We start from the raw sequence: 57362 nt of genomic DNA on the forward strand, positions 1-57362 counted from the left end.
AAGACCCGCATGAAGGTCACCTACTACACCTTCGAGGGGCCTTTCGCGACCCTGCGGCCCGTCGACGAGTTCGTCCTGGAACGCAGCCGCAGGGACGGTTCTGCAGACAACGGTCACGCCGGGTCGTCCGTCGGTAGCGCAAGATTCGGGTCCTGACCTCTGGTCGCGGCACACGGCGCGCACGGAGAGCGGTGCTCGTCGGAGCAGTGAACTGGGGTAAGCGTAGATACCCCAGTTCACTGGCTCGGCCCCTTCAGTTCGTCGTGACCACAAGTCCTGTGCGCGGGGGTCATCGGGCACCTCGGCGCGACGACGGCCGGTTCGGCAGTGACCGTCGCGAATCGGTCGAGTCGCACGCCCGGAACGTATCGAGCGACACCCGTGCGGTGAGCCGAACGCGGGGATACGGTGAGATACGAGTCCCTGCGCGAAGGAGTCCCCATGACCCGTCCCGTGCGTATCGGTGTGCAGCTGCAGCCCCAACACGCTCCCGACTACGGCATGATCCGCGACGCCGTGATGCGCGCCGAGGACGCCGGCGCCGACGCCGTCTTCGCGTGGGATCACTTCTTCCCGCTATACGGCGATCAGGAGGGCGCGCACTTCGAGTGCTGGACGATGCTGGGCGCGTGGGCCGAGCAGACCGAGCGAGTGGAGATCGGCGCGCTGGTGAGCTCCGCCGGCTACCGCAACCCGGACCTGCTCGCCGACATGGCCCGCACCGTCGACCACATCAGCGGCGGTCGCCTGATCCTCGGTATCGGCGCCGGTTGGTTCGAGAAGGACTACGACGCCTACGGCTACGAGTTCGGTACCCCCGGTTCCCGGATCAGGCTGCTGGGGGAGTCCCTGCCACGCATCATCTCCCGGCTCGGCAAGCTCAATCCCGCTCCGACGCGCGACATCCCGATCATGATCGGCGGCAGCGGCGAGAAGAAGACGCTGCGCCTGGTCGCCGAGTACGCCGACATCTGGCACGGCTTCGGCGAGCGTGACGAGTTCGTCCGCAAGTCCGCGATCCTCGGTGAGCACTGCGGTGACGTACAGCGCGATCCGCACGAGATCGAGCGCTCGACGTGGTGGCCGGGGGCGGACCTCGCACCGGCGTACGTCGACGCCGGCGTCACCCTGTTCACCGCGAACTCCAGCGGACCCGACTACGACCTCACCACGCTCCGCGAGGCGATCGCGTGGCGCGACGAGCACACGCCACCGCAACTGTCCGGGCTCGCGTAAACGGAGCTACCCGATGACCGCCGCCGCTTCCCGATCCCGAGCGGCGGCGGTGCTGCTCGTGCTGCTCCTTCCGGTACTGATACTGGTGGGGTGCTCGTCGAGCCGGAACGCGTCGGGGCCCACCGACCTGTGCGCCCCACCCGGCGTCGACAGTGCCTCCGCGCTGCCCGCCAACCTCGACACCGCGGCCGCGACCGCCGCCGAGGACAAGTACACGACACCGAACACGTTGCCGCCCAGCGCCATCGACACCTCCAAGCTGAGACTCGTGAAACCGGGCACGCTCACCGTGGGAACCCTGTCGGACGCGCCGCCCAGCGTCTGCGTCAACTCGCAGAACGTGTTCACCGGCTTCGACAACGAACTGCTGCGGGCCGTCGCCGCGAAACTCGGCCTGCAGGTGGAGTTCGTCGGCACCGAGTTCGCGGGACTGCTCGCGCAGGTGGCGGGCCATCGGTTCGACGTCGGGTCGTCCTCGATCACCACCACCGACGCCCGCCGCGAGCTGGTCGGGTTCACCAACGGCTACGACTTCGGCTACTTCGCCCTCGTGGTCCCGAACGGCAGCGCGATCAGGGGCTTCTCGGATCTGAACCCGTCCGTGCGCATCGGCGTCGTGCAGGGCACCGTGCAGGACGACTACGTGGTCAACACCCTCGGTCTCGACCCGGTGAAGTTCCCGGACTTCAACACCGCGTACGCGAACCTGAAGACCGGACAGATCGACGCGTGGGTGGCGCCCTCACAGCAGGCGCAGGGCGCGATCGCACCCGGTGATCCCGCGTCGATCGTGCAGAACACGTTCAGCCTCAACAACTTCGTCGGGTGGGCGGCCGCGAAGGACAATCTGCCGCTGATCGACGCGCTCAACTCGGGACTCGACGCCGTCATCGCCGACGGCACCTGGGCGCGGCTGTACTCGGAGTGGGTCCCGCGCGAACTGCCCGCGGGCTGGAAGCCGGGCAGCAAGGCCGCCCCCGCGCCGCTGCTGCCGGACTTCGCGGCCATCGCCGCGGCGCAGCAGCCGTCGGAACCGTCCGGCGCCGGGCCGAAATCCACGCTGCAGCAGCTCCGCGAGACGTTCTTCGACTGGGAGTTGTACCAGCGCGCCTTCCCGGAACTGCTGCGCACCGGCCTGCCGAACACGTTGATCCTGGCGCTGTCGTCGGGCATCGCGGGCACCGTCCTCGGGATGCTGCTCGCGGTCGCCGGGATCTCCCGCACCCGCTGGCTGCGCTGGCCGGCCCGGGTCTACACCGACATCTTCCGCGGCCTGCCCGCCGTGGTGATCATCCTGCTGGTCGGGTTGGGTGTCGGCCCGGTCGTCAGGGGGCTCACCGGCAACAACCCCTACTGGCTGGGCGCGGCCGCACTGTCGCTGCTGGCGGCCGCCTACATCGGCGAGATCTTCCGGTCGGGCATCCAGAGCGTCGAGTCCGGACAGATGGAAGCCGCCCGCGCCCTGGGCTTCTCGTATCGACGGTCGATGTCGCTCGTGGTCATCCCGCAGGGCGTGCGCCGGGTGCTGCCGGCCCTGATGAACCAGTTCATCTCGCTCATCAAGGACTCGTCGCTGATCTACTTCCTGGGCCTGCTCGTCACGCAGCGGGAACTGTTCGCCGTCGGCCGCGACCTCAACGCGCAGACCGGCAACCTGTCGCCACTCGTCGCCGCCGGCCTGTTCTACCTGGCCCTGACCATCCCGCTGACCCACCTGGTGAACTACATCGACCGGCGCCTGCGGACCGGGCGGGCCGACACGTCCGGCACGCTCGACGACCTCGAGCAGGCGATCGTCGTGGAGAGGGGCTGACGCATGCCCGATTCCGTCTCCCTCACCGGCACCGGACTGCACCTCGCGTTCGGCACCAACCGGGTGCTGCGCGGGGTGGACCTGCACGTCGACGCCGGCAAGACCGTCACCGTGATCGGGCCGTCGGGCTCCGGGAAGTCGACCCTGCTGCGGGTGCTCAACCGGCTCCACGAACCCGACGCCGGCGACGTCCTCCTCGACGGCCGCTCGGTGCTCCGCGACAACCCGGACCACCTACGCCAGCGGATCGGGATGGTGTTCCAGCACTTCAACCTGTTCCCGCACCGCACGGTCGCCGACAACATCGCCCTCGGGCCGCGCAAACTGAAGAAGCTGTCGAAGGACGCCGCACGACAACTCGCGCTCGACCAACTCGAACTGGTGGGCCTGACACACAAGGCCGACGCGCGGCCGGGAAACCTGTCGGGCGGGCAGCAGCAGCGGGTCGCGATCGCCCGGGCCTTGGCGATGCAGCCGCAGGTGATGTTCTTCGACGAGGCGACGTCGGCGCTCGACCCCGAACTGGTGAAGGGTGTGCTGGCGCTGATGACCGACCTCGCGAAGGGCGGCATGACGATGGTGGTGGTGACCCACGAGATGGGATTCGCCCGCTCGGTCTCGGACACGGTCGTGTTCATGGACCGCGGCGTCGTCGTCGAGGCCGGTGTTCCCGAGCAGGTGTTCGACAGCCCGGAAACGCCGCGGCTGCAGGGCTTTCTGTCCGACGTTCTCTAGCACCATGGCTCGCACCGCTTTGCGCACTTATCGGTACCGGTGCGGCCCGGACAACACCGATAAGTGCGCAAGACGCGGTTGGGTCGGTGGGGCACTGCACCCGCGGACGGACACGAAACGTCCCACGGGCGTTGCCCTGCCGTTCACCCGGTCGTCGCCGGTCACTCGTTCCCGATCTCTACGGTGCGTGCGTCAGTCCGCATTCGTCCGTCGCCGACCTCGGGAGTCCCACGGTGAGCCTCAAACCCCTCGCACTGTTCGTCAAGCACGACGGCATGTCGTCGCGTGCCTCGATCACCTGCCAGTACAAGTGCGGCAACGCCTGCTCCCACGACGTACCCAACGATTCGAACGGCGAGTACTTCGGCGACATCGTGCGCGCCGCGGTCTCCCGCCGTGGGGTCCTGCGGGGCGGGGCGGCCGCGGTCCTCGCTGTCGGCGCCGGCACGGCTCTCGCCGGTAACGCCGCGGCCGCCCCCGGATCCGTCGATTTCGGTTCGCTCGGAAGCGGTTCCGCGTCGGGTTCGGCGTCCGGCTCGGCGATTCCCGGCACCAGCTTCGCCCCGGTGGCCCCCAACAAGCTGGACGCCGTCGTGACGCCCGCCGACTATGAGCAGGCCGTCGTGATCCGGTGGGGCGATCCGCTGTTCGCCGACGCTCCGGCCTTCGACTTCGACAACCAGACCGCCGCCGCGGCCGAGAAGCAGTTCGGTTTCAACAACGACTTCGCGGGCCTGCTGCCGATCCCCGGCCGCCCGAACGGCTACCTGCTGGTGGTCAACCACGAGTACACCACGGAGCCGTCGATGTTCCGTGGTTACGACGCCGCCAACCCCACCGAGGAGCAGGTGCGCATCGGCTGGGCGAACCACGGCCTGTCCGTCGTCCAGGTGCAGGGCGAGCCCCGCTCGGGCAAGCTCACCCCGCAGTTCGGCCCGTTCAACCGCCGCATCACCGCGCTCACCGAGTTCGCGGTCACCGGTCCGGCCGCGGGCAGCGCGCTGCTGAAGACGTCGGCCGATCCCACCGGCACCCGCGTCAAGGGCACGCTCAACAACTGCTCCGGAGGCCTGACTCCCTGGGGCACAGTGCTTTCCGGCGAGGAGAACTTCAACCAGTACTTCGCCAACGCCGGGCAGGTCACCGACTCGACCGCCGCGGCCCGCCTCGCGCGGTACGGCATCGGCGGCAACGCGTCCGAGCGCAAGTGGGAGCGCGTCGACTCCCGCTTCGACGTCGTCGCCGAGCCCAATGAGGTCCACCGCTTCGGCTGGGTCGTCGAGGTGGACCCGTGGGACGCGTCCTCCACCCCGGTCAAGCACACCGCCCTGGGCCGCTTCAAGCACGAGGCCGCGACCATCCACGTCACCAAGGACGGAACCGTCGTCGCCTACAGCGGCGACGACGAGCGCTTCGACTACATGTACAAGTTCGTCTCGTCCCGCAAGATGCAGCGCGGCAACAGCCGAACCGCGATGCGCCACAACATGACCCTGCTCGACGCCGGCACCCTGTACGTCGCGAAGCTCACCGGCAACGAGCCCGACGCGATCGACGGCTCGGGCAAGCTGCCCCCGTCGGGCGTGTTCGCCGGCACCGGCCAGTGGATTCCGTTGCTGCGCACCGGCGAGGACGGTCGTGGCGAGTCCTTCGTCGACGGCATGAGCGCCGAAGAGGTGGCCGTGTTCACCCGCATCGCCGGCGACAAGGTGGGCGCCACCAAGATGGACCGCCCGGAGGACTTCGAGCCCAACCCGCGGACCGGCAAGGTGTACGTGGCGCTCACCAACAACACCAAGCGCGGCACGTCGGGCGCGGCTCCGGCCGACTCCGCGAACCCGCGCAACAACAACAAGAACGGCCAGGTCCTCGAGATCGACGACAACCACGCGGGCACCACCTTCACGTGGAACCTGCTGCTGGTGTGCGGCGATCCCGCGACCGCCGACACCTACTTCGGCGGCTTCGACAAGTCCCAGGTCAGCCCCATCTCGTGCCCGGACAACCTGGCGTTCGATCCGTACGGCAACCTGTGGATCTCCACCGACGGCAACGCGCTGAAGTCCAACGACGGCCTGTTCTCGGTCGTGCTCGAGGGGGAGCGGCGCGGTGAGACGAAGCAGTTCCTGACGGTGCCGGTCGGCGCCGAGACGTGCGGCCCGATCGTCGACGAGCACCGCGTCGTGGTGTGCGTCCAGCATCCCGGCGAGACCGACGGCGCGAGCATCGAGGCACCGTCGTCGCACTGGCCCGACGGCGGCAGCGCGCAGCCGCGGCCGTCCGTGGTGGCGGTGTGGAAGTCCGGCGGCGGCCGGATCGGCATCTGACGATCCGCGCCGTCCGGCGGTGAACGCCCGCCGCCGACGATCCGTATTCCCTCGTGCCGGCCGCCCCTCTCGGGCGGCCGGCACGACTCGCATCACGGCGGAATACGAACGGAGATCGATGATGATGGCGAAGAGGGCGATTCTCGCGACGCTCGGTATGGGCGCGGCGATGGTGGTGACGGGGTGCAGCTCGTCCGCTGAACCGGCGGCGCCCGCGGCGGAAACGTCGGCCTCGGCACCGCAGTCCACCGCGACCCGGACCGCCGACGCCACCACGCCCGCACCGGCGGCGGGGCCGGCACTCGCGACCCGGGACACCACGCTGGGCACGGTGCTGACCGACGGTGACGGCTACACCCTCTACACCTTCGACGAGGACACGGCCGCCGAGATCACGTGCGTCGGCCAGTGCGCCGAGATCTGGCCGCCTTCGCTCGGGGCGCCGCAGGCCGCCGCCCCGCTGCCCGGCAACCTGGGCACCATGGCCCGGCCGGACGGCACCCCGCAGGCCACCTACGACGGCCGGCCGCTGTACCGGTTCGCGAAGGACACCGCACCCGGTCAGACCAGCGGCGACGGCGTCAAGGGCACGTGGCACGTCGTGGTGGTCGATTCGGCCGCCGGGTGACGACGCAGGCAGACTGAACGCCGGACTGAACACCACGGCCGCCGGGCCCGTACATCCCAGGGGACGTCGGGCGGACCGGCGGCCGATGGTGCAGGAGGTGAGGGCGTGCGGCTACGAATGTCGCGCACACGCGCGGGGCGGCCGGTCGACAGCTTGGACGACGACTCGGTCCTGCGGGCCGCCTACGACGACCACGGCCGCGAACTGTTCGCCCTCGCCTACCGGTCCCTGGGGGACAGGGGCCGCGCGGAGGAGGCGGTGCAGGAGACATTCCTGCGGGCCTGGCGCAGCGCCGATCGATACGATCCGCAACGGTCCACCCTGCGTACGTGGCTGTACGCGATCTGCCGCAACGTGGTGATCGACGCGAGCCGGGCCCGGGCCGCCCGGCCCCGGCTCGCGGACTCCGAGCCGCCGGACGTCCCCGTCGAGGAGCGCCCCCTCGAGCAGCTGCTGGTGGGGTTGCAGGTCGAGGAGGCGCTCCGTCGGCTGTCCGAACAGCACCGCGTCGTGCTCGTCGAGGTGCACCTGCGCGACAGGCCCGCCACCGAAGTGGCTGCGCAACTCGGTATCCCGGTGGGGACGGTCCGCAGTCGCGTGTACTACGGGCTCAAGGCGCTCAGGCTCGTACTGGAGGAGATGGGGTGGCACGGTGACCAGTGATCGCTGCCGGCAGATGCACACCTGGCTGGGGATGTACGCGCTCGGGCGCCTGGACGAACCGGAGGCCGTCGCGCTGCAGGCCCACCTGGACGGCTGCCCGGACTGCAGGGACGAGCTGAACGAGTTGACACCGGTGGCGTCGCTCCTGTCGCAGGCGGACCCGGACCGGCTCGTCGCGCCGGCGCCCGCACCGTCGTCGACGCTGCCGGTGGCGATACTCGCGACCGTCGGACGCGAACGCGGTCGACGCCGTGCGCGGCGACTGGGTGTGGTCGCCGCAGCCGCCGCGGCCGCCGTCGTGCTGGTGGCGGGAGGGTTCTTCCTCCGCGACGCCGTCCCCGATGTAGCCCCGGCCCCTGTAGGACAGGCGGTGGCGTTCAGCGTCGTGTCCACCGGGGTGGAGGCGTCGGCACGGGTGCAGAACCGCGCCTGGGGAACCGGCATCAGCCTTGACGTCGCCGGACTTCCCCCGGACCGGACCTACAACGTCTGGCTGGCACGTGCCGACGGAAGCCGCATGAACGCGGGCAGTTTCATCGCCAAGGACAACCGGACGGTGTCGATGGAACTCGCGGTGGGTCTGCCGATGTCCGACGCGGCGACGCTCGGCGTCAGCGCCCTCGGCGACGACCGCGCCCTACTGCAGGCACCGCTCGGCTACTAGCTGCAGCTACGCCAAGGGTGCCGTCGAATTCGTTGCGCCCCTCGGCACTGCGCCGTTCGGTCCTTCGGGGAGCGAACTATCGGGTAGCGTGCCCGGCGGGGAGAACGCAGGGGGGGATATGCGTGGTATGTCGTACGACTCCGGCCGCGAGAGCTGCCGCTGGAGCCGACACCAGCGGCTGCGGAAGCTGAAGGCGCCGCTGCTGTTCATGGTGCTGTCGGTGGTTCCGGGGCTGATCTCGTTCCGTGTGTACCAATCGCTTCCGGAGGCGGTCATGGTCACGGTCCTGACCGCGGCGAGTGTCGGTGCGGCCGCGGTCGTCTTCCGTCCGCGGTGACGTCGGCGGCGGGTTGCTCAGCTGCCGAAGAAGTTCCGCGCGTACATGTTGATGTCGCCCATCGATCCGCTGTAGACGTTGAGGTCCACGTTGCCGTTGACACCCGGGATCCGGCCGCTGTCGGTGTACTGCCAGAACGCCCAGTTCTGCCAGCCGCCCGGCAGCGGACCGGGCTCGTTCCTGCCGTTGTAGTCGGCGATCCACAGCGGGTAGCGAGTGAACTGGTTGGTGTTGGCCATCGCCGTGCGCCAGAAGTTGGGATAGGTGTAGATGATCGGCGTGCGACCGGTGAGCGCCTGCACCGTGTCGAGGTAGCGGTGCGTCCAGTCGATCAACTGCGGCGCCGCCAGTCCACCGGTGCTCTCCAGGTCGAGCACCGGTGGCAGTCCGCCGAACTGGTTGACCGCGAGCGCGGTCGCCGCGAAGAACGCCGCCTGCGCCTCGGGAGAGGCCGACGGGTCGGCATAGTGGTAGGCGCCGCGCGCCACGCCCGCGAGCCGCATCGACAGGGAGTCCTGCGCGAAGTACGGGTTGGTGTAGAACAGGCCCTCCGTCGCCTTGACCATCGCGAAATCGTGTCCGGCCGAACGCACCTGGAACCAGTTGATCGGGGATCCGGCGGAATGCTGCCACGACGACACGTCCGGGCCCTGCGGGTTGGCCGCGGCCACCGCCGGGCCCGCCACGCTCACCGCCCCCGCCAGGAGCACTGCTGCGACACGGACGAGGGATCGGCGCGAGTTACTCGGCATCGCCCGAGACTAAACGACTTCCTCACCGCGCAGGTCGATTTCGCACCAAAGTTCATCTCCCAGGCACTTTCCGGTAAGGCTGTCAGCCCAGCCAGTCGAGCACCGCGGCCGCCGTCCACGACTGCTGCATGCTGCCGAGCGGCCGACCGGTGAACGGCTCGTAGTACTCGGCGAAGCTGCCGTCGGCGGCCTGTCGCAGCCCCTCCGCGCGCAGCATCGACGACCGTTCCGCCCATCCACGTCGCGCGAACGCCCACGAGAACAACCACGTCATCACCGGCCACACCGGTCCCCGCCAGTACTCGCGAGGACGAAAGTCGCGGGAGACCGGCGACGTGGACGGCGGCACCGCGTACCGCAGATCGGGGTGGGAGCAGAACCGCGGGCCCTCGAAGGTGTGCATCAGGTGCCGTTCGACGTGCCGGTCCAGCCCGCCGCACAGCAGCGGAGCGAACATGGCGATCGTGTCGGTGCCGATCCACCGGCCGCTGCGAACGTCGAAATCGCGTGCGGCCCCGCTACGCTCGTCCGTCGTAGCGACGACACCCCGACGGAAGTGGTTGGCCCAGTAATGCAGTTCCCGAACGTCGGCATTGGGGCGCGAGTGCTCCTCCCCGATCACGGCGAGCACGTCGCACGCGAGCGCGAAGATCGCGCTGACGAACACGTCCTCGACCGCGAAGCTCATCTTGTCGGTCAGGGCGTCGTCGTCGTAGCGGACGCTCTTCATCTCCTCGAGCAGCCACAGGTAGCGGTCGTACTCGCCGTTGGTGGGGCGCTGCGAGATGTCGGTGACCACCGTGACGTCCTCGCGGCGATACGGCGGCACGGGACCGGGAATCATGTTGGCGTACGCGATATCCCATCGGGGCGAATTGTCCATTCCGGACTCCCACCCGTGGTACAGCGTGATGCGACCGTTCCCGTCACGATCCCGGGCCTGGGCGAGCCACCGGTGCCACCGCATCAGGTCCGTCCACCGACGGTCCAGGAACTCCTCCGCGACCGCCCGCGTGCTGCGACCGTGCCGCCGGGCATGGTCGAGGATCCGCTGCACCGCGATCGCGTGCACCGGCGGCTGCGTGATACCCGACGTGTCGACGCCGACCGGCGCGTAACCGGCCAGCTCCCGGCACTGCCAGCGGGCCGGTCCGGGGAAGTACCCGTCGACACCGTTCGCGAACACGATGTGGGGGATCATCCCGTTGCTCCACTGCGCCGACAGCAGCGTGTCCAGTTCGGTCACCGCCCGCTCGACGCTCAGCGGCGCCAGCCCGACAGCCACGAACGCCGCGTCCCAGCTCCACATGTGCGGGTACAGGCGCGGCGCGGCGGTGGTCATGGTCCCGAGGTCGTTGCCGCGCAACAGGTAGGCGGCGCGCGCCGCGAGCTGGGTCGGCGTGAATCCGGGGTCGATCATCGTCCCATTCTGCGACTCACCCGTCGAACGCGCGCGTCCAGGCGAGCAGATCGTCGACGGGCCACGTGTTCACGACCCGCTCGGCCGGGACGCCGCACCGGATCGCGCGTTCGCAGCCGAGGCCCTGCCACGCCAGCTGTCCGGGTGCGTGGGAGTCGGTGTCGATCGCGAACAGACAGCCGATGTCGACGGCGAGGTCGATCAGCCGGCTGGGCGGGTCGCGGCGCTCGGGCCGGCTGTTGATCTCGATCGCGACGTCGTGGTCGCGGCACGCCCCGAACACCTTCTCGGCGTCGAACTTCGACTCGGGGCGGTTGCCGCGGCGGCCACCCTCGACGAGCCGGCCCGTGCAGTGCCCGAGCACGTTCACCCGCGGATTCCGGACCGCCCCGAGCATCCGCCGGGTCATCTCGCCGCGGTCCGCGCGCAGATGCGAGTGCACACTGGCCACCACGATGTCCAATTCGTCGAGAAGGTCCGAATCCTGGTCCAACCCACCGTCGTCCAGGATGTCGACCTCGATGCCGGTGAGGATCCGGAACGGCGCCATCTCCCGGTTCAGGTCGTGCACCACCGCCAGCTGTTCGCACAGCCGCTCGGCCGACAGCCCGTTCGCGACGGTCAACCGCGGCGAGTGGTCGGTGAGCGCGCAGTACTCGTGCCCGAGCGCGGCGGCGGTGCGCATCATCTCGTCGATCGGGCTCCCGCCGTCGGACCAGTCCGAGTGCACGTGCAGGTCGCCGCGCAGCGCCGGTTGCAGGTCGCCGCCATACCCGATCGGCCGCGCGGCATCGCGGAGTTCCCGCAGGTACTCGGGCACGTTCCCGGCCACGGCCTGCTCGACGATCGCCGCGGTTTTCGCGCCCAGACCGGGCAGTTCGGTCCAGCCGCCGCTGCGCCGACGCGCCTCGCGCTGCCCCTCGGTGAGACCGGCGATCACGTCCGCGGCCCTCCGGTACGCCTTCACCCGGTACGTGTCGGCGCGCCCACGCTCGAGCCAGAACGCGACCTCCCGCAGCGCCTCGACCGGATCCATACGTTCATCGTGCACCCGCGCGCGAGAAGTGGATGCCTATCGCAGAGACCAGTGCCATGCTGGATACGAGAGCTGACAATTCCGGCTCGAAAGGCACGACGATGAGCCAACACAAGCACAGCCAACACAGTCGGATGCTCGTAGCGGCCGCAGCGGTGGGGGCGGGGCTGCTCGGCGGTGCGATCACCGGATGCGACGACAACATCGAGTCGGGTCCCGCGACGCTCACCACCGAGGAAGAGGGCACTGACACCCCCGAGGATCCGAGCGGCCTGGAACAGACCAATTCGTTCGGCTACATCCCGCAACACGAGACCACCCTCGAGACGGATCCGATCGAGCCCGAGGGCGGCGGCATCGAGGACGACCCGTTCGAACTCGGCGGGGGCACGCTGCTCCCGGACGACGATGTGGGACCGCCCGCCGAGGCCACCCTCACCACACCTACCGGTTGACCAGGGGTGATGTCATGGTTCAGCAGAACAATCGATCTTTGCTCCAGCGAATCGCGATCCTCCTCGTTGCAGCGGCCACGGTCCTGACACTCGTCATCGCCGCCGCCGGTTGGCAGCGATCGTCCGACGTCAGCACGAATCATGGCTACCCCCAGACGCAACTGACGTCGACAACCGATGAAACCGGTCTGCAACAGACGAATTCGTTCGGCTACATCCCCCAGCACGAGACGACACTGCCGACCAACGGGAACGGTCCGGGCGCACCGGGGCCGTTCGGCGACAATCCGTTCGACAACCCGGGCCCGCCGCTGCCCGGCGGTCCGCAACTGCCCGCGGCGGCGACGCTCACAACGCCCGCCGGATGATCTTGCGTCTACCCTCGAGGGCATGGCTCCCCAGCACCCCACCGCCCTGATCACCGGCGGAAGCCGCGGCCTCGGTGCGGCGATCGCCCGCGAGCTCGCCCCGACACACCAGCTGATCCTCGGCGGGCGCAGCGCCGAGTCGCTCGAGCCCATCGCGGGGGAGCTGGCGGCCGCGCCCTGGCCGGTCGACCTGACCGACTACGCGGCCGTCGCCGCGGCCGTCGCCGACATCGACCGGCTCGACGTGCTGGTGCACAACGCGGGCGTCGCCGAGCTGGGGACCGTCGAGGAGAGCTCCGTCGACATGTGGCACCGCATACTCGAGGCCAACGTCGTCGCGGTCGCCGAGCTGACGCGCCTGTTGCTGCCCGCGCTGCGGGCCGCTCGCGGCCACGTCGTGTTGATCAATTCCGGCTCAGGACTGCGCGCCAACGCCGGGTGGGCCGCCTACGCTGCGAGCAAGTTCGCGCTGCGCGCATTCGCGGACGCCCTGCGGCTCGAGGAGCCGGCGCTGCGCGTCACGTCCATCCACCCGGGGCGCATCGACACCGACATGCAGCGCGAGATCGTCCGGACCGAGGGCGGCGAGTACGACGCCGACCAGTTCCTCACCCCGGAGACCGTGGCGCGTGCGGTCCGCAACGCCGTCACGACGCCCCGCGACGCACATCCCACCGAGATCGTGCTGCGGCCGGTACCGCGGTAACCGTTGTCCGCGTCGGCCTCGTGTCGGTCAGGGGTGCCGGAGCGTCGTGATGGTGAGCACCGCGCAGGGATCGGTCATCTCGAACGCGTCGACGCAACCGGGCGGGAGCAGCACCGCATCCTCCGTGACCGGATCGACGAGGACGATCAGCGCAGCGGGGTCGGCGGCCGCGGGCGGTTCACCGATCCGCACCGTCGCCGTCGCCCGGCCGCGCCGCACCATCACGTTCAGCGCCCGGGTGGGCGTGTCCACACGGCACTGCGGCGCCCACTCGCCCGGGAACGCGATCGTCTGCAGCGGGTCCACGACGTAGCGCACCACGCTGGGCGCGGCGTCGTCGGTCGCGTCCGACCCGAACGGTGTCCCACTCAACTCGATCGGTACCGCACCGATCGGTGTGAACCATCGGTCGTATCCGTCGATCACCGAGAAGGTCGACGACGTCGGCTCGTCGGCGATGCTCACCCGCCACAGGTCGGTCTCGGCAACCACCTGAGTGGTGCCCTGACCGTTGCGCCAGCGCACCGACTCCCGGTCGTCGCGGGTGGTCCGGTGCGCCTTCGACCCGGGCGAGTAGGGCTGGTCGTTCACAGTGCCTCCGTTGCGATCGGTGTATGCGGTCATCGTGGGCGCCGCGGAGTCGACGTCGGAACCCGACAGCTTGTCCAGACTTGTATATACAGCTGGCTCCGGTCAACCGGCTGTCCGGGACCCAGCGGTTCGAGCCTGCACCGAAACAGGTACCCGAACAGGTAATTGTCACGTGGTCCCCGCCGCATCCCGCGGTTCAGGCTGAACGGGTCCCAGTCGTCACGGCCCGGACAACGGGTCGCTCGGCTCCGACGCGACCAGACAGGAGCGTGGACCATGATGGGCTTCGGCATCCGCCTCGTCAGCGACGCACCACCGCTCGTCCAGTCGGTCGCCGGTCGGGCAATCGAAGGGTCGGTCGTCGCCCTCCGCCCCGTGCTGCGCGGCCTGCGGACCTGGGAGCTGGATCCACGACGGATGGCGATCATCGCGCTCGACAGCGGCAAGTGGTGCTTCGCCTGGATCGCCGGTGAACAGGGCTCGTGTGGGGCCCGCGTCCGATTTCTCGCGCGGGCGGCCGGAGAGAAATACCCGACCTTCACGCTCGTCCACGCCGCCGTGCAGCAACTCTCCGCAGCTGCGCCGGCGACCGAGGAACGACCGGGAGCCCCGGACCCGGCGTGATGCTGCGATCACGGCGCCGAATCACACGGAAAACTGTTCGCGCAGAGTGGTTTTCTTGAACTTTCCGGTGGCCGTCCTCGGCAGCGTGGAGACGAACTCGAACCGCTCGGGCAGCTGCCACCGCGCGAACTCGCCCGACAGGTGCTCGCGCAACTGCTCCGGATCCGCGGTCATGCCGTCGCGGAGTGCGAGCACCGCCAGCGGGCGCTCACCCCACCGCGCGTCGGGGACGGCGATCACCGCCGCCTCCGCCACCGCCGGGTGCGCCATGAGGTGGTTTTCGAGATCGACGGAGGAGATCCACTCGCCACCGGACTTGACCAGATCCTTGGAGCGGTCACAGATCCGGATGCTGCCGCGGTGATCGATGCGGACGATGTCCCCGGTGCGGAACCAGCCATCCGCAGTGAAGCTGTCCGAGCCCTTGCCGTTGTGGTACGCAGCGGCCACCCACGGTCCCCGCACCTCCAGCTCACCCATGGCCAGGTCGTCCCACTCGATGAATCCGTCGTCCTCGTCGCGGGCGCGGATCTCGACGAACGGCATGGCCACGCCCTGCCTGGCCCGGAACGCGTACCGGTCGTCGGCCGCGCTCTCCCGAAGATCCGACGCCAGCCGACTGACGGTGCCCAGTGGCGCCGTCTCCGTCATTCCCCACGCCTGGACGACCGTCAGACCGTGGCGGTCGTACCCCTCGAGCAGGCTGCGCGGCACGGCCGCTCCGCCGACGATCAGACGGTCGAGGTGGCTCAGGTCCCAGCGGTGCGGTTCGGTGTCGAGGGCGTCGAGCATCGCCATCCAGACCGTCGGCACGCCCGCGGTCATGGTGACCTTCTCGGTGGAGATCAGGTCCAGCACGCTGACCGGGTCCAGCTTCGGTCCGGGCAGGACGAGCCGGGCACCGAGGAGCGCGGCGGCATACGGCAGACCCCACGCGTTGGCGTGGAACATCGGCACGACCGGCATCAGGGTGTCCTGCGTCGAGACCCCCAGCGCGTCGGGCAGCGCCGCGGTCAGCGAGTGGAGCACCAACGCGCGGTGCGAGTACACCACCCCCTTCGGTCGACCGGTGGTGCCGGACGTGTAACACATTGCGCCGGCACGTCGTTCGTCGAGCACGGGCCACGCCATCGGCTCGGATTCATCGATCAGGGTCTCGTAGTCGAGCATTCCGGACGGTGCCGGATGGTCGTGGGCGACGACGATGACGTGTTCGAACGAGTGCGTGTGGCGAAAGCTGTCGAACACCTCGAGCAGCGACTCGTCGACCACGATCACCCGGTCCTGCGCGTCCCCCACGATGAATGCGAGTTCGTCGGCGTGCAGGCGCGGGTTGAGCGTGTGGACGACCGCACCCATCGCCGGGACCGCGAAGTACAGCTCGAGGTGTTCGACCTGGTTCCACAACAGCGTCGCCACCCGGTCGCCGTCCCCGATCCCGAGCCCGGCCAGCGCGCTCGCCACCCGACGCGCGCGCCCGCCGCACGCGCCGAGGGTGGTCCGGGCGATGCTGCCGTCGGGGCGGCGCGTGACGACGTCCTTGCCGGCGTGGAACCGCTCGGCGCGCTCGACGACCGCAGTCAGCGACAGCGGGTAGTCATCCATGGTCAAGCCGTTGATCACGTGAACACTCCTGGATCGGGGATGGGCAGAACTGGGGTCGAAAATGACCGGATTGGCTACGCGTGCTGGGTGAAGCCGACCTGGCCGGGGCGACGGTTCGGGGCGAAGCCGAGCTTGGCGAGGGTCTCGTCGGCGCCGGAGTAGGTCGTGCCGATCTTGTAGATGTCGCGCGCCTCCTTGCCGGTGGCGACCTCGCGGCCGAGCTCGTTCGAGATGCGGACCAGCTGCTTGATCTGCTCGACCGAGGTCATCTTCTGACCCTTGCGACCCCACAGAGTGTCCTCGTTGCCGCAGCGGGTGTGCAGGCCCATCGCGATCGCCATCGCGTTGACGGGCAACACGCTGCGCATCAACGACTCGAGGGTCAGGCACGCCCCGTCCGGGACCCGCTGGACGAAGTTCATGATGTTGTACGGGTTGGGGCCGTCGAAGCCGCCGCCGATGCCGGTCCACGTCACGTTCAGCGGGCCGGTGTAGACCCCGCGGCGGATGAGCCGCTCGACGGTCTCGAGCCCCGGGATGCCGGTCAGGGCGAAGTACGGCTGGATTCCGGCGGCCTGCAGGCGACGCAGGTGCTCCTCGACCCATCCCGGACCGGCGGGAATCGTCATCTCCCGGTACGTCGCCTGCATTTCCGGGCGCGCCAGGGACGTGCCCGCGATGTCGTCCGCGGTCAACAGCTCCGCGATGTTCATCTGGGTGGTGTTGATCGCAATCGTCACCTGGTCCGGCTTCGGATCGAGCTCTGCGAGCATGTGCCGGGTGTCATCGGAGAGCCACTTCGCCTCGGCGCCTTCACCTTCAGGCGCGAACGAGATGGAGCCACCGACCTGCAGGACCATGTCCGGCACGGCCTCGCGGAGTCCGGCGAGCAGTTCGTTGAACTTCGAGAGCCGCTTGGAGCCCTTGCCGTCGAGCTCACGGACGTGGATGTGCAGCACCGACGCGCCCGCCTCGTAGCAGTCCACGGCCTGCTGGACGTGCTCTTCCATCGTCACCGGAAGATCCTCGGGGAAGTCACCCGGCTCCCATTCCGGACCATACGGCGCAGCCGTGATGACCAGCTTCTCCTGGTTCTCCGGGAAGAGGGCATCGTCGTGGAAGTGCATGGGGTCGCTCCTTGTCGGGAAGGTTGGAATGTCTTGTCGGAAGTGATGTTCGGCGGAACCGCGGACCGGCGGTGGTCAGATGACGGCGCCACCGTTGGGGCTGATGATCTGGCCGACGAGGTAGTGGTTGTCGCCGGCGAGGTAGACGGCGAGGGAGGCGTATTCCTCGGGCATACCCAGACGGCCGACGGGAATGATCTGGTAGAGGTTGCGCTTCTCGTCCTCGGTGGCCTTGTCGAGGTAGGCCTGGAAGGGCGGGGTGAGAACGCCGCCGCAGGCGATGGCGTTGACGTAGATCCCGGCACCGGCGACGTCGAGGGCGACGGTCTTCGTCAGGCTCGCGACGGCGGCCTTGGCGGCCGAGTAGCCGGGGCTGTGCGCGCTCGCGGTGGAGATGCCGGCGACCGACGCAATGTTGATGATCCGGCCGTAGCCCTGCGGCTCCATGAACTTCAATGCCTCACGGGTGCAGTAGAACACGCCGTGGACGTTGACGTCCCACCACTTGAGCCAGTCCTCGTCGGTCAGGCTGCTGGTGATGCCCATGGACTGACGCTCCATCGGGGTGGTGATGTAGGCGTAATGCCGGCTGCGGCGGACTTCGTCCTCGGGAGCGTTCGGCACCCGGGCGGCGTTGTTGACCAGGATGTGGACGGTGCCGAACTGCTCGGCGGCGCGGGCGAACATGTCGACGACCTGGTCCTTGGACGAGACGTCGCAGCGCACGGCCAGGCACTTGCGTCCCAGCGCCTCGATCTCGGCGGAAACCTCCGCGAGCTTGTCCTCCTGCAGGTCGCAGAGGACGACGTCCGCGCCTTCCTGTGCCATCGCGAGGGCGATCGACCTGCCCAGGCCCTGTGCTGCGCCGGTGACGACAGCAACCTTGTCGAGTAGCTGCATTGCTCTTGTCTCCTCTTGGGGGGATCGGTGAAAGCCGGATCCGCACAGTCGATATCGAGATGGTTCGAAACGTCGGAGCGGGATCTATGCCGAAGCACTGGGGGCGAGCTCGCCCGCCGGTGCTCCGGGCGCCGCATGCGAGTTCTGCAGCCGCACCGATGCGAGCTTGCGGAGACCCGCCGGGTACAGCCTCATACCGACTACGAGCACGACGATCGACACGACGTACGCCAGCGGTACCCACTGCAGTGCGCCGAGCAGTCCGAGCCGGTCGGAGAGCAAGCCGACGACGAGCGGCCCCAAAGCCAGACCGAAGACATTGTTCGCGAGGGTACCCACACCGAAGGCCGACGCATGGATCGACGGATGTGAGAGGCTTGCGACGACTGCCGTTGTGGCACCGGAGAATCCGGAGCAGAAGAACGCGCCGATGCCCAGGAGGATCAACTGGGTGGGACCGTTGTCCAGCTGGAAGCCGATCATGAGGCACGCCATCGCGACGACGGCATACGCGATCGCGGCGCTCCATCGGCGCTCGGGCCGCCGACGCCCGAACCGATCGGCGGCGATGCCACAGAGCACCGTTCCGGCGCCGATCAGCAGGACGAACACCGAGGCCGCGAGACCGGCGCTGGACGCATCCATGCCGTGGTAGCGGTTGAAGTAGCTGGGAAGCCAGGCCAGCAGAACACCCGAAACGAAGAACTGGAGTCCGGCACCGACGTACGCACACACGAGTGAGGCATTGGTGAACAAGCTCGAGACGGGGGCACGTCCGCTCTCGGCGGCTCGTGCGCCGTGGGTCGACTGATCGGCACTGTGGCGGGCCAGTCGGTTTTCGCTGACGACGATTCGGAAGAGGATGACGAGGGTCATTCCGAACGCGGCCATGATCAGGAACGCCGCACGCCAACCGAGTCGGTCGGCGAGTACGCCGCCGAGCGCGACACCGATGACCGAACCGAAGAAGGCCGCACCGAGGAACGCCCCGCTGAGAGAGGCATGAAGCCGTGGAGCGAAGACACCGAGCATGACGGCCAGGCCCACGCTCGCGTAGGCGGCTTCACCGAACCCGATCAGAAACCGCGCTCCGAGCAGCTGGGTGTAGTTGCCCGCAGCGGCGCACAGGACAGTCGCCACACTCCACATGACCGCCATGAGCACGACGCTGCGGACGCGGCCCCAGCGGTCGGCCAGCAGCGACATGGGCAGCGCCAGGACGCCGACCATCAGGGCGACGACGCTCGTCAAGGCCGCCAGCTGCGAGTCCGACAGGTCCCACTCGGCCTTCAGGACGGGGAAGACTGAACTGAGCACCTGGCGGGACATGTAGTCCGACATCATCAAACCGAAGATGAGGGCGAATACGACCCACGGAAAGATCGTGGACCGAGGGCCGCCGGCGGCGGGCTCGGTGGCGGGGGACTGGGCCTCCGATTCCATGTGTGCTCCTGTTCGTGAAGGCATGAAGGGGTGCGACCGGTCGCCGGCACCACGCCGGTGCGGCAAATGGACTGCGCCCTTCCGAGGCGAGGATGCGGAGGCTCGACGAACACGCATCCGGACGGACTTCTGTTGCGCCGGAGTCGAATCCGGACGACGTATGGAGGTTGGGATCGCCAGGAGGCGGGCGGATCCGTACCGAACGTGCTCTTGACAGTGCGGACGGATGACACAAGCTGGGTGACGCATGTCACGCTATATGCTTCGGGCCGATGCCGCTTGACCGAATACGACAATCTGCTTGACAGTTTCAGACAGGATGGGAGCCGATGGCGAAAGTGGTGCGGGTACGCAGTTCCGTGCTGAACGAGTACGTGGAACTGGCCCAGTCACTCGGGTTGGATCCGCACCCGATCATGCGCGCGACGGGTATCAACCCGACCACCTTGGCGTCGGCGACGCCGGACACATGGCTCCCGGCGCAGGCGGTGGACGAATTGTTGGAACGCACCGCGGAGGCCACGTCCTGCGAGGACTTCGGGGTGCGGATGGCCGAAGGACGAAAGGTGTCGAATCTCGGACCGGTGGGAATGGTCGCGAGGGAGGAACCCGACGTCCGTAGTGCGCTCGAGGTGGTCCTGCGCCACATGAGGCTGCACAACGAGGCCATTCGGACCCGGTTGGTCGAGATGAACGGGCTCGCGACGCTGTATGTCGAGCCGGGACCCGGGACGACGCTCGGGCGTCAGTCGATCGAGTTGACCGTCGCGGCGGTGGCCCGCATCATCGGCAACTTCCTGCCGGAGGGTTGGTATCCGTTGTCCACCAGCTTCGTCCACGCTGCACCGGCGGCGCTCGACCTCCATCATAGGATGCTCGGACCCGACGTCACGTTCGACCGGGACTTCAACGGTCTCGTGCTCTACTCGCGGGATCTGGACTCGGTGAATCCGCTCTCGGACCCGCTCTTCCGGCCGTACGCACGGGAGTATCTCGATCTACTCGCGCCACCAGAGGACACCTCCGTCCCCGGTCGAGTGCGCGACCTGGTGGAGGCCCTCCTGCCCGGGGGGCGGTGTACCGCGACCCGCATCGCGCGCAGCCTCGGTGTCGACCAGCGGACGCTGAACCGCCGGCTGGCCCAGTCCGGGGAGACCTACTCGTCCATCGTCAGCTCCGTGCGCGCCGATCTCGCGCGGCGGTACATCACACGCGGTGACCGGAGCCTCACCGACATCGCCGGTGAGCTCGGGTTCTCGGACCTGAGTGCCTTCTCGCGGTGGTTCCGCCGACACTTCGGCGTCAGTCCGACGAAATGGGCTGCGCAGCAACATGAAATCGATCCGGTCTGAGCCCAGTTCCTCGGGGGCCGGCTCGTTCGCCACGGGCCGGAATCGCACAGCACGTGCCCGCGATTCCGGCCCCGCGGCCGACACGACCTAGCTGACGGTCATGTCCTCCGGCGCCCAGTACGCCCGGGTGCTGGTGATCTTGGCGTCGTCGTCAAATGTCATGACGTCGATCGGCTCGACGACGTAGGTCTGGTCGCCGGCCTTGGTGGTGACGCGGAAGTGGAACGCGGCGCTGTTGCCGGCGACGCGGATCGTCAGCAGTTCGGCCGTCTGATCCATCGACTCGATCGCGGTGAAGAACGAGCGGATCTCCTCGATGCCGCGCTTGGGCTCGGTGCCCACCGGATCCTCGACCGTGGCGCCCTCGGCGAACAGCGAGGCCACCGCGTCGGCGCTTTTGCCGCTGATCGCCTTCATGTACGACGCCACGGTGTTCTTGATGTCTTCTGCGGATGCCATGCCTGAACCTTTGGTCGTGGAACGAATTTCGGTGCTCTTGCGGCGGGCAGCGTAACCTGCCTCACACGTCCCGCACACCGCTCGGTCCCGCCCACCGGACACTCCCGACAATCCTCCGAAGCGAAGCGAGTCACGCTACGGCGCTGCTACCGTGCCGCGCATGTCAATCCAGCACGGGGGTATCTGGGTCAAATCGTTCGTCGCCGCCCTGTCGGCGACCGTCGTGGTCGGAGGTGGTGCAGCAGGCACCGCCGCCGCCCAATCGAGTGGCAGTGCGCTGCCGAACACCAGCATCGGCGGAGTGGGATCGACCGGCAGTGCCGCCGGACAGGGGTTCATCGGCGGCGGGTCGCTGACCGACGGCACCGGCTCGGACGGCACCGCGTCGAACGGCACCACGCCGATCACCGGCTCGCTGGGAACCGCCTCGTTGGCCCGGTCGGCGTTCGGTTCCTGGATTCCGGGCTCCGTCGAGTCGTCGGTGTCGCCACCGGATCTGACGCCGCCGGTGCTCGAGACGCTGCACCAGGAGATGCAGCCCTCCCCGATCGGTGACGCATTCTTCGACTTCTACCCGCCCGGCCTGCCCGGCATGGCGAACGGCCAGGTCATCGAGACCCGCGATGTCACGCCGGTCGCGAAGATGCTCCCGCTCGGGCCGACGCGCGAGGTGCGGCAGATCAAGGTGAAGTCCACCAACGCGCTGGGTGAGCCGTCGTTCGCGACGGCGACCCTCGTCATCCCGGCCGTGGAGTGGACCGGTCCGGGGCCGCGCCCGATCCTCGTGAACAACGTGCCGATCAACGGCCTCGGGCGGGCGTGCACCCCGTCGCACACCATGGCGAACGGGATCACACCGTCGACCAACTTGATCGAATTCCTCCGGCCCGTCACGAACAAGGCCGAGGAACGCGGCTATGCCGTACTCATCCCCGACCACGAGGGCCCGCAGATGGCGTACGCCGAGCCGTACGTCGCCGGGCACGCGATCCTCGACACCATCCGCGGCATCCGCAACGAGTACCCGGCGGAGTTCGGCAGCAGCAAGCTCGCGATGATGGGCTACTCCGGCGGAGCGATCGCGACGAGCGGCGCGGTGAAGCTGATCGATTCGTACGCACCCGAACTGGCCCCCGACATCGTCGGTGCCGCATTCGGTGGTGTGCCCGCCGACTTCCAGATGCTCGGACGCACCATGAACGGCAACCTCGCCAGTGGGCTCTTCCTCGGGGCGGTGTTCGGGATCTCGCGGGAACGACCCGAGATCCTGCCTCTGATCAACGGTCTCGGTCAGCGGCTGGTCATCTCCGGCATCAAGGACCAGTGCGTGAGCGGTCTCACCACCCTCGGCTTCCTCAATGCACCCGTCGAGGCCCTCGCGAACGTCAAGGACGCTCTGGATTCTCCTGTCGCGCACCATATCTACGACATCACGAAGATGGCGGACATAAAGTCCGGCACCGCGCTCTACATCTACAACGGCGGCCAGGACTGGTGGATCCCCGCCCTGGGTGCCCGCAACCTCTACGACGAGCAGTGCGGACTCGGCGTCCGCGCGGTGTACCGACAGGTGCCCGGTGAACACCTCCTCGGCGAGGCCATCGGGAACCCCGGGGCGTTCGACTGGGTGGACGCCCTCTTCCAGGGGCAGCCCGCACCCGACGAGTGCTGAACCACCTCACGTACAGCTCAAGGGTCCCTTCACGCGCTGCGAGCGTGTGAAGGGACCCTTGAGCTGTTGCGACTAGAGGACGACGTTCACCATCTTGCCGGGGACGACGATCACCTTGCGGGGATCCTTGCCGTCCAGCAGGGCGACGATCTTCTCGTCCGCGAGGGCGATCTTCTCGATGTCCTCGCGTGCCGCGTCGACCGCCACGTTGATGCGGCTGCGGACCTTGCCGTTGACCTGGATCGGGTACTCGACGGTGTCCTCGACCAGCCACTTCTCGTCGGCGGCCGGGAACGGGCCGTGCGCCAGCGACTCGGTGTGACCCAGGCGCGACCACAGCTCCTCCGCGAGGTGCGGGGCGACCGGGCCGAGCATGAGCGCGAGCGGCTCGACCACCGAGCGCGGGGCACCGGCCGGGTACTCCTTGGTGAGGTGGTTGGTGTACTCGATCAGCTTGGCCACCGCGGTGTTGTCGCGCAGCGCCGCGTAGTCCTCGGCGACACCGGCGATCGTCTTGTTGAGGGCACGCAGCGTGTCCTCCGACGGCTCCGCGTCGGTGACGCGCAGGTCGCCGGTCTCCTCGTCGACGACGACGCGCCACGCCCGCTGCAGGAAGCGGTGCGCACCGATGACATCCTTGGTCGCCCACGGACGCGAGGTGTCCAGCGGACCCATCGCCATCTCGTAGACACGCAGGGTGTCGGCCCCGAACTCGTCACAGATCTGGTCCGGCGCAACGGAATTCTTGAGGCTCTTGCCCATCTTTCCGTACTCGCGCTTGACCTCGGCGCCCTGGTAGAAGAACTTGCCGTCCTCCTCGGTCACCTCGGCCGCCGGCACGTACACGCCGCGCTCGTCGGTGTACGCGTACGCCTGGATGTAGCCCTGGTTGTACAGGCGGCGGTACGGCTCGCTGGAGCTGACGTAGCCCAGGTCGAAGAGCACCTTGTGCCAGAACCGCGAGTACAGCAGGTGCAGCACCGCGTGCTCGACACCGCCGACGTAGAGGTCGACGCCACCGGGATCGTTGGGGCCGTGGATGTCCGGACGCGGACCGGTCCAGTAGGCCTCGTTCTCCGGGGCGACGAACTGCTCGCTGTTGGTGGGGTCGATGTAGCGCAGCTGGTACCACGAGCTGCCCGCCCACTGCGGCATCACGTTGGTGTCGCGGTGGTAGCTCTTGAGGCCGTCGCCGAGGTCGAGCTCGACATCGACCCAGTCGGACGCCTTCGCGAGCGGGGGAGACGGCTCCGAGCTGGCGTCGTCCGGATCGAACGACACCGGCGCGTAGTCCTCGACCTCGGGAAGTTCCACCGGCAGAGCCGATTCCGGCAGCGGGTGGGCGACGCCCTGCTCGTCGTAGACGATCGGGAACGGCTCGCCCCAGTAACGCTGACGCGCGAACAGCCAGTCGCGCAGCTTGTACTGGATGGTGCCCGTGCCGACGCCCTCCGCCTCGAGCCGCTCGATGACGGCCTTCTTGGCGTCCGCGACGTTCAGGCCGTCGAGGTACTCCGAGTTCACCAGCGGACCGTCACCGGTGTACGCCGACTCGGACAGGTCGCCGCCCTTGATGACCTCGACGATGTCCAGGCCGAACGCGGTCGCGAACTCCCAGTCGCGCTGGTCGTGGCCCGGGACGGCCATGATCGCGCCGGTGCCGTAGCCGGTGAGCACGTAGTCGGCGATGAACACCGGCAGCTCGTGGCCGTTGACCGGGTTGACGGCGTAGACGCCGAGGAAGACGCCGGTCTTCTCCTTGTTCTCCTGGCGCTCGAGATCGCTCTTGGCCGCGATGGACGCGCGGTACGCCTTGACGGCCTCGGCCGGGGTGGCCGCGCCACCGGTCCAGCGCGGGTCGACGCCCTCGGGCCACTCGGCCGCCACCAGCTGGTCCACCAGCTCGTGCTCGGGGGCCAGCGTCACGTACGTGGCGCCGAACAGCGTGTCCGGACGCGTGGTGAACACCTCGATGTCGTGGCCGTTCGAGTCGAACTTCACCTGGGCGCCGTGCGAGCGTCCGATCCAGTTGCGCTGCATGGACTTGACCTTGTCCGGCCAGTCCAGGTACTCGAGGTCGTCGACCAGGCGGTCGGAGTACGCGGTGATGCGCATCATCCACTGCTGCAGGTGCTTGCGGAACACCGGGAAGTTGCCGCGCTCGCTGCGGCCGTCCGCGGTGACCTCCTCGTTGGCCAGCACCGTACCCAGACCCGGGCACCAGTTGACCATCGAATCCGAGTGGTAGACAAGGCGGTACGAGTCCAGCACCTTGCTGCGCTCGACGGCGTCCAGCGACGCCCAGTCCCGTCCGTCGCCCGGAGTGCGCTCCCCCGAGGCGAACTCGGCCTCGAGCTCGCTGATGCGACGCGCCTTGCCCTGCGCGGTGTCGTACCAGGCGTTGTAGATCTGCAGGAAGATCCACTGCGTCCAGTGGTAGAAGTCGACGTCCGTCGTCGCGATCGAGCGGCGCTCGTCGTGGCCCAGGCCCAGACGGCGCAGCTGACGCTGCATGTTCGCGATATTCGCCTCGGTCGTGGTGCGCGGATGCGTGCCCGTCTGCACCGCGTACTGCTCGGCCGGCAGACCGAAGGCGTCGTAGCCGAGGGTGTGCAGGACGTTGTGGCCCTGCATGCGGTGGTACCGCGCGAAGACGTCGGTGGCGATGTAGCCGAGCGGATGGCCCACGTGCAGGCCCGCACCCGACGGGTACGGGAACATGTCCTGCACGAACAGCTTGTCCGCGGGCACGTCGCCGGCAAGTGGCCCCACCGGGTTGGGCGCATTGAAGGTCCCGCGCTCGCTCCACAGGTCCTGCCAGCGCTTCTCGATGCGGCCGGCGAGCTCCGCGGTGTAGCGGTGCTGCGGCGTCGAGTCGTCGGGGGAGGGGGCTTGCTGAACTGGCTCGGTCACTGTGGTCGCTATCTACTTGGATGACGGGAATTCCGTCAACCAGGGTAAAGCGTCGGCGGACCCCGAGGACACCCAGGAACACCGGCCCGCCCTACCACGCTCTATCGTGGATGCGTGGTCATCGTCGCTGTCGTGCTGTTCATCGCCGCTGTCGCGCTCGCCGCAGTGGGCATCGCCGGACTGACCGGTCGCCTCGAACGCAACCGCTGGGCCGGTGTGCGCACCCCCCAATCGCTGCGCGACGACGAGACGTTCGCGCTGGCCAACAAGGTCGCCGCCCCCACTATGCTGGCGTCGGCTGCGGTGCTGGTGATCGGCGGTCTCGCCGCAATCCTGCTCGACGGCGCCCTGCCGCTCGTCGCGGTGATCGTCGCCCTGGTCGGCGCCTTCTTCATCACCGCCGCCGGCGGCACCCTCGGCTCCAAGGCCGCGGGTGCGCTGCCCGAGACCAGCGGCTGCGGTACGTCCTGCGGCGCCTGCAGCCTCAAGGGCGCGTGCGAACCGGCCTGACTGGTTGAATCCCGGGTGTGACCACACCCACACCAGGCCCGCGCCTCATCGACCCTGCGGGCGCCTTCTTCGGCGTCGTCGTTCCGGCACTGGCTGCGGCCGCGGGCGTCGTGGCGACCTACATTCTCGAACCCCGACTGCCCGAGCAGATCGCGACCCAGTGGTCCGGGGGCAGTTCCACCGGTTTCACGAGTCCCGTCGCGAGCGCGTGGTCGATGGCCGCGATCGTGCTGCTCATCGGCGGCGGCTGCAGCGGCATCGCGGCGCTCGCCCAGGCCCAGCTGATGATGCGCCGGATCATGTTGCTGATCGGACTCACCGTCGTCGGCGTGATCGTCGCGGGGGAGATCGCGATGATCGTCGGGCAGGTCGACACGGCCGCGACCGACGCCGCGATGCCGGTCGAGGCGCTCGGGCCGGGGCTGGTGCTCGGCGCGGTCGTCGGTCTCGTCGGCGCGTCGCTGCTGCGCGACTACCGCGTCCGCACCCTCGCCACCGAGGCGCCGGCCGCGGACCTGCCGCGCGGCGCGGTGGAACTGCCGATCACCGACCAGGTCGGCATGAGCGCGGGCGGCCTGCTGGCGACGGCGCTCGTTCTCGCGGCCCCCGCGGTCCTGATGTGCTGGCTGGCGGACGCGTGGTGGCCGCTGGGCCTGTATCTGCCCGCGGTGCTCCTGGCTGTCACCATCCTGCAGTTCCGACTGGTCGTCGACGCCGACAGCATCCGCGTGCAGAACATGGGCATGGCGGCGATCGAATACGGCACCGACGAGGTGCTCGGCGCGAAGGTCACGCACCTGCGCCCGTTCCAGGACTTCGGTGGCTGGGGGCTCAAGGCGAAGGGCCGGGGCAACTACGGCGTCGTCACCCGCACGGGACCCGCCGTGGTGATCACGTTCGCCTGCGGGCACCAGCTCACCGTCACCACCCCGAGGGCCGAGGAGATCGCCGGCGCCCTCAACACCCTCGCCGACCGGCGCCTCGCCCGGTCGTGACCGTCACAACGCGGACGCCCGGATCGCCTCCATGAGCGCCGACTCGGGGCCGCTGGGCGTGCTCGACCGCCCCAACAGCACGAACTCGACGTCCCCCGGGTCCGGCAGGCCGAGGCGATCGCCGACGGGCCGCAGCTCGGTCGGCAGCAGCGAACTCGCGTGCACGATGACCCCGAGACCCGCCAGGACGGCGGCGCGCAGTCCCGCGCGGCTGTTGGCCAGGCAGGTGATCCGGCTCGGCAGCCGCGCCGTCTCGAGCGCGCCGAGGGCGCACGCGCGGGTGATGCTCGGCGGGGGATACACGACGAGCGGCACCGGGGTCGACGGATCCCACTGGGACTCGGGCGTCCCGCCCCACACCAGCCGGTCGCGCCACACCAGCTCCCCGTGTGTCTCGCCGGGCCGGCGCATGACGAACGCGAGATCGAGGTCACCGGCCCGCAGCTGCGCATGGACCGCGCGGCTCAGACCGACTGTGAGCTGGAGGTCCACGAGGGGGTGCGTGCGCCGGAAGTCCCGCAGGATCTCCGGCAGCCCCTTGGCGACCAGATCCTCGGCCGCCCCGAACCGCAGCCGCCCGGTGAGCGTCGAGCCCTCGAAGTACCGGCTGGCCCGGTCGTGCGCGTCGAGGATCGACCGCGCGAAACCGACCATCGCGGAGCCGTCGGCGGTGAGATCGACGGTGTGCGTGTCACGCGCGACGAGCTCGCAGCCCGCCGCCTTCTCGAGCCGGGAGATGTGCCCACTGACGGTGGACTGGCGCAGCCCCAGCTGCCGCGCGGCGGCCGTGAACCCACCCGTCTGCTCGACGGCGAGGAAAGTCCTGAGGAGAACCGGATCGAACATGCGTCCTGCATATCACGAAGCGTGATCACAGTTAACTACTCGAACGGCTTTCATGATCGATTCGGCGACATATACCGTTGACCGGTGAAGTTTCTGAGCAGGTTCTACATCGACGGATTCATCCTGGCCATCGTCACGGTGGCGATCCTCGGCAGCCTGTTCCCCGTATCCGGCAGCGGCCAGACCGTGCTCGACTGGGCCACCAAGATCGCGATCGGATTCCTGTTCCTGCTCTACGGTGCGCGCCTGTCGCCGGCCGAGGCGCTGCAGGGCCTCAAGCACTGGCGCCTGCACTCGGTGGTGTTCGCCGCGACGTTCGTGCTGTTCCCGCTCATCGGACTGGCACTGCGGATCCTGGTGCCGACGGTCATCACCGACGAGATGTACACCGGCATCCTCTACCTGTGCCTGGTGCCGTCGACGGTGCAGTCGTCGATCGCGTTCACGTCGATCGCGCGCGGCAACGTCGCGGGCGCCATCGTCAGCGCGTCGTTCTCCAACCTGGTGGGCGTGTTCGTCACGCCGCTGCTGGTGATCCTGCTGATGAACACCACCGGCGAGGCGACGGTGGACTTCTCGTCGGTGCTCGACATCGTCCTGCAGTTGCTGCTGCCGTTCATGATCGGTCAGCTGATCCGGCCGCTAGTCATCGACTGGCTGCAGAAGTACGCGGAACCGACCAAGCTCGTCGACCGCGGGTCGATCCTGCTCGTCGTGTTCTCGGCGTTCAGCGAGTCGATGAACGAGCACATCTGGAGCACCGTGACGGTTCTCGAGATCCTCGCGGTGGTCGCGGTGTGCTGCGGCATTCTCGCCGCGGTCCTCGGCATCACCGCGTTCGCCGGCAAGAAGCTGGGTTTCTCGCTGCCGGACCGCATCGTCATCATCTTCTGCGGCTCCAAGAAGAGCCTCGCGACGGGCCTACCGATGGCGTCCGTGCTGTTCGCCGGTCAGCCCGTAGGCCTGATCGTGCTGCCGCTGATGATCTTCCATCAGATACAGCTGATCGTCTGCGCAGCGCTCGCGCAGAGGTTCGCGAAACGGACCGATCCGCAGTCGATCACTTCCTGACCTCCCGCTCGTTCACGCACGCTGCCGCGGCACCTGGGGTTCAATGGGAGGGACCGTTCAGGTGTCCGTGTGTCTGCTGGAACTGCAGACGTGCTGTCGGAGGCGAACGTGAGCAACAGTCAACCCGACGAGTCCCGCGAACTCATCATGCCCGCCTACACGGGCCGGCTCGAAACGAATCCCGTTCCCGCACTACGCCTGCCCGACGACTCGATGGACTCGCGCGCGGCGTACCGGTTCATCCACGACGAGCTGATGCTCGACGGCAGCTCGCGGCTCAACCTCGCGACGTTCGTGACGACGTGGATGGACCCCGAGGCCGGCATGCTGATGGCCGAGACGTTCGACAAGAACCTCATCGACAAGGACGAGTACCCGGCCACGTCGGCCATCGAGCAGCGCTGCGTCAACATGGTGGCCGCGCTGTTCAACGCGCCGGGATTGTCCGACACCGATCCCGCATCGGCGACCGGCGTCTCGACGATCGGCTCGAGCGAGGCCGTCATGCTCGCGGGGCTGGCGATGAAGTGGCGCTGGCGGCAGGCGCGCGAGCGGGCCGGCCTGGACGCGTCGAAGCCGAAACTGGTGATGGGCAGCAACGTTCAGGTGGTCTGGGAGAAGTTCTGCCGCTACTTCGACGTCGAACCGGTGTACCTGCCGATGGAGCCGGGGCGGTACGTGATCACCACGGAGCAGGTCACGGCGGCGGTAGACGAGAACACGATCGGCGTGGTCGCGATCTTCGGGACCACGTACACCGGCGAACTCGAACCGGTGCAGGACATCGCGGAGGCGCTCGACAAGCTGGCCGCGGGCGGCGGACCCGACGTCCCGGTGCACGTGGACGCCGCCAGCGGCGGATTCGTGGTTCCGTTCCTGCATCCGGAACTGTTGTGGGACTTTCGGATTCCTCGAGTCATCTCGATCAACGTGAGCGGCCACAAGTACGGCCTGACGTATCCGGGCATCGGGTTCGTGGTGTGGCGCGACGGCGAACACCTGCCCGAGGAACTGGTGTTCCGGGTGAACTATCTCGGCGGCGACATGCCCACGTTCACGCTCAACTTCTCGCGTCCCGGCAACCAGATCGTGGGCCAGTACTACAACTTCCTGCGACTCGGCCGCTCCGGATACCGGAGCATCATGCAGACACTGCGGACCACCGCGATGTGGTTGAGCGGCAAGCTCGCCGAGGAAGGCGACTTCCGGGTCATCAGCAACGGCTCGGCCATCCCGGTCATCACGTTCGACCTCACCGGCGATCCGGGGTTCACGGTCTTCGACCTGTCCCACGAGCTGCGCGCCCGCGGCTGGCAGGTACCCGCCTACACGATGCCCGCCGACGCGACCGACGTCGCGGTCCTGCGCATCGTGGTCCGCGAGGGCTTCAGCGCCGACCTGGCGCGGCAGCTGTTCGACGACATCGTCGACGTGTGCGGCCACCTGCGCAAGGAGGGCGTCGCCATCCACTCCGAGGCCCAGCACTTCGCGCACTGATCGCCGCCGACCTAGACTCGGCGCCGTGCTCGTGTGGATCAACGGCGCGTTCGGCGCGGGAAAGACGCAGACGGCGTTCGAGTTGCATCGCCGCATCCCCCATTCGCATATCGCCGATCCCGAACTCATCGGGTTCGGGATCCACCGGATGCTCCCGGCCCCGGCGCGCGGCGACTTCCAGGACCGGCCGCAGTGGCGGTCGGCCGTGGTCGCGACACTCGCCGACGCGGCCGCAGCCCACGACGGACCTGTGATCGTTCCGATGACCCTCGTGAATCCGGACTACTTCGACGAGATCATGTCCGGTCTGGCGGCCGCGGACGTCGAGGTGCGGCACTACGCGCTGACCGCCTCGCCCGACACCCTCCGACGGCGGCTGCGGACGCGCAGCGGCTACTGGCTCGGACGGGCGGTGGGGCGGGACGAGACCTGGGCGATGCAGCAGATCGACCGCTGCGTCGCGGCCCTGGGGTCGGAGCGGTTCGCGGAGCACGTCGCCACCGACGATCGGGCCGTCGACGACGTCGTCGAGGACATCGCCGTACGCGCGGGCCTGCCGCTCCCGGGGGCCCGGATGAATCGGGTTCGCTACCAGGTGCGACGAGCCGCGGTGGGAGTCAGGCACATTCGTCTCTGAGGCGCGTTTGCTCCTGCGGCCGAACGGGTATTCGAGCCGAGATCCCGCCACGAAGGAGCCGAGAATGTCCACGCTGCCCGATCCGCCCGAACCCGTACTGGAGACCGCCGCAAGGGAACTCACGCAGGCTACGGCGCCGCATCCACGGATCTATGAGGTCCCACCCGAGCAGGGCCGCGAGATCCTCGCCGAACTGCAGAACGGCGAGGGGGTCGAGAAACCCCCGGTCGACGAACGGTGGGTGGACGTCGACGCCGAACCGCACGGGACGGTTCGAACCCGCATCGTGCGGCCCGCATGGGCGGTCGGCGACCTGCCGGTGCTGATCTACATCCACGGTGCCGGTTGGGTGTTCGGCGACGAGAACACCCACGATCGGATCGTCCGTGAACTCGCGGTGGGCGCCGGCGTCACGGCGGTGTTCCCCGTCTACGACCGGGCACCGGAAGCGAAGTATCCGGTGCAGATCGAGCAGAACTACGCGGTGGCGCAGTGGGTCGGCAAATACGGTCACGAATACGCCATGGATCCGTCCCACATCGCAGTGTGCGGCGACTCGGTCGGCGGAAACATGGCAACCGTGCTGGCCCTGATGGCCGCCGAACGCGGCGACGTCGACCTGCACGCGCAGGTGCTGCTCTACCCGGTCACGAACGCCGACTTCGAGACGGCGTCGTACCGGCAATTCAGCGACGGCTACTACCTCACCCGCGACGAGATGAAGTGGTTCTGGGACCAGTACCTACCCGATCCGGCCCAGCGCAGCGACGTGTACGCGTCCCCGCTGCAGACGCCGGAAGACCGGTTGGCGGCCCTGCCGGCGACACTCGTGATCACCGACGAGGCGGACGTCCTGCGAGACGAGGGCGAGGCGTACGCGGCGAAAATGCGGGCCGCCGGCGTCGATGTCACCGCCGTCCGGGTCGCCGGAATGGTGCACGACTTCATGATGCTCGACAGCCTCCGGGACTGCCGGGCGACGGCGGCCGCGCTCACCCTCGCGACCGACACCGTCCGCCGCACGCTCTCGCCCGGATGAGTGCTCAGTTCAGGTCGACGTCGATGGGGTGGGTCGCGAGCAACGCGAGCGGCATCGGCTGGCGCCGCAGCACCTGACCCCAGACGTCCACGCGAGGCGGGCTGACGACATCGGAAGCCAACGCGGACAACACGATCCAGTCATCGTGCTCGATCTCGGAGTCGAGCTGACCGAACGTCCAGCCCGCGTAGCCGGCGAAGATCCGCAGCCCCTCGATCACCGGCGCGATCGCGTCGGGGTCGGCGTCGAGGTCCACCATGACGACGCGGCCGTCGATGCGGCGCAGACCGTCGACATCGGTGATGTCGGCGCCGGTGCGCAGCGTCGCCAGGCACAGCGCGGCGTCGCGGGTGACCGGGCCGCCCACGTAGATCGCCTTGGGGTCGGCTGCGAGGTCCGCCCACTGCGGCAGGACCTCCTGCACGGAGGTGTCGCTGCGGCGGTTGATGACGACGCCGAGGCTGCCGGCGTCGTTGTGTTCGATCATGTAGACGACGGTCCGGCGGAACGTCGGCTCGAACAGCTCGGTCGATGACACCAGCAGGCTGCCGGGCCGCACCGCCGGCTGGGCCGGGGCCGTGCGGTCCTCAGGGTCCTCCGAGTGCGCCACTGGGTCATCATCTCATCGACGCGGCCCCGGCGGGAGGTGCCAACCGCGATCGGCCGTGTCGCGGCTAGGCCGCGTCGGCCTCGGTGCGGGTGGCGGGCAGCGGGCAGGAGGCGGCGCGGGGCACGCCGAGCTTCTGCAGGAGCAGGCTCATCGGGCACCAGCCGACCACCCCGTACAGGACGAGATTCGCCGACGCGAACGCCGTCAGACCGCGCCACCTGGGCGAGTGCCTGCGGCCGAGCAACAGGCTCGCGCCCACCACCGAACCGCCGAGCAGCGGGACGATGCGCTCGATGGACCAACCGGAATGCTTGGGCAGTGCCATTTCCAGATCTCCTCGTGGATGTGTGGCCGTCAGGCGGTGATCTCCAGACCTGCACGTCGCCACGCGTCCATGCCTCCGCGGACCGAGTAGGCCTCGGCGCCGGCGCGGGCGAGCACGCGGGCCGCGGTGGCCGACCGCCCGCCGGACCGGCAGATCGCGACGACCGGCCGATCGCCGACGGCGTCGGGGCCGCGTTCGATCACCTCGTGCAGCGGCAGGTGCGTCGCGCCGGGCGCGTGCCCCGAGTCCCATTCGGGACGAGACCGCACGTCCAGCAGGACCGCGCCCCCCGCGACGAGATTCCGGGCCTCGTGGACGTCGACGACGCCGTACGACTTGCGGAAGAACTTCGACAGTAGGGCCACCCCTGCTCGCTTTCTCCAGACCCCCGAGGGGGTCGTTCGATCCACACTGTATACCCCAAGGGGTATGGGGGTCGACGTGTCGTCGACCACGTTGCGACGGCCTACGCCAGCCCCAGGAGCTGGTCGAGGACCACCAGTTGGTGCTCGAACAGCGCAGCCGGATCGGCGAAGGTGTCGGCGCCATACTGCCCGAACACCTCGAAGTTCACCGCACCGAACAGCGCCGCCCAGGCCGTCACGCCGCGAGCGAGCAGGCCGTCGGGGAGGGTCAGGCCCATCTCGCCGCGGATCCGGTCCAGGTCGACGGCGAGTCCCGGATCGACCGGCGTCTCGGGCAGCGCGATCCCGCCGGCCCGGTACGCAGCCTCGATGATGCCCACCATCGCGACGACGACCCGGGTGCCAGGACCGGTCGTGCGCTCGGCCGGCGCGTGGTAGCCGGGCACCGGGCTGCCGAAGAGCAGCGCGTACCGGGCGGGTTCGCGCACGGCCCACGCCCGGACCGCGCGGGCGAGCGCGTGCATCCGGCCGCGGTGGTCGTCGGCGGGCAGCGCGTCGACGGCGGCGTCCACCTCCCCGCCCAACTCGGTGTAGCCGTCGACGACCAGCAGCGTCAGCAACTCGTCGCGGCTCGCGACGTACCGGTACACCGCCGACGAGACCACCCCCAGGTCCCGCGCGACGGCCCGCAGCGACAGCGCGGCCGCGCCGTGGGTGGCCAGGTGTTCGCGGCCGATGCGGGTGATCTCGGCGAGCGTCTGCTCGCGGGCACGTTCGCGCGGGGTGACGGTCATGCCCCCACCCTGCCCGAGAAACGAGAGCACTGTCAACAAAAGAGAGCAGTGCTCTTGACATCGCGACAGCGAGGGCGCATCGTGAGAACAGAGAGCAGTGCTCTCGATTCTGGACATCTCCTCGAGAAAGCGAGCACACCATGTCGAATCTGCAGGTAGTGACCGGGGCGGGACCCGTCGGCTGGACCGTCGCCGAGCAGCTGGCCGACGCCGGCCACGACGTGCGGGTGCTGACCCGCTCCGGCAGCGGACCGGTCCATCCGCGGATCGAGCGTCGACAGGTGGACGTCTCCGATCCCGCGGCCCTCGCACCCGCACTGGACGGGGCCACCGCGGTCTTCCACTGCATCCACGGCTCCGCGTACGACGCCCGCGCCTGGGAACGCGAGCTGCCCGCCGCCGAGCAGGTGGTGATGGACACCGCGCAGCGCGTCGGGGCCGTGGTGGTGTTCCCGGAGAGCCTGTACTCGTACGGCCGCCCCACCGGACCGATGACCGAGGACAGTCCGCGCGACGCGACCACCGGCAAGCTCGGCGTCCGCACCCGGCTGCTCGCGGCCCGGGCCGCACACCCGGTCCCCACGGTCAGCGTCGTCGCGTCCGACTTCTTCGGACCGCACGTCCGGACGGCGCACGCGGGGGAGCGGATGGTGCCGTCGGTCCTCGCCGGGAAGACCATTCGTGTGATGGGACGCGCCGACGTCGTCCATTCGTTCACGTACGTCCCGGATCTGGCGGCGGCGATGATCGCCGCGGCGCACGACACCAGACTGTGGAACACCGTGCTGCACGCACCGACCACGTCCGCGGTGACGCAGCGGCAGATGGTCGGGATCTTCGCGGACGCGGCGCAGGTCCCCGCACCGAAGGTGGGCACGCTGCCGGGGTGGCTGCTGCGCACCGTCGGCGCCGTGCACCGCCCCACCCGGGAGCTGGCCGAGACGCTGTACCAGTTCGACGCCCCGTTCGTGATGGACTCGCACCGCAGCGAGCAGTTGCTGGGTCTGGCGCCCACCCCGCTGGACGCGGCGGCCGCCGAGACCGTCCGGTGGTGGCGGAACGAGTTGACGGCGCGCGCCGACCGATAGGGTCACCGTGTGCGCAGTTGGAGCTCGGTCCGGGGGTCGTGGGCGACCGCCGCGACGACGCTGCGCCACTCCCCGGGCCTCGCGCGCCTCACGGCGGTCCGCTTCGCGAGCCAGTTCGGCGACGGACTGTTCCAGGCGGCGCTCGGCGGCGCGATCCTGTTCAACCCGGAACGCGAGACCGAACCGCTCGCGATCGCGGCCGGCTTCGCGGTGCTGCTGCTGCCGTACTCGGTGATCGGCCCCTTCGCGGGCGCGCTCCTCGACCGCTGGGACCGCCGCGCGGTGCTGCTGTGGGCAAACCTGCTGCGCGGCAGCCTGATCCTCGCCATCGCCGCCCTGCTGGTCGCCGGGGCGGGGGAGACACCGCTGCTGATCCTGGCGCTCGCCGCGATCGGCGTCAGCCGGTTCGTGCTCGCCGGCGTCTCGGCGTCCCTACCGCACGTGGTGCGCCAGAGTTGGCTGGTGCCGACGAATTCCGTGCTCGCCACCGCGGGATCCGTGTTCTCGGCCCTCGGCGCCGGGACCGCGGTGACGATCATCGGTGTGGTGGGGGAGGGCGACGTGGGCTCCGGTGTCGCGGTGGCGGCCGGGGCGGTGGGGTCGGTGATCGCGGCGTGGGCGGTGAGCGGGTTCGCGCTCCACGCCCTCGGACCGGCGGACGCGGATACCGGCGGGACGCAGACGCTCGCGACCGTCAGCGCCGTCCTCGCCGGTCTGCGCACCGGCGCGACGGCGGTGTGGGAGGCCCCCGGCGTGACCACGACGATGATCGGAATCGGCGTCCACCGCATCGTGTTCGGCATCAACACCCTCCTGATGGTGCTCATCCTGCGCCACCCGACGTCCGGGTCCGCGCTGCCCGGCGGCCTCGCCGGCTTCGGTGTCGCGGTGGGCGCCACCGCCGCCGGCATGCTGCTGGCGGCGCTCGCGACGCCGTGGCTGATTCCCCGCCTGGGCCGCTCGCGTACCGTCACCGTGGCGCTCGTCTTCGCGACCGTCGTGCAGGCCACGCTCATCGCGTCGCTGTCCCAGCTGTTGCTGCTGGTGGGCGCGTTCCTGCTCGGGTTCGCCGGTCAGACCATCAAGCTCACCGGCGACGCCGCGATGCAGATCGACATCGACGACGACCGCCGCGGCCAGGTGTTCGCGCTGCAGGACACCGTGTTCAACATCGCGTTCTGCGCGTCGCTCGCCGCCGCGGCCACCGTGGTCGCGCCGGACGGACAGTCGCTCGGCCTCGTCCTCGTCGCCGCCGGCATCTACGCCCTCGGTGTCGCCGCGATCGCGGTCAACTCCCGCCGCGCCGTCGCCTGACCACTCACCCCTCGCCGCGGTGCGCCGTGTCGAGGAGCCCGTCACCGTCGCTGTCGCTCAGTCGCACCGACAGCCGGTGGGGGTCCTCCTCGGCGACCAGCACGGTGTCGTATCGGGCGCCGTGGCCCGTCGAGACCAGCACGACATCCGGCGACCCGTCACCGTCGAAGTCGACGACGGCGTCGTCGGCCGCCCCGTCACCGTCGTGGTCGACGCGGCGCCACCCGGGCGGGGCCGGTGGCGGGGTGGATGGGACGTGCTCCCGCGGCAGCTCCTGCGCCCAGACGCCGCCGCGCGCCGGATCGGCGAACCAGCGGGCCGACGACTGCCCGGCGTCCAGGACCGCACGGTCGACCACCCCGTCGTGGTCGATGTCCCACATGGCGTCGTCGAGCAGGCCGTCGCCGTCGAAATCCAGACGCACCGAATCGAACTCGCCGTCCCCGTCGAGGTCCAGATCCGCCGCCGACGACCACACGGTCGGGTCGCCGTCACCGGTGCCGAACCAGTACTCGAGTGCTCCCATACATGGGTGGACGCGGCGCGGCGTCAATCGGTTCCGTCGGACGAGCCCGGCACTCCGACCACCCGCTCCGGAAGGCCCGCGACGACCACCGCCAGGTTGTAGCCACTGGTGCGGAGGCGCCCGTCGTCCCCGACGCGCGGGTACTCGCTGTGCCCGACGGCCCCGTCACGACGCACCCCGTCGGGGGTGTCGGCCGCGTCCGTCCCGAGATGTGTGAAGCCGTCCGTCGCGTACGGTCCACCACCGAACGGTCCGGGACCGAACCGGTTGAGGCGCGCGATCACGTCGCCGTCGGCCGTCATCTCGTACGCGTGTCCCGGGCCGAGACCCAGGTCGGCGGGCGAGCGCACGTCGACCAGGCCGGGGGAGCCGTAGACCACGACGTCGTCGACCGGACGCCGCCCGGGCTCCCGCAACGCGAGCCCGGTGGTGACCGAACCGTACGAATGCCCGATCGCGGTGATGTGCGGATCGGACCCGGTGTGGGCGACACCGAGGCCGTCGTAGAACCGCGCCAGGTCACGAGCGCCCACCGACGCCCGATCCCTCTGTGCCACAGCCAGTCCGCCTCGGGCCGCATCGACGACACTGCCCGACGTCCGGGGCGGGTCGTAGCCGATCCACGCGACGGCGGCCACGGTCTCGTGCCCCCGGCCCGGCCTCGCGCGGAGTTGAGCCAGCGCTTCCTGCCGCAGTGCCGCGGCCTCGTCCGCCATGGAGCCGAGCGACGCGCGCACACCGGCGTTCATCCCGGGTACGGTCACCGCGATGTGGTCGGCGGTGTCCGGGTCGCCGACGGCCACCGCGGCCCGCACCTGTTCGCCGGAGCGGGCGTCGAGCAGCAGCAGCCTCCGGTCCGGGTGGTCCAGGACGGCCCGCTCGACGGCGTCGAGGTCGGCGAGACGCCCGGTCACGTCCGCGAGTTCGTGCCGCGCCGCCTGCGCCGCGAAACCCGACAGGGTCGACGCGCGGTCCATGAGCACCTGTCGGGCCGACTCCAGCGCGGCACGCTCCGCGGGGAGCCGCGCGAGGTTGGCGCGGTGCCGCGCCTCGGCCGGCAGCCCGTCCCGGTCACCGACCACGTCGGGTGACGTCTCGAGCAGCACCTGCCGCTGCGGCGGGGTCAGCGAGTCCCACCACGCACGGTTGTCCGCCGGGCTCGCTCCCACCGACGGCGCGAGCGGAACCGTTTGCACACCAACCCATCCAGTGCCCGGATCACCGTCGCGCGGCAGTTCCGCGAACACCGAATCGATCAGCGACCGCGCCCGACCGTCGGCCGCACCCAGATCGCCGAGCGCGGACCGGATCACCGCCCGATGCTGCCCCGCCCGATGCTCGAGTACCGCGCGGGCGACCACCCCGCCGATCCCCGACTGCACGAAAGTCGGGACCAGGGCGGGCGACACTGCCACCGCACCGTCGTCGCCGACGTCGAACCCTTCCGACCGCGCGGAGTCGACGGCGGCGAGCACCGCGGCCCGGGCCAGGTCGAGTGCGTCCGCCGCGCCGTCCGCCGCCGTCGCCGCCGCGTGCAGGACCGATGCCGTCCTCGTTCCGAGCACGAACACCTCGCCGGCGCGGGCTCGGGCCGCGTCGGCGGCGACGCCACCCCAGTGCTCGCGGGTGGTGGCCACGGCCCGCGCGAACACGCCGAGGTCCCGATCCAGGACGCCGCCGGCCCGCCGCCACTCGTCGGCCTGCCGAGCGAGCACGGCGGGAGCCCACGACCGCGCCTGCGAGACGGTCGGCGCCGTCACCGAGCGGCGCCGACCGCGGGGAGGGCGCGCGCCACCTCGACCAGGCGTTCCGCGGTCGCCTCGTCCACCCGCGCGTACTCGCCCGCCGACCGCTCGGCGGTCGTCGCCCACCGGCGCAGCCCGTCGCCGACGACGTCCATCACCCGGGCCGCCGACCGGCCACCCGCGACGACCGCGGACACGGCCCGGAACCCGGACATACCCGCGTCCTCGTGTACGACAGCAGGTTTCGCGGCACCGACGCTCTCGCCGAGCCCCTTCGCGACCCGCGCGGCGTCGACGAGCCTGCCCGGATCGACCCACATCTCCGACATCGGCATCCCCCCGTTCGGCGTTCCCTCCGGACCGGACGCTAGTGGATCCGGTGGGACCGCGGCGCCCGCCAACGGAGGTTATCCACAGCCCGCGCCGCTCCGTCCACACCTGTGGACAACTCCGTGGATGGACCGAAGGTCACACACATTCCGTCCAACTGGACGCGTGGGACATTCGGCCACATCAGCGTTGGGCGTCGAGCCACCCGGCCAGACGGTCCGGTCGGTCGGTGATCACCCCGTCCACGCCGGCGTCCGCCAGCAGCCGCCACTGCGCCGGGTCGTTCGCCGTCCACACCATGGTCTGCAGACCCGCGGCGTGCAGGGCCGCGACCACGCCGACGTCGTCCTGCACGGATCCGACGTACGGATTGCACGCCGTCACGGCGAGTTCCGCGCACAGGGCGATGACCGTGTCGTCGACCGCGCCCACGAGCAGGCCGCGCGGCACGTCGGGGGCGACGTCGGCGAGGGCCCGCACCGTGGACACCTCGAAGCTCTGCGGCAGCACACGGGGGAGGACGGGCCCGAGCACGTCGAGCATCCGCCGCACCTGGTCGGGCGCCCAGTCGCCCTTCAGCTCCAGGAGCAGCCTCAGGTGGGGCTGCGCGACCATCAGATCCACGACGTCCGTCAGCAGCGGCACCCGCTGCCCGGCCGTCTCGGCGGCGAATCCGACACCCGCGTCCAGGCCGCGGATCTGGTCCGTGCCGAGTGCGGCGACCGCGCCGGTCCCGTCGGTGGTGCGCTCGACGGTGGCATCGTGGATCACGACCGCCGTGCCGTCCCGGTCGACGTGCACGTCGATCTCGATCATGTCGGCGCCGGCCAGGACGGCCGAGCGGAACGCGAGCATGGTGTTCTCCGGCGCCACCGAGGAGTTTCCGCGGTGCGCGATGATCAGCGGTCGGTTCACAGGTAGGGCTCCATGTTCTCCTCGAAGTCGGCTTGCCGGCGGTGTCCGCGACGTCGCACGGCAGTCGTCGCGTGCTCGACCGCACCCGAAACCGGCCCGAGCGTGCACTCCGGAATGTCGTCGTGCGGTTTCGCGACGAGCGGCGATATGAAACCTAGGGGGCGCAGGTGACGCGGGGGACCAGAGCCGATGAACCCGGACCGAATGCGGGACGAAGAACTGTCGATCTACGAAAAGCCCACGGGGACAGGATGCTATACGACCGGAGCCGGGCCCCCCGGATACACCGCGACCTCGGTGGCCTTGACCGCGAACCACACGTCGTCACCGGGCACGAGGGCGAGTTCGGCGACGGCGCCGGCGGTGACGTCGGCCATGAGCCCGGGGGATCCGTCGGGGTGGTCCTCGGCGCGGACGCGGATCGGGTGACCGTTCCCGCCCTGCCCTCCCCGACCCTCGATCTCCGCGATCCGCACACGGAACATGTTGCGCGGGCTGCCTTCCGGCGGGGCGCGGTGGATCGCGACCGCGGCCGGAGCGAACACCGCGACGGCGTGGTCGCCGGGAACGCACCCGTCCTCGGCGATACCGTGGACCGGGCCGGCGACGGTGTCCAGACCGTCGGCGCCAGCCTTGCCCGACAACAGATTGATCCCGGCGATCCGCGCCGCGAAGACACTGCGCGGGCGGGTCGACACCCGGCCCACCGGCCCATCCTCGACGATCCGCCCGCCGTCGATCACCACCGCGCGGTCGGCGAGCGAAAGGGCATCCAGCACATCGTGAGTCACGAGGACCGCGGTTCGGTCACCGGTGCGCAGGACCCGGCGCAACAGCGCGCGGACGGCCGGGGCGGCGCCGACGTCGAGGGCGGCCATCGGCTCGTCCAGCAGCAGCAGGCCGGGTTCGGCGGCCAGCGCCCGCGCCACCGCGACCCGCTGCGCCTGACCACCGGACAGCTGCCGCGGCCGTCGGTCCGCGAGCGCGGCCGCGTCGACCTCCTCGAGCCACCGAGTCGCCGCCGCGTACGACTCGCGTCGACCCCGCCCGGCGCTGCGTGGCGCGAAGGCGACGTTCTCGCGCACCGTCAGGTGCGGGAACAGCAGCGGCTCCTGTGCAAGCAGTCCCACCGATCTACGGTGTGGTTGTACCGCAACATCTCTCGCGGTGTCCGTGAGGACGCGGTCGTCGAGCACCACCCGGCCGTCGTCGGGACTCAACAGGCCCGCGACGACGTCGAGCAGCGTGGACTTGCCCGCACCGTTGGGCCCGAGCACGGCGAGCACCTCACCCGGCGCCACCGTGAGTTCGACGTCGAGCCCTCGCGACTCGACACGCGCGCGCACCTCCAGACCGGTCACAGCGCACCCGCCGCGCGTCGGGTGCGGGCACCGAGGACGATCGCGACGGCGACCACGACCAGCACCAGCGACAACGCCACCGCGGCCTCCGGGTCGGTCTCGCGTTGAAGGTAGATCTCCAGCGGAAGGGTGCGCGTCACCCCCTGCAGGCTGCCGGCGAACGTGAGGGTGGCGCCGAATTCCCCGAGCGCGCGGGCGAAGGCGAGCACCGCACCGGACACCAGGCCGGGCAGCACCAGCGGCACCGTCACGCGGCGCAGCACCGTGGTGGGCGGCGCGCCCAGCGTCGCGGCGACGGCCTCGTAGCGTCGGCCCGCGGTCCGCAGGGCACCCTCGAGACTGATCACGAGGAACGGCAGCGCGACGAACGTCTGCGCCAGCACCACCGCGGTGGTGGAGAAGGCGATCTGGATGCCCGCGACCTCGAGATGCCGGCCGACCAGCCCCTTCCGGCCGAACGTGTAGAGCAGGGCCAGACCGCCCACGACCGGCGGCAGCACCAGCGGCAGCAGCACCAGCGCGCGCAGCGCGGCCAGGCCCGGGAACCGGCACCGCGCCGACACCAGCGCCATCGGCACCCCCAGCACGACGCACAGCACCGTACTGACCGACGCCGTCTTCAGGCTCAGTTCGAGTGCGGCCAAGGATGATTCGGACGTCACCAGCGCGACGAAGTTGGACCAGTCCACCCCGACGAGCATCGCGACGAGCGGCAGCACCACCAGCAAGCTGCCCGCGGCCGCGGGGACGTAGATCCAGGCCGGGAGTCCGGCCGGGATCCGCCCCGGCGGCCGACCGGTCACGGCGTGCCGAACCCGGCGTCGGACAGCACCCGCCGCCCCTCGGGGCCGATGACGAGCGCGACGAAATCTCCTGCCACGTCCCGGTGTTCGGACTTGTTGAGCACCGCGATCGGGTAGGTGTTGACGACCCTTGCGGCTTCCGGGAACGGAACCCCGGTGACCGTGCCGTCCGCGGCGGCGACGTCCGTGACGTACACCAGTCCGGCATCGGCCTGCGCGGTGACGACTTTGCCGAGGACATCGGTGACCGAGGACTCCTCGCTCACCGGGGACAGTCGCACGCCGGCCGCGTCCGCGACCCGGCGCGACGCGGTCCCGCACGGCACCTGCGGCGCGCAGACGACCACGCGCACGCCGGGCCGCGCGAGGTCCGCGAAGGACGTGATGTTCGCCGGATTCCCCGGCGGGACCGCGATGGTCAGCACGTTGGTGGCGAAGTTCACCGGGTCGGCCGCCGTCAGACCGGCACCCCGCGCCTTGGTCATGTTCGCGGTGTCCGCCGACGCGAAGACGTCGCCGGGAGCGCCCTGGTCCAGCTGCGTGAACAGATCGGACGAGCCGCCGAAGTTGAACACCACCCGGGTTCCCGGGTGCTCGGCCTCGAAGCGCCGCCCCAGTTCGGTGAATGTCGACCGCAGCGACGCGGCCGCGAACACCGTGATCGACTCGACCGGCTGGGTGTCGGGCTCCGTCCCGGCCTCCGTCTCGCCCGAACTGCATCCGACGACCGCCGTCGCCAGCACCGCGACGAGCGCCGCGACCCCGAGCCGCCGACGCCTCACGACGGTGCCCCCGGCGTCTCGACGATCACGGTCGTCGCCTTCACCACGGCGACCGCCACGCTGCCCGGCTCGAGCTTCAACTCCTGCGCCGCCTCCGCACTCATGAGTGAGACGACCGAGAACGGTCCGCACTGCATCTCCACCTGCGCCATCACGCCGTCGGCGACCACCCGGGTGACCAGCCCGACGAAGCGGTTGCGCGCCGAACTGCCCACCCCGAGCGGATTCTCCGGCGCCGGCGCCGCGTTGGCGCGGGCGAACTCGGCGAGCTGCTTGCCGTCGACGACCATGCGGCCCACGTCGTCCTTGTGCGCGTCGAGGGTGCCGGCGTCGACCCACCGCCGGACGGTGTCGTCGCTGACGCCGAGCAGCTGCGCGGCGTCACGGATCCGGATGTCAGGCATTACCGCAGTCTAGAACCGCAGATTCGGACCCACCAATCGTTCCGATCCGAATCTGCGCATCCGGCGAACGGCTGGCGGCAACCCCGCCGATCAGCCCTCAGCCCTTCGGCTGCTCCGCCCACCACTTCAGTAGCTCCGCCTCGGCCTCGTCGCGGTCGAGGGGACCGCGGTCGAGGCGCAGCTCCTTGAGGAACTTCCACGCCTTGCCCACCTGCGGACCGGCCGGGATGCCGAGCAGTTCCATGATCGCGTTGCCGTCGAGGTCCGGGCGCACCCGCGCCAGATCCTCCTGCTCGGCGATCCGGGCGATCCGGACCTCGAGGTCGTCGTAGGTGGCCTGCAGCGCCGCCGCACGGCGCTTGTTGCGGGTGGTGCAGTCGGCGCGGACCAGCTTGTGCAGGCGCGGCAGCAGGTCACCGGCGTCGGTGACGTAGCGGCGGACCGCCGAATCGGTCCACTGTCCCTTGCCGTACCCGTGGAACCGCAGGTGCAGGAACACCAGCTGGCCCACCTCGTCGACCATCTGCCGCGAGTACTTCAGGGCCCGCATCCGGCGGCGGACCAGCTTCGCGCCCACCACCTCGTGGTGATGGAAGCTGACACCACCGCCCGGCTCGTTGCGCTTGGTGTCGGGCTTGCCGATGTCGTGCAGCAGCGCGGCCCAGCGCAGCACCAGGTCCGGGTCGCCGTCCTCGAGGTCGATGGCCTGCTTGAGCACGGTCAGCGAGTGCCAGTACACGTCCTTGTGCTGGTGGTGCTCGTCGATCTCGAGCTTCATCGCGGGGATCTCGGGAATCACCCGCTCCGCGAGTCCCGTCTCGCACATGACGTTGATGCCGTCGATCGCGTACTCGCCGAGGATCAGCTTGTCGAGTTCGGTGCGCACCCGCTCGGCGGTGATCCGGTCGATCTGCCCGGCCATGTCGACGATCGCCTGATGCACCCGCGGCGCCAGGGTGAACCCGAGCTGCGAGACGAACCGGCACGCCCTCAGCATCCGCAGCGGATCGTCGTTGAACGAGGTCTCGGGCGCCGCGGGAGTGTCCAGCACGCCCTCGAGCAGCGCCTCCATGCCGTTCATCGGGTCGACGAACTCGAAGGTGCCGCTGCCGTCGACGCGCACGGCCATCGCGTTGACCGTGAAGTCGCGGCGGACCAGGTCCTCCTCGAGCGTCGTGCCGTACTGCACCTCCGGATTGCGGGTGACCCCGTCGTAGGTGTCGGTGCGGTACGTGGTGATCTCGATCTGATCGTCGCCCTTGGCCGCGCTGATGGTGCCGAACGCGATGCCGGTGTCCCACTGGTTGTCGGCCCAGCCGCGCAGGATCTGCTGCACCTGCTCGGGGCGGGCATCGGTGGTGAAGTCCAGATCGGTGCCGAGGCGGCCCAGGACCGCGTCGCGCACACTGCCGCCCACCAGGAACAGCTCGTGTCCGGCATCGGCGAACCGGGCCCCGAGCGGGGTCAGCACGTCCGACAGGGTGCTCAGGGTCTCGTGCGCACCGCGGAGCAGTCGGGCACGCCGTTCGGCGTCGGGGGTGGGGGCATTCACGTCAGCAAACCTTACCGAGGTCGGCGGCCGGTCGAACGCACACGCAGGCCCCTCCGCCCGCGCGGGCGTGGGAGTCCGGCCAGTCCGGATTTGTCAACTACGATCAATGAGGTGTCCGCCGCCGAACGTGCAAACCGTAACCGCCGCTCCTCGCGGCGGCGCGGCGCGGGCGCCGGATCCGCCGCACCGCACATGCGGACCGTGCGCGAGACGTCCGCCGGGGGACTGGTCGTCGACGGACTCGGCGGCCCCACCGACAAGCTGTGCGCCGCCCTCATCGGACGAACCGACCGCCGCGGGCGCCTGCTGTGGTCGCTGCCCAAGGGGCACATCGAGCAGGGCGAGACCGCCGAACAGACCGCGATGCGCGAGGTCGCCGAGGAGACCGGCATCCGGGGCGCCGTGGTCGCGTCCCTCGGCAGCATCGACTACTGGTTCGTCACCGAGGGCCGGCGCGTCCACAAGACCGTGCACCACTACCTGATGCGCTCGCTCGGCGGGGAACTGTCCGACGCCGACATCGAGGTCACCGAGGTGGCGTGGGTGCCGCTCTCGGAACTGGACTCCCGCCTCGCCTACGCCGACGAGCGCAAGCTCGCCGAGATCGCCGGTCAACTCATCGCGGACATGGAGCCCTCACGCACCAGGGGGTCCGACGCGGAATGACAGTGGCATCGCGTCCGGCATGGCGACGATCCGGTGCCACCGTCCTCACGGCGCTGACGCTCGTCCTGATGCTGATCAGTGCCGTGCTGGTCGGCACCATCGGCGCCGGTTCCGCATCCGCGCAGACCACCACGTCCACCGAGCCGGGGACGGAGTCCGACACGGCCACGTCCACCACCCGGGTGCCGGTGACCAAGTCCCGGGCCCAACCCGAGTTCCTGGCCCTGCACATCGACGACGTCACGCCGACCACGGTCACGACGACGACCGACCCGGTCGTCACCGTCACCGGGACCGTCACGAACGTCGGCGACCGCCCGGTCACCGACATCGGCGTCCGGCTCCAACGGGCCCCCGCGGTGGACTCGAGCCTGGAACTGCGCACGTCGCTCGAGCTCGACCAGGGCGAGTTCGACGTCGTCGGTCCGTTCGTCGAGGTCGCGGACAGCCTCGACGAGGGGGAGCGGAAGCAGTTCACGTTGTCGTTGCCGCTGCGCTCGCTCACCGGCTCGTCCCTCGACATCACCGAACCCGGCGTCTACCCGCTGCTGGTCAACGTCAACGGCACCCCCGCGTACGGCGGACAGGCGCGCCTCGACGACGCCCGCTTCCTGCTCCCGGTGCTGGGGCTGCCGCACGTGGCGGGCACCTCGGGCAGCACCCCACAGGGTTCGGCCTCGACGTCGCCGACGGCCCCGGTGCCCCCGGACACCTCGAACCCGCTGGCGGTCACGATGCTGTGGCCGCTCGCGGACGAGCCGCGGCTGGCCGCCGGGATCCCCGGATCGGTCAACGAGAAGGTGCGGCTGGTCGACGACGACCTCGCGGGTTCGCTCTCGCAGGGCGGTCGTCTCGACCAGCTCCTCGGTGCCGCCGAGATCGCGACCGGCCCCGACACGGACCGCGACCGCCGGCTCACCGACAGCCTGTGCCTGGCCGTCGACCCCGACCTGCTGATCACCGTCAGCAACATGACCCAGGGCTACCTGGTGGTCGACGATCCGGCGAATCCGACCGGACCCGCCCACGACGGTGCCGGGCGCGACGCCGCCGCGGCATGGCTGGAGCGGCTCGAGACGCTCGCCCGGAAGATGTGCATCACCGCGGTGCCGTTCGCGCAGGTCGACCTCGCGGCGCTGAGCCGGGTGGGCGACCCCTCGCTGACGCGAAGCGCGCTGGAGTCGCCGGCCGACATCGTCGACACCATCCTGGGGGTGACCTCGCTGCGCGACGTCACCTGGCCGGACGCCGGTGTCCTCGACGAGGCGTCGGCCCAGACACTGCACGGGCTCGGCCCCACCACGACGCTGCTGGCGGCGAACGCGGTCGAATCCCCGTCGGCGTCGGGGCGGACGGTGACCATCGCGGGCGGCGGCGAGGACGCCGTCGATGCCGCCCTGTTCGACGTCTCGGCGGCCGCCGCGCTGGCCGCAGTGGGCTCCGACCCGCAGACGCCGTCGTACGTTCCCGAACGCGCGCGCTACAACCTCGACCGGGACTCGCGCACCGCCCGCCTGCAGGACGCGCTGGGCGCGGTGACGTGGCTGTCGTTGCAGGGCGCGGGCAGTTCGTCGGGGGCGACCGGCGCGACCCGGACGTCGGATCGGTCGATGCTGATCGTCCCGCCGCAGCAGTGGTCCGCCGACGGCGACGAGGCCTCCGCGGTCCTGTCGACCGTCGCCACCCTGCTCCGGTCGGGTCTCGCGAACCCACGCCCCCTCGCGAAGGTCGCCGAGCAGCGGCCCACGACGGCGGACACCGCGGAGCTGGTCTACCCGCAACGCGCGATCGTCGACGGCACCCCCGAATCGATCGAGTGGGGCGTCGGGATGCAGGGCCCGCGCATCGACGAGATGACGCAGGCGCTGGTCGACGACCCGCAGGCGCCGCTGACGCCGACCCGGTTCATGGCACCCCTGCGCGAGGACCTGCTCCGGGCGATGAGCCTGTCCGGCCGCCGGGACCAGAGCACCGCGACGGCCACCGCCGCCGAGCAGGCGGCCCACACCCGCGTCGGCGACGTCGGCTCCGCGATCGACGGCATGTACGCGTCGGTCACGATCCTCGCCCCGGGCGGGGTGTATACGCTCGCGTCCGAGCAGAGCCCGCTGCTGCTGGTGGCACGCAACGACCTGCCGGTGGCGATCAACGTGCAACTGCAGGTCGACGCCCCCGAGGGGGTGCAGATCACCGACATCGGGCCGCAGCAACTGCCGCCCCGCGGTAGCCGGTCGCTGCAGGTGCCCGCCGAGATCTCCGACTCGCGCACCATGGTGGTCGATTTCTCATTGACCACAGAAAGTGGCCATGAACTGGGCGAACAGACTTCGGTCACGGTGCGGTCGAATGCATACGGTCAGGCTTTGGCGATAATTACCGCGTGTGCTGGTGCACTCCTGCTGTTCCTCGCCGGGCGCCGACTCTGGCACCGGTTCCGGGGCCAGCCGGATCGAGCCGACGAAGGGTATGAACGTCAATGACCGAGAACTCTCCCGGCGAGGGCTATCGGTCGTCGGCGCGGCCGACTCCACGGGAGCCGGGGCCCTCGCAGCCGCCACGGCCACGGCCGATGCGTGATCAGGGACAACCGCCGATGCCGCCGGGGTCGCGGCCGCAGAACCCGCCGCGGCCCATGCCGCCGCGCGGCACGCGGCCCGTGCCCCCGGGAGTTCCGCGGCCGGTGCCGCCGCCGGGCGGTCCGCGTCCCGGGCCGCCGAACCCCCCGATGCCGAACTCCCCAATGCCGAACCCGCCGCGGCCGCCCCAGGGTGGGCCGCACCGGATGCCGCCGCGGCCGGCGCCGCCGACCGGTCCGCGGCCGATGCCGCCGAACCCGCCGATGCAGAACGCGCCGCGCCCCCAGCCCCCCGGCGGTCCGCGGCCCGTGCCGCCGCGCCCGATGCCGCCGCGGGTCGGTCCGCCGGGCCCGATGCCGCCGCGGCCCGCACCCGCACCGCCGCGCGCACCGGCACCGGCACCCGCGCCGCCGACGCAGAAGCAGCCGGTGGCTCAGAAGGAACCACAGAAGAAGAGCCTGCTCGCCGCCACGGGGTCGATCGCGATCGCGACGCTGATCAGCCGCATGACCGGCTTCCTCAAGCAGCTGCTGCTGCTGACCGCGCTCGGCCCGGCCGTGGCCAGTGCGTTCACCGTCGCCAGCCAGATCCCGAACATGATCTCCGAGCTGGTGCTCGGTGCGGTGCTCACCGCGATCGTGGTGCCAGTGCTGGTCCGCGCCGAACAGGAGGACCCGGATCAGGGCGCGGCGTTCATCCGAAGACTCTTCACGGCGGCGCTCGCGCTGCTGGGCACGGCGACGCTGTTCGCGACCGCGGCCGCGCCGATCCTCACGACGTACGTCTTCCTGCCCAAGGACGGTGAGGTCAACACCGAGCTGACCACGGCACTGGTCTTCCTGCTGCTGCCGGCGGTCCTGTTCTACGGGCTCTCGGCGCTCCTCACCGCCATCCTGAACACCCGGCAGGTGTTCAAACCCGGCGCGTGGGCGCCGGTCCTGAACAACCTCGTGGTGCTGGCCATCCTCGTGGCGTACTGGTTGCTGCCGGGGGAGATCTCACTCGACCCGGTCAGCATCAGCGACCCGCACGTGCTGCTGCTCGGCCTCGGCGTGACCGCCGGTGTCGTCACGCAGGCCGTGAGCCTGCTGCCCGCGATCCGCAAGCAGGGCATCTCCCTGCGCCCGCTGTGGGGCCTCGACGACCGGCTCAAGCAGTTCGGTGGCATGGCCATCGCGATCGTGCTGTACGTGCTGATCAGTCAGCTCGGCATGATGTTCGCGACCCGCGTCTCGGCGCACGCCGACGAGGCCGGTCCGGCGATCTACTCCAATGCGTGGCTGCTGCTGCAGCTGCCGTACGGCGTCCTCGGCGTCACCGTGCTGACCGCGATCATGCCGCGACTCAGCCGCAACGCCGCCGCCGACGACACCCCGGCCGTCGTCGACGACCTGTCCGTCGCGACCCGGCTGACGATGATCGCGCTGATCCCGGTCGTCACGTTCTTCACGTTTGCCGGTCCCCAGATCGGACACGCGCTGTACGGCTACGGCAATTTCGGCGCCGGCAACGCCGAACGGCTCGGCGAGGCCGTCAGCTGGTCGGCGTTCACGCTCATCCCGTACGCGCTGGTGCTGATCCACCTGCGCGTGTTCTACGCACGCGAGCAGGCGTGGACCCCGACGTGGATCGTCCTCGGCATCACCGGCGTGAAGATCGCCCTCTCCGCGCTCGCCCCGGTGCTCTCGTCGGACAGCCAGCAGGTGGTGATCCTGCTCGGTGTCGCGAACGGGCTCGCGTACGTGGCGGGCGCATTCATCGGTGGGTTCCTGCTGCACCGCAGCCTCGGCGACCTGAGAATGGCGAACGTCGGCAAGACGGTGTGGGTAGTGCTGCTCGCGTCCGCGGCCGGTGCGGTCGCGATGTTCGCGGCGGACACGCTGCTGGGGCTCGACCGGCTGTCGGAGTCGTTCGGCGGCCCCGGCGCGATGATCCGCGTCGCGATCACCGGATCGCTGATGCTCGTGGTCACGTTCGTCCTGATGTGGCTCGCGAAGGTGCCCGAGGTCGTCGCGATCACGGTCGCGGTCCAGCGGAAGATCCCGGGCCTGCGCGGTCGCGGCGGCGCGGGACCCGACGAGACGCCGGTGCCGGTCGCGGTCGGATCGTCGTACGAGCCTGATACCGAATTGATTCCGGTGATCCGCGACCTCCCGCGGGCCCTCGATAGACCGGACGGTCTCCCGTACCCTGGACGCAGCGAGGCATACGTCGGTGGGGACTATATTCCCGACGAGTTCATAGAAGGAGCGCGTGTGAGCGACGACGACGGTGCCGACAAGAAGTCCGGCACGGCGACTGACGTCGAAGACGGCACCACCAAGGTGGCGGACACCACCGCCGGCGACACCCCGGACGAGCAGTCCGCGACGACGTCCGCTCCCCACGACACAGCCGAAAACGCCTCCGCTGCAGCCACTTCCGAAGCAGACGACGCGGCGCGTGAGCGCGAGCGCCGACGCCGCCGCGACCTCAACGTCGACACCGGCGTCTTCCCGATCGGTTCGCCGCAGCTGCCGCCGCTGCGCGTGACCGGCGCCGTCCCCGAACCGCGCCGCCTGCGCGGACCGCAGCTGATCGCGGGTGCCTCGGTGGCCGGTGGACGCTACCGGCTCCTCGCGCCGCACGGCGGCGCCCACGGGCTCCAGTTCTGGCAGGCCCTCGACATCAAGCTCGACCGCGAGGTCGCGCTCACGTTCGTCGACGCCGAGCAGCGGGCCGAGGGACCGGCCGCGACGGGCCCCGACGGCCCGCAGGCGATCCTGTCCCGCACGCTGCGCCTGGGGCGGATCAACTCGCCCGGCCTCGCCCGCGTCCTCGACGTCGTGCGCGGCAGCTCGGGCGGCATCGTCGTCGCCGAGTGGACGCCCGGCCGGTCGCTGAAGGAGATGGCCGAGACCGAGCCGTCGCCGATCGGTGCGGCCCGGGCCGTGCGCGCGCTCGCGGCGGCCGCGGAGGCCGCGCACCGCGGCGGCAGCGCCCTGTCGATCGACGACCCCGACCGGATCCGCATCAGCACCGCCGGCGACGCCGTCATGGCGTTCCCGGGCACCCTGTCCGATGCCGACCCGGCCGCCGACGTCAAGGGTCTCGGCGCGATGCTCTACGCCCTGATCACGGCACGGTGGCCGCTGGGCGTGCCGGGCACCGAGTCGTCCGAGGACATGCGCCCGGCCGACCGTGACCCGTCGGGCCGGCCCGTCGAACCGCGGGCGTTGCGCCCCGAGGTCCCGTTCGAGATCTCCGCGGTCGCGGTACGGGCGCTGGGGGGCGACAGCGGCATCCGCGCGGCGGCGACCGTGCAACACATCCTCGACCAGGCGACGGTCGTGGACCAGAAGACCGACCTCATGCCCGCGCTGCGACTGGGCCAGCGCGCACCGGGCAGCGACAGTCATGCCCTCGCCGACCCCGAGGCGGTCGCGGCGGAGAAGCAGAAGTCGAACCGCACCCTCATCGCCCTGGTCTCGCTCGGCGCGCTCACCGTGGTGGTGCTCGCGCTGATCGGCTGGTGGCTGGCGAACCTGCTGGCGGGCGGCAGTTCCGACGAGCCGCTGACGAACCAGAACCTCGGCCTGACCACGTCGGCGGAGGCGTCCGAGACGGCCGCCGCGCCCACGTCGGCGGCGCTGCCGCCCGCGACGGGTCCGGTGAAGCCGGCGAGCGCGGCCGTGTTCTCGCCGCAGGGCACACCCGACAACGCCGCCAACGCCGGTCTGGCGATCGACGGGAACCCGGCGACGGTGTGGAGCACCGACGCCTACTTCCAGCCCTTCCCGTCGCTCAAGCCGGGCGTGGGTCTGATGGTGACGCTGCCCGACGCCGCGAAGCTCACGAGCATGCAGATCACGTCGCCGACGCCGGGCACGCAGGTGGAGATCCGCACCGCGCCGTCGCCGAACACGTCCCTCGACCAGACGCGGGTGATCGGCAACGCGACGCTGCAGAACGGCGTGACCGACATCCCGCTGAAGTCCGACGGCGCCACCAAGAACGTCCTCGTGTGGATCACCGATCTGAGCACGGCGGGCGGGAAGAACCAGTCCGGGATCGCCGAGGTGTCCTTCACCGCCGCATCCTGACCGGATTCGCGCCGGTCCCGAGGAGGACTGCCGGGCAACCGATCGGCTAACATCCGCCGGTGCGAATCTTCAGGGGGGTCGCCAAAGCAGGTCTGTCGGATGCAGAACTCTTGGCAGCGCACGCGTCGGGTGACGGGGGCGCGTTCGCGGAGTTGCTGAGCCGGCATTACGACCACCTTTGGCACGTTGCGAGGAGAACGAGCTACACCGTCGAGGATGCGGCCGACGCGCTGCAGGAGGCGCTGCTGTCGGCGCACCGCACGGCGGGATCGTTCCGGGCGGACGCGGCCGTGCGCAGCTGGCTGCACACGATCGTGGTGAACGCGTGCCTCGACCGGATCCGGCGGAACCGCGCCCGACCGACGGTGTCGCTGTCGTCGGACGAGACCGTCGATCCGCGGGACGAGCGGGACCACATCGCCGAGCGGGAGACGGCGCTGCTCGTCGACCGGGCGCTGCTGCGGCTCCCGCCCGAACAGCGGGCCGCGATCGTCGCCGTCGACATGGAGGGGTACTCGGTGGCCGAGGCCGCGCAGCGGCTCGGCGTGCCGGAGGGGACGGTGAAGAGCCGGTGCGCCCGCGCCCGCGTGAAGCTGGCCTCGCATTTGGAATACTTGCGAGATGTAGGGAACCGATCTTGACCTCCCCGCGTCTGAACCAATTGAAGGCACGATCGTGCCCCGGCACCAGCGGGTAGGAGGTGAGATGGCGGCCCACGACGGCGCAGAGATGCTCGGCCCCCCGTTCTCGGCGGATCTACTCGCCGACCTGCACGCCGGGGTCCTGTCCGAGGACGTCAGTGCCCACCTGTGGCCGCTCGTGCGGCAGGATCCGGGCGCACTAGCAATCCTCGACGCCCTCGACACCGTCGCCGCCACGCTCGGCGAGGTGGGCCGGGACCACAGTGTCGGGACCCCTGTTCCTCCGGAGATCGCGGCCCGCATCGATGCGGCCTTGGAACGGCAGGACCGGAGCGCGGCCGACGGGGTCACCGCGCTGGCGGACGCCCCCTCCCGGCGGCACGCTCGGACGTGGCTCACCGTCGCGGTGGCGGCGACGGCCGCGGCCGTCGGCCTGGTGTTCGTGCTCACCGGTCTCGACCGCTCCGACTCGACGGCGCCCGCGGTGATCGCGACGCCCACGTCGGCGCCCGCGACCCGGGTGGCCGACCTCGACAGCGACCTCGCCCCCGAGCAGGTGCTCGCGCTGGCCCGCGGCGCGAAGGGCGGGGCCGACATCGGCCGTCTCGCGGATCCGGATGTCCGCGGCGAATGCCTGCAGGCCAACGGGTTCGCGCCCTCGACGCCGGTACTGGGCACCAGGGCCGTGCAGTTCCGCGGCGACTACGCCGTGCTGATGCTGCTGGCCGGACCGCGCCCGCCGGCCCTCACCGCGCTGGTCGTCGGCACCGGCTGCAGCACATCCGCCCCGGAGCTGCGCGCGCAGACCGAAATAGGTTGAGCCCGTCTACTGTTCGTCCCCCTCGGCGGACCGGTCCGCCACCGGCACCAGCAGTTCCCGGATGCGGGCGCGGAGCTCGGGGGTGTCGTCGCCCTCGGCAATGAGGCTCGAGAACAGCGCCGCGCCGGATGCCAGCACCAGCACCGCCTTCGCGTCCAACAGGTCTCGCGACCGCGTCTCCGCGGACGCCGGGCCGTCGGCGGCGCCGTGCGCGGCGAACAGTTCCGCAGCCGGACCGCTGAACCCCTGCCACAACGCCGTCCGCAGGTCCTCGTGGTCGCGCAGGGCGGCGAGGAGGCCCGGCAACGCCTCCCGCACGTCCGGCCGGGAGAACAGCTGGGCGCTGCCGGTGATCACCCAGTCGATCCAGCCGGTGCGGTCGGTGCCCTCGAACGGTTCGAGGTCGGGTGTCGCGCCCAGGAGGGAGTCGAGCACCAGGTGCGCCTTGGACGCCCAGCGTCGTGACAGTGCCGCCCGGCTCACCCCGGCACGCGCGGCGATCCCGCGCATGCTCAGCTGCTCCCAACCGACCTCCAACAGCATTTCCCTGGTGGCGGCCAGGACGTCGGCGTCGATTCGGGGATCCCTGGGGCGCCCCGTGCTGGCGGCGCTATCGGTCACGTGTGCGTTCATCGTTCCGAATTGTCGAACAAGACGGTTCGCTCGCGCCATTCCTTCGTTTACGAGTCCGGTGGTACCGTAACCGAAACCGACGGGAGGCGGCATGAAGGTCGCGGTCACGGGAGGCACCGGGTATCTCGGTGCGCACACCACGCGGGCGTTGCTCGCGGACGGTCACGACATCCGCCTGCTGGTGCATCCGGACGAGTCGGCGGCCGCGGTACTGCCGCTGTTCGGTCCCGCCGCCGACCGCGTCGAGGTGCTCCGCGGGGACATCCGCGACCCCGACGTCGTGGCGGCCCTGCTCGACGGCTGCGACGCCGTCCTGCACGCCGCCGGCGTCGTGGGCACCGACAACAGCCGCGAGGCGCTGATGTGGGAGGTCAACACCGCGGCCACCGCGACGCTGCTCACCCGGGCGGCCGCGCTGGGGTTGGACCCGATCGTGCACGTCGCGAGCTACAGCGCGCTGTTCCCGCCCCCGGGGCCGGTGATCGGCCCGGACAGTCCCACCGCGCCGGGGCGCAGCGCGTACGGCCGCAGCAAGGCCGCCGCCGACCGCATCGCCCGCGCGCTGCAGGACGCGGGGGCGCCGGTGGTCATCACCTACCCGTCGAGCGTCGTCGGTCCCGGGCTGGGCGGGATGCGCGGGGTGACAGCCACGGGGTGGGCCCCCGTGGTCGCGGCCGGGGTCGCCCCGCGGCTGCGCGGGGGCATGCAGATGATCGACGTGCGCGACGTCGCCGACGTGCACGCCGCGGTGATGCGCCCGGGTCGCGGTCCGCGGCGGTACATGTGCGGGGGCGAGCTGATCGAGTTCAACGAGCTCGTCGACATCCTGGAGTACGCCTCGGGTCATCGGCTGATACGTATCCCGTTGGCTCCGAGTGTCTTCCGGGGATTGGGCCGGATCGCCGACGCACTCGGCACGGTCCTGCCGGTGGGCGCGGGGTTGAGCTACGAGGCGGCGTGGCTGCTCACCGCGGCCACGCCGACCGACGACTCGCGGACGCTGTCCGAACTGGGTCTGACGTGGCGGCCGGTGCGCGCGGCGCTGTCGGCATCGGTGCGCACCCCGGTGCCGGGGACACCGGAGGGACTCGCGCCGTGAGCCCGACGGGGCCGCGCACGCCGGCGTCGCCGATCTGGGAACCCACCCGGCTCGGTCCGCTGACGCTGCGGAACCGGATCATCAAGGCCGCCACCTTCGAAGGCGTCATGCCGCACGGCCGGGTCACCGACGAGTTGGTCGAGTTCCACGCCGAGGTCGCACGTGGGGGAGCGGCGATGACGACGGTCGCGTACTGCGCCGTCTCGCCCGGCGGGCGGGTGCACCGCGACACCCTCGTCCTCGACGGTCCGACGGGGCGGGACCTGCGCCGGCTCACCGATGCCGTGCACGCCGAGGGGGCACTGGCGGCCGCGCAGATCGGACACGCCGGCCTGGTGGCGAACCAGCTCTCCAACCGGACCCGGTCGCTCGCGCCGTCCACCCGAATAAGCGCTCCCGCAATGGGTTTGGTGAGGGGTGCGACGGGACCCCAACTCGAACGGGTCACCTGCGACTTCGCGTCCGCCGCTCGGGTGGCCGTCGACGCCGGGTTCGACGCCCTCGAGGTGCACCTCGGCCACAACTATCTGCTGAGCAGCTTCATGAGCCCCAACCTCAACCGGCGCACCGACGGCTACGGCGGCAGCGTGGCGGCGCGGTCCCGGTTCCCGCGCGAGGTGCTCGAACGGGTCCGGGCCGCCGTCGGCGACTCGGCCGCGGTCACGGCGAAGTTCAACATGGCCGACGGCGTCCCCCGCGGACTGTGGCTCGACCAGAGCCTGCAGATCGCCCGGCTCGTCCAGTCCGACGGCTGCGTCGACGCGCTGCAGCTCACCAGCGGCAGTTCGCTGCTCAACGCCATGTACTACTTCCGCGGCGAGGTGCCGATGGCGGAACTCGTTGCGGCGCAACCGAGGCTGGTGGGCCTTGGGCTCAGGTTGTACGGTCCGCGCATCCTCCCGACCTACCCGTTCGAGGAGGCGTTCTTCCTCCCGTTCGCCCGACAGTTCCGCGAGGCGCTGTCGCTGCCGTTGATCCTGCTGGGTGGCGTGAACCGTCTCGACACCATCCGCACCGCACTCGACGAGGGATTCGAGTTCGTCGCCATGGCCCGCGCGCTCCTGCGCGATCCGTACCTGCCCGAGAAGTTCCGCACCGAGCGGGTCGCCGAGGGCCTGTGCATCCACTGCAACAAGTGCATGCCGACCATCTACAGCGGCACGCGGTGCGTGGTCCGCGAGGCGATCCGGGAGGACGGCGGCCGCGGCCGGCGGCGGTAGGTAGCCCGGCTCCGGCGAGACCAGCGTCACCAAAGTTACCGACACGGTGTTGGTATATTTGCCGACAGGCCGTCGGGAAAATCGGACATCCGGAAGCTTCCTTCGTCGGCTGCATCGACAGATCACACCGACCAGGAGTCAAAGATGTTCCTCGCCCTGCGGGAGCTACGGTTCGCGCGATCCAGATTCGGCCTGATGGGGGGTGTCATCGCCCTCATCTCGGTGCTGATGGTCCTGCTGTCCGGCCTGTCCTCCGGCCTCGTCGAGGACGGCGTCTCGGGCCTGAAGGC

The 57362-nt window shown here is 70.2% G+C and carries 56 protein-coding genes (2 of these 56 running past the window's edge); 31 read left to right on the top strand and 25 right to left on the bottom strand.

What is annotated here, in order from left to right; all coding sequences use genetic code 11:
- The 9 genes from ABTV10_RS24755 to ABTV10_RS24795 all read left to right on the top strand — a co-directional run.
- On the top strand, nt 1–156 hold the final stretch of the coding sequence (locus ABTV10_RS24755) for a purple acid phosphatase family protein (protein ID WP_499031470.1). The gene continues 1512 nt to the left of window position 1, outside the view; only the last 156 of its 1668 coding nucleotides appear in the window; its start codon lies beyond the left edge, outside the window; it ends in the stop codon at nt 154–156.
- Nucleotides 157–441: 285 nt separating this feature from the next.
- Nucleotides 442–1236, top strand: coding sequence for an LLM class F420-dependent oxidoreductase (locus ABTV10_RS24760; RefSeq protein ID WP_499031472.1), 795 nt, complete (start codon nt 442–444; stop codon nt 1234–1236).
- Nucleotides 1237–1249: 13 nt separating this feature from the next.
- Nucleotides 1250–3049, top strand: coding sequence for an ABC transporter substrate-binding protein/permease (locus tag ABTV10_RS24765; RefSeq protein ID WP_499031475.1), 1800 nt, complete (start codon nt 1250–1252; stop codon nt 3047–3049).
- A gap of 3 nt (nt 3050–3052) precedes the next feature.
- Nucleotides 3053–3784: an amino acid ABC transporter ATP-binding protein gene (locus ABTV10_RS24770; protein ID WP_499031478.1), complete on the top strand. Its 732-nt coding sequence runs from the start codon at nt 3053–3055 to the stop codon at nt 3782–3784.
- Between the two features lie 233 nt (nt 3785–4017).
- Nucleotides 4018–6111 carry a PhoX family protein gene (locus ABTV10_RS24775; protein WP_499031481.1) on the top strand — a complete coding sequence of 698 codons (2094 nt, stop codon included), beginning with the start codon at nt 4018–4020 and terminating at the stop codon, nt 6109–6111.
- Nucleotides 6112–6229: 118 nt separating this feature from the next.
- The gene (locus ABTV10_RS24780) at nt 6230–6739 is read left to right on the top strand and encodes a COG4315 family predicted lipoprotein (RefSeq protein WP_499031483.1); all 510 of its coding nucleotides are present in this window, start codon (nt 6230–6232) and stop codon (nt 6737–6739) included.
- Nucleotides 6740–6856: 117 nt separating this feature from the next.
- Nucleotides 6857–7402, top strand: a complete 546-nt coding sequence (locus tag ABTV10_RS24785) for a sigma-70 family RNA polymerase sigma factor (RefSeq protein WP_499031485.1) — start codon at nt 6857–6859, stop codon at nt 7400–7402.
- Nucleotides 7392–8066, top strand: a complete 675-nt coding sequence (locus ABTV10_RS24790) for an anti-sigma factor (protein ID WP_499031487.1) — start codon at nt 7392–7394, stop codon at nt 8064–8066. The genes ABTV10_RS24785 and ABTV10_RS24790 overlap by 11 nt, the downstream gene beginning before the upstream one ends.
- A gap of 127 nt (nt 8067–8193) precedes the next feature.
- Nucleotides 8194–8403 carry a hypothetical protein gene (locus ABTV10_RS24795; RefSeq protein WP_499031490.1) on the top strand — a complete coding sequence of 70 codons (210 nt, stop codon included), beginning with the start codon at nt 8194–8196 and terminating at the stop codon, nt 8401–8403.
- A 17-nt stretch (nt 8404–8420) separates the two neighbouring features.
- Here the strand turns inward: ABTV10_RS24795 and ABTV10_RS24800 are convergent, their stop codons facing one another.
- The 3 genes from ABTV10_RS24800 to ABTV10_RS24810 all read right to left on the bottom strand — a co-directional run bounded on the left by ABTV10_RS24800 (nt 8421) and on the right by ABTV10_RS24810 (nt 11611).
- Nucleotides 8421–9155: a glycoside hydrolase family 25 protein gene (locus ABTV10_RS24800; protein ID WP_433608551.1), complete on the bottom strand. Its 735-nt coding sequence runs from the start codon at nt 9153–9155 to the stop codon at nt 8421–8423.
- 82 nt (nt 9156–9237) lie between these two features.
- Nucleotides 9238–10575, bottom strand: a complete 1338-nt coding sequence (ggh, locus tag ABTV10_RS24805; RefSeq protein ID WP_499031493.1) for a glucosylglycerate hydrolase — start codon at nt 10573–10575, stop codon at nt 9238–9240.
- A 16-nt stretch (nt 10576–10591) separates the two neighbouring features.
- Complete coding sequence (locus ABTV10_RS24810; RefSeq protein ID WP_499031496.1) at nt 10592–11611, bottom strand: PHP domain-containing protein; 1020 nt, start codon at nt 11609–11611, stop codon at nt 10592–10594.
- A 101-nt stretch (nt 11612–11712) separates the two neighbouring features.
- On the opposite strand from ABTV10_RS24810, the gene ABTV10_RS24815 reads away from it, so the two are divergent.
- Genes ABTV10_RS24815 through ABTV10_RS24825 form a run of 3 tightly spaced genes read left to right on the top strand, consistent with a single transcriptional unit; the run spans nt 11713 to nt 13140 of the window.
- Complete coding sequence (locus tag ABTV10_RS24815; RefSeq protein WP_499031499.1) at nt 11713–12066, top strand: hypothetical protein; 354 nt, start codon at nt 11713–11715, stop codon at nt 12064–12066.
- A gap of 38 nt (nt 12067–12104) precedes the next feature.
- On the top strand, nt 12105–12434 hold the full coding sequence (locus ABTV10_RS24820) for a hypothetical protein (RefSeq protein ID WP_499031502.1): 330 nt from the start codon (nt 12105–12107) through the stop codon (nt 12432–12434).
- 22 nt (nt 12435–12456) lie between these two features.
- A complete protein-coding gene (locus tag ABTV10_RS24825) occupies nt 12457–13140 on the top strand; it encodes an SDR family oxidoreductase (RefSeq protein ID WP_499031504.1) in 684 nt (227 codons plus the stop codon).
- Nucleotides 13141–13167: 27 nt separating this feature from the next.
- Here the strand turns inward: ABTV10_RS24825 and ABTV10_RS24830 are convergent, their stop codons facing one another.
- On the bottom strand, nt 13168–13731 hold the full coding sequence (locus tag ABTV10_RS24830; protein ID WP_499031507.1) for a HutD family protein: 564 nt from the start codon (nt 13729–13731) through the stop codon (nt 13168–13170).
- 276 nt (nt 13732–14007) lie between these two features.
- Between ABTV10_RS24830 and ABTV10_RS24835 the strand changes: the two genes are divergently transcribed.
- Nucleotides 14008–14355: a hypothetical protein gene (locus tag ABTV10_RS24835; RefSeq protein ID WP_499031510.1), complete on the top strand. Its 348-nt coding sequence runs from the start codon at nt 14008–14010 to the stop codon at nt 14353–14355.
- Nucleotides 14356–14376: 21 nt separating this feature from the next.
- Here the strand turns inward: ABTV10_RS24835 and ABTV10_RS24840 are convergent, their stop codons facing one another.
- From ABTV10_RS24840 to ABTV10_RS24855, 4 genes are all read right to left on the bottom strand, one after another.
- A complete protein-coding gene (locus ABTV10_RS24840; RefSeq protein WP_499031513.1) occupies nt 14377–15978 on the bottom strand; it encodes a long-chain fatty acid--CoA ligase in 1602 nt (533 codons plus the stop codon).
- A gap of 56 nt (nt 15979–16034) precedes the next feature.
- Nucleotides 16035–17087 (bottom strand): beta-keto acid cleavage family enzyme, encoded by a 1053-nt coding sequence (locus tag ABTV10_RS24845; protein WP_499031515.1) that lies wholly within the window; start codon nt 17085–17087, stop codon nt 16035–16037.
- A gap of 75 nt (nt 17088–17162) precedes the next feature.
- A complete protein-coding gene (locus tag ABTV10_RS24850) occupies nt 17163–17987 on the bottom strand; it encodes an SDR family NAD(P)-dependent oxidoreductase (RefSeq protein ID WP_499031517.1) in 825 nt (274 codons plus the stop codon).
- Between the two features lie 84 nt (nt 17988–18071).
- Complete coding sequence (locus ABTV10_RS24855; protein ID WP_499031520.1) at nt 18072–19430, bottom strand: MFS transporter; 1359 nt, start codon at nt 19428–19430, stop codon at nt 18072–18074.
- A gap of 329 nt (nt 19431–19759) precedes the next feature.
- On the opposite strand from ABTV10_RS24855, the gene ABTV10_RS24860 reads away from it, so the two are divergent.
- Nucleotides 19760–20782, top strand: coding sequence for an AraC family transcriptional regulator (locus ABTV10_RS24860; protein ID WP_499031523.1), 1023 nt, complete (start codon nt 19760–19762; stop codon nt 20780–20782).
- Nucleotides 20783–20869: 87 nt separating this feature from the next.
- Here ABTV10_RS24860 and ABTV10_RS24865 read toward each other — a convergent pair whose 3' ends face one another.
- Nucleotides 20870–21241 carry a nuclear transport factor 2 family protein gene (locus ABTV10_RS24865; protein ID WP_499031525.1) on the bottom strand — a complete coding sequence of 124 codons (372 nt, stop codon included), beginning with the start codon at nt 21239–21241 and terminating at the stop codon, nt 20870–20872.
- A 160-nt stretch (nt 21242–21401) separates the two neighbouring features.
- On the opposite strand from ABTV10_RS24865, the gene ABTV10_RS24870 reads away from it, so the two are divergent.
- Entirely contained in the window at nt 21402–22913 is a 1512-nt protein-coding gene (locus tag ABTV10_RS24870; RefSeq protein WP_499031528.1) for a lipase family protein, read from the top strand.
- Nucleotides 22914–22985: 72 nt separating this feature from the next.
- On the opposite strand, the gene leuS is transcribed toward ABTV10_RS24870, so the two are convergent.
- Nucleotides 22986–25826 (bottom strand): leucine--tRNA ligase, encoded by a 2841-nt coding sequence (leuS, locus tag ABTV10_RS24875; protein WP_499031531.1) that lies wholly within the window; start codon nt 25824–25826, stop codon nt 22986–22988.
- Nucleotides 25827–25940: 114 nt separating this feature from the next.
- Here leuS and ABTV10_RS24880 point away from each other — a divergent pair, with 114 nt between their 5' ends.
- Nucleotides 25941–26336, top strand: coding sequence for an SdpI family protein (locus ABTV10_RS24880; protein WP_499031533.1), 396 nt, complete (start codon nt 25941–25943; stop codon nt 26334–26336).
- Nucleotides 26337–26353: 17 nt separating this feature from the next.
- Nucleotides 26354–27331 (top strand): hypothetical protein, encoded by a 978-nt coding sequence (locus ABTV10_RS24885; protein ID WP_499031536.1) that lies wholly within the window; start codon nt 26354–26356, stop codon nt 27329–27331.
- 3 nt (nt 27332–27334) lie between these two features.
- On the opposite strand, the gene ABTV10_RS24890 is transcribed toward ABTV10_RS24885, so the two are convergent.
- The gene (locus ABTV10_RS24890) at nt 27335–28177 is read right to left on the bottom strand and encodes a LysR family transcriptional regulator (RefSeq protein ID WP_433608605.1); all 843 of its coding nucleotides are present in this window, start codon (nt 28175–28177) and stop codon (nt 27335–27337) included.
- A gap of 84 nt (nt 28178–28261) precedes the next feature.
- Between ABTV10_RS24890 and ABTV10_RS24895 the strand changes: the two genes are divergently transcribed.
- From ABTV10_RS24895 to ABTV10_RS24910, 4 genes are all read left to right on the top strand, one after another.
- Nucleotides 28262–29248 carry a bile acid:sodium symporter family protein gene (locus ABTV10_RS24895; RefSeq protein WP_499031539.1) on the top strand — a complete coding sequence of 329 codons (987 nt, stop codon included), beginning with the start codon at nt 28262–28264 and terminating at the stop codon, nt 29246–29248.
- Between the two features lie 69 nt (nt 29249–29317).
- Entirely contained in the window at nt 29318–30745 is a 1428-nt protein-coding gene (gene gad, locus ABTV10_RS24900) for a glutamate decarboxylase (RefSeq protein WP_499031542.1), read from the top strand.
- 25 nt (nt 30746–30770) lie between these two features.
- On the top strand, nt 30771–31382 hold the full coding sequence (locus ABTV10_RS24905) for an AAA family ATPase (protein ID WP_433608609.1): 612 nt from the start codon (nt 30771–30773) through the stop codon (nt 31380–31382).
- Nucleotides 31383–31446: 64 nt separating this feature from the next.
- On the top strand, nt 31447–32421 hold the full coding sequence (locus ABTV10_RS24910; RefSeq protein WP_499031545.1) for an alpha/beta hydrolase: 975 nt from the start codon (nt 31447–31449) through the stop codon (nt 32419–32421).
- A 4-nt stretch (nt 32422–32425) separates the two neighbouring features.
- On the opposite strand, the gene ABTV10_RS24915 is transcribed toward ABTV10_RS24910, so the two are convergent.
- From ABTV10_RS24915 to ABTV10_RS24930, 4 genes are all read right to left on the bottom strand, one after another.
- Nucleotides 32426–33031, bottom strand: coding sequence for a YqgE/AlgH family protein (locus ABTV10_RS24915; protein ID WP_499031548.1), 606 nt, complete (start codon nt 33029–33031; stop codon nt 32426–32428).
- Nucleotides 33032–33095: 64 nt separating this feature from the next.
- Complete coding sequence (locus ABTV10_RS24920; RefSeq protein WP_499031551.1) at nt 33096–33356, bottom strand: YgaP family membrane protein; 261 nt, start codon at nt 33354–33356, stop codon at nt 33096–33098.
- A gap of 29 nt (nt 33357–33385) precedes the next feature.
- On the bottom strand, nt 33386–33721 hold the full coding sequence (locus ABTV10_RS24925; protein WP_499031554.1) for a rhodanese-like domain-containing protein: 336 nt from the start codon (nt 33719–33721) through the stop codon (nt 33386–33388).
- Between the two features lie 101 nt (nt 33722–33822).
- Entirely contained in the window at nt 33823–34515 is a 693-nt protein-coding gene (locus tag ABTV10_RS24930; RefSeq protein WP_499031557.1) for a TetR/AcrR family transcriptional regulator, read from the bottom strand.
- Nucleotides 34516–34655: 140 nt separating this feature from the next.
- Between ABTV10_RS24930 and ABTV10_RS24935 the strand changes: the two genes are divergently transcribed.
- Together ABTV10_RS24935 and ABTV10_RS24940 are read left to right on the top strand one after the other, a co-directional pair.
- A complete protein-coding gene (locus tag ABTV10_RS24935) occupies nt 34656–35603 on the top strand; it encodes an NAD-dependent epimerase/dehydratase family protein (protein WP_499031559.1) in 948 nt (315 codons plus the stop codon).
- A 9-nt stretch (nt 35604–35612) separates the two neighbouring features.
- Nucleotides 35613–36917 (top strand): MFS transporter, encoded by a 1305-nt coding sequence (locus ABTV10_RS24940; RefSeq protein ID WP_499031562.1) that lies wholly within the window; start codon nt 35613–35615, stop codon nt 36915–36917.
- Between the two features lie 4 nt (nt 36918–36921).
- Here ABTV10_RS24940 and ABTV10_RS24945 read toward each other — a convergent pair whose 3' ends face one another.
- From ABTV10_RS24945 to ABTV10_RS24985, 9 genes are all read right to left on the bottom strand, one after another.
- Complete coding sequence (locus ABTV10_RS24945; protein ID WP_499031564.1) at nt 36922–37443, bottom strand: hypothetical protein; 522 nt, start codon at nt 37441–37443, stop codon at nt 36922–36924.
- Between the two features lie 23 nt (nt 37444–37466).
- The gene (locus tag ABTV10_RS24950; protein ID WP_499031566.1) at nt 37467–39203 is read right to left on the bottom strand and encodes an alpha/beta hydrolase; all 1737 of its coding nucleotides are present in this window, start codon (nt 39201–39203) and stop codon (nt 37467–37469) included.
- Complete coding sequence (locus ABTV10_RS24955) at nt 39200–39517, bottom strand: hypothetical protein (protein WP_499031569.1); 318 nt, start codon at nt 39515–39517, stop codon at nt 39200–39202. The genes ABTV10_RS24950 and ABTV10_RS24955 overlap by 4 nt, the downstream gene beginning before the upstream one ends.
- 184 nt (nt 39518–39701) lie before the next feature.
- The gene (locus tag ABTV10_RS24960) at nt 39702–40433 is read right to left on the bottom strand and encodes a glycerophosphodiester phosphodiesterase (RefSeq protein ID WP_499031571.1); all 732 of its coding nucleotides are present in this window, start codon (nt 40431–40433) and stop codon (nt 39702–39704) included.
- 254 nt (nt 40434–40687) lie between these two features.
- The gene (locus ABTV10_RS24965) at nt 40688–41794 is read right to left on the bottom strand and encodes a sulfate/molybdate ABC transporter ATP-binding protein (RefSeq protein WP_499031573.1); all 1107 of its coding nucleotides are present in this window, start codon (nt 41792–41794) and stop codon (nt 40688–40690) included.
- Complete coding sequence (locus ABTV10_RS24970; RefSeq protein WP_499031575.1) at nt 41791–42597, bottom strand: ABC transporter permease; 807 nt, start codon at nt 42595–42597, stop codon at nt 41791–41793. Before ABTV10_RS24970 ends, ABTV10_RS24965 begins: the two co-directional genes overlap by 4 nt.
- Nucleotides 42594–43379, bottom strand: coding sequence for a molybdate ABC transporter substrate-binding protein (gene modA, locus ABTV10_RS24975; RefSeq protein ID WP_499031577.1), 786 nt, complete (start codon nt 43377–43379; stop codon nt 42594–42596). Before modA ends, ABTV10_RS24970 begins: the two co-directional genes overlap by 4 nt.
- On the bottom strand, nt 43376–43783 hold the full coding sequence (locus tag ABTV10_RS24980) for a TOBE domain-containing protein (protein WP_499031580.1): 408 nt from the start codon (nt 43781–43783) through the stop codon (nt 43376–43378). Before ABTV10_RS24980 ends, modA begins: the two co-directional genes overlap by 4 nt.
- Before the next feature lie 97 nt (nt 43784–43880).
- Nucleotides 43881–45335: a CCA tRNA nucleotidyltransferase gene (locus ABTV10_RS24985; protein WP_499031583.1), complete on the bottom strand. Its 1455-nt coding sequence runs from the start codon at nt 45333–45335 to the stop codon at nt 43881–43883.
- Between the two features lie 111 nt (nt 45336–45446).
- Between ABTV10_RS24985 and ABTV10_RS24990 the strand changes: the two genes are divergently transcribed.
- The 5 genes from ABTV10_RS24990 (at nt 45447) to ABTV10_RS25010 (ending at nt 54120) form a co-directional block, all read left to right on the top strand.
- Nucleotides 45447–46001 carry an NUDIX hydrolase gene (locus ABTV10_RS24990; protein ID WP_433608643.1) on the top strand — a complete coding sequence of 185 codons (555 nt, stop codon included), beginning with the start codon at nt 45447–45449 and terminating at the stop codon, nt 45999–46001.
- A gap of 2 nt (nt 46002–46003) precedes the next feature.
- Complete coding sequence (locus ABTV10_RS24995; RefSeq protein ID WP_499031585.1) at nt 46004–48481, top strand: hypothetical protein; 2478 nt, start codon at nt 46004–46006, stop codon at nt 48479–48481.
- 524 nt (nt 48482–49005) lie between these two features.
- Nucleotides 49006–52659, top strand: coding sequence for a murein biosynthesis integral membrane protein MurJ (locus ABTV10_RS25000; protein WP_499031587.1), 3654 nt, complete (start codon nt 49006–49008; stop codon nt 52657–52659).
- 59 nt (nt 52660–52718) lie between these two features.
- Complete coding sequence (sigM, locus tag ABTV10_RS25005) at nt 52719–53300, top strand: RNA polymerase sigma factor SigM (protein WP_433608645.1); 582 nt, start codon at nt 52719–52721, stop codon at nt 53298–53300.
- Nucleotides 53301–53364: 64 nt separating this feature from the next.
- Nucleotides 53365–54120: an RsmA family anti-sigma factor gene (locus tag ABTV10_RS25010; protein WP_499031590.1), complete on the top strand. Its 756-nt coding sequence runs from the start codon at nt 53365–53367 to the stop codon at nt 54118–54120.
- Between the two features lie 6 nt (nt 54121–54126).
- On the opposite strand, the gene ABTV10_RS25015 is transcribed toward ABTV10_RS25010, so the two are convergent.
- Complete coding sequence (locus ABTV10_RS25015) at nt 54127–54753, bottom strand: TetR/AcrR family transcriptional regulator (RefSeq protein WP_499031592.1); 627 nt, start codon at nt 54751–54753, stop codon at nt 54127–54129.
- 91 nt (nt 54754–54844) lie between these two features.
- Between ABTV10_RS25015 and ABTV10_RS25020 the strand changes: the two genes are divergently transcribed.
- The 3 genes from ABTV10_RS25020 to ABTV10_RS25030 all read left to right on the top strand — a co-directional run.
- Entirely contained in the window at nt 54845–55852 is a 1008-nt protein-coding gene (locus ABTV10_RS25020) for an NAD-dependent epimerase/dehydratase family protein (protein ID WP_499031594.1), read from the top strand.
- The gene (locus ABTV10_RS25025; RefSeq protein ID WP_499031596.1) at nt 55849–57072 is read left to right on the top strand and encodes an oxidoreductase; all 1224 of its coding nucleotides are present in this window, start codon (nt 55849–55851) and stop codon (nt 57070–57072) included. Before ABTV10_RS25020 ends, ABTV10_RS25025 begins: the two co-directional genes overlap by 4 nt.
- A gap of 144 nt (nt 57073–57216) precedes the next feature.
- Nucleotides 57217–57362, top strand: partial view of an ABC transporter permease gene (locus tag ABTV10_RS25030; RefSeq protein ID WP_499031599.1) — the 5' end (the start) only. 982 nt of this gene lie beyond the right edge of the window; only the first 146 of its 1128 coding nucleotides appear in the window; its start codon is at nt 57217–57219; the stop codon falls past the right edge of the window.

This window comes from Paraburkholderia sp. RHO2, assembly GCF_050955445.1.
GTDB classification, from domain to species: Bacteria; Actinomycetota; Actinomycetes; order Mycobacteriales; family Mycobacteriaceae; genus Prescottella; species Prescottella agglutinans_A.

Excerpts from the sequence above, each read along its gene's own strand:
- ABTV10_RS24760 (WP_499031472.1), top strand. The coding sequence starts at position 442 with ATGACCCGTCCCGTGCGTATCGGTGTGCAGCTGCAGCCCCAACACGCT.
- ABTV10_RS24765 (WP_499031475.1), top strand. The coding sequence starts at position 1,250 with ATGACCGCCGCCGCTTCCCGATCCCGAGCGGCGGCGGTGCTGCTCGTG.
- ABTV10_RS24770 (WP_499031478.1), top strand. The coding sequence starts at position 3,053 with ATGCCCGATTCCGTCTCCCTCACCGGCACCGGACTGCACCTCGCGTTC.
- ABTV10_RS24780 (WP_499031483.1), top strand. The coding sequence starts at position 6,230 with ATGATGATGGCGAAGAGGGCGATTCTCGCGACGCTCGGTATGGGCGCG.
- ABTV10_RS24785 (WP_499031485.1), top strand. The coding sequence starts at position 6,857 with ATGTCGCGCACACGCGCGGGGCGGCCGGTCGACAGCTTGGACGACGAC.
- ABTV10_RS24795 (WP_499031490.1), top strand. The coding sequence starts at position 8,194 with ATGTCGTACGACTCCGGCCGCGAGAGCTGCCGCTGGAGCCGACACCAG.
- ABTV10_RS24800 (WP_433608551.1), bottom strand. The coding sequence starts at position 9,155 with ATGCCGAGTAACTCGCGCCGATCCCTCGTCCGTGTCGCAGCAGTGCTC.
- ggh (WP_499031493.1), bottom strand. The coding sequence starts at position 10,575 with ATGATCGACCCCGGATTCACGCCGACCCAGCTCGCGGCGCGCGCCGCC.
- ABTV10_RS24810 (WP_499031496.1), bottom strand. The coding sequence starts at position 11,611 with ATGGATCCGGTCGAGGCGCTGCGGGAGGTCGCGTTCTGGCTCGAGCGT.
- ABTV10_RS24815 (WP_499031499.1), top strand. The coding sequence starts at position 11,713 with ATGAGCCAACACAAGCACAGCCAACACAGTCGGATGCTCGTAGCGGCC.
- ABTV10_RS24825 (WP_499031504.1), top strand. The coding sequence starts at position 12,457 with ATGGCTCCCCAGCACCCCACCGCCCTGATCACCGGCGGAAGCCGCGGC.
- ABTV10_RS24835 (WP_499031510.1), top strand. The coding sequence starts at position 14,008 with ATGATGGGCTTCGGCATCCGCCTCGTCAGCGACGCACCACCGCTCGTC.
- ABTV10_RS24845 (WP_499031515.1), bottom strand. The coding sequence starts at position 17,087 with ATGCACTTCCACGACGATGCCCTCTTCCCGGAGAACCAGGAGAAGCTG.
- ABTV10_RS24850 (WP_499031517.1), bottom strand. The coding sequence starts at position 17,987 with ATGCAGCTACTCGACAAGGTTGCTGTCGTCACCGGCGCAGCACAGGGC.
- ABTV10_RS24855 (WP_499031520.1), bottom strand. The coding sequence starts at position 19,430 with ATGGAATCGGAGGCCCAGTCCCCCGCCACCGAGCCCGCCGCCGGCGGC.
- ABTV10_RS24860 (WP_499031523.1), top strand. The coding sequence starts at position 19,760 with ATGGCGAAAGTGGTGCGGGTACGCAGTTCCGTGCTGAACGAGTACGTG.
- ABTV10_RS24865 (WP_499031525.1), bottom strand. The coding sequence starts at position 21,241 with ATGGCATCCGCAGAAGACATCAAGAACACCGTGGCGTCGTACATGAAG.
- ABTV10_RS24870 (WP_499031528.1), top strand. The coding sequence starts at position 21,402 with ATGTCAATCCAGCACGGGGGTATCTGGGTCAAATCGTTCGTCGCCGCC.
- ABTV10_RS24890 (WP_433608605.1), bottom strand. The coding sequence starts at position 28,177 with ATGTTCGATCCGGTTCTCCTCAGGACTTTCCTCGCCGTCGAGCAGACG.
- ABTV10_RS24910 (WP_499031545.1), top strand. The coding sequence starts at position 31,447 with ATGTCCACGCTGCCCGATCCGCCCGAACCCGTACTGGAGACCGCCGCA.
- ABTV10_RS24920 (WP_499031551.1), bottom strand. The coding sequence starts at position 33,356 with ATGGCACTGCCCAAGCATTCCGGTTGGTCCATCGAGCGCATCGTCCCG.
- ABTV10_RS24930 (WP_499031557.1), bottom strand. The coding sequence starts at position 34,515 with ATGACCGTCACCCCGCGCGAACGTGCCCGCGAGCAGACGCTCGCCGAG.
- ABTV10_RS24935 (WP_499031559.1), top strand. The coding sequence starts at position 34,656 with ATGTCGAATCTGCAGGTAGTGACCGGGGCGGGACCCGTCGGCTGGACC.
- ABTV10_RS24945 (WP_499031564.1), bottom strand. The coding sequence starts at position 37,443 with ATGGGAGCACTCGAGTACTGGTTCGGCACCGGTGACGGCGACCCGACC.
- ABTV10_RS24955 (WP_499031569.1), bottom strand. The coding sequence starts at position 39,517 with ATGTCGGAGATGTGGGTCGATCCGGGCAGGCTCGTCGACGCCGCGCGG.
- ABTV10_RS24980 (WP_499031580.1), bottom strand. The coding sequence starts at position 43,783 with ATGCCTGACATCCGGATCCGTGACGCCGCGCAGCTGCTCGGCGTCAGC.
- ABTV10_RS25010 (WP_499031590.1), top strand. The coding sequence starts at position 53,365 with ATGGCGGCCCACGACGGCGCAGAGATGCTCGGCCCCCCGTTCTCGGCG.
- ABTV10_RS25015 (WP_499031592.1), bottom strand. The coding sequence starts at position 54,753 with ATGAACGCACACGTGACCGATAGCGCCGCCAGCACGGGGCGCCCCAGG.
- ABTV10_RS25020 (WP_499031594.1), top strand. The coding sequence starts at position 54,845 with ATGAAGGTCGCGGTCACGGGAGGCACCGGGTATCTCGGTGCGCACACC.